Consider the following 55,458-nt stretch of genomic DNA (forward strand, 5'->3'; position numbering starts at 1 on the left):
GCCTACGGGGACGCGGGCGCGGGCGGGGGTCGCATCAAGCCGGGGGAGACGCTGATCTTCGTCTGCGACCTGGTCTCGGTCTGATCCCGATCCTCACAAGCGGTACGGTGGGCCCATCCCTTCGGGGGTGGGCCCACCGCGTTGAGGAGAGAGGGCGACGCGTCGATGGCGATTGCCAAGGCCGAGCGGCTGATGAACCTTGCCCTGTGCCTCCTGGGATCCGGACGCCCGTTGAGCAAGCGGGACCTGCGCACCTCGATCGAGGCGTATCTCGAGGTGACGTCGGAGGACGCGTTCAACCGCATGTTCGAGCGCGACAAGGACGACCTGCGCGAGCTCGGCATGGTCATCGAGACCGTGGAGAGCGTCGAGGGCGACATCGGCTATGTCGCCCGCCGCGACCGGAACCAACTGCCGCCCGTCACCCTGGACGCCGAGGAGGCGGCCGCGCTGGTGCTGGCCGCCAGGGTGTGGCAGCAGGCGCGGCTCGCGGGCGCGGCGAGCGGGGCGTTGCAGAAGCTGCGGGCCGCGGGGATGCCGCTGGCCGAGGAGGAGCCCGAGGGGTACGGCGCGCTCGAGCCGCGCGTGCCCGCGGGGGAGGCCGCGTTCGAGCCGCTGATGATCGCGTGCCGGGACCGCAGGCCCGTGACGTTCGCCTATCGCAAGTCCAACGCCGCCAAGCCGGAGAGCCGGCAGGTCGAGCCATGGGCCCTCGAGTGCTGGCGCGGCCACTGGTACCTGGCCGGATTCGACCGCGACCGGGGCGCGGTGCGCGTCTTCCGGCTCTCCCGGATCGTCGGGCGGGTCAAGTCGCGGCTCGGGACGTTCACCGCCGAGGTGCCAGGACAGGTGGCCGTCAGGGAGAGCGTGGCGCGCTGGGCGGGGGAGCACGCCACGGCGCAGGCGCGGATCCGGCTGCGCGTCGGCGCGGGATATCCGCTGCGCGCCCGGGCCACCGAGGCGACCCCGCTGAACGAGGAGTGGGACGAGCTGGAGATCCCCTACGGGCACGGACTCGGCGCCTGGCTCGCGGAGTTCGGCCCCGATGTGATCGTGCTCGAGCCCGCCGAGCTGCGGGCGGACGTGGTGGACCGGCTGCGGGCCGTGGCGAAGGGCTGAGGAGTGAGTGACTGACATGGCGATGACCGCCATCGACCGGACCCGGCGGATGCTCTCCCTGGTGACGTATCTGCGGGAACGCCCCGGAGCGCGCGTCGACGAGGTGGCGCGGGCGTTCGGCATCTCGTCCGACGAGCTGATCTCCGACCTCAATGTGCTGCCCATGTGCGGCACCAGCTTCAGGGGCGGGGACCTGCTCGACATCGACACCGACGGCGAGCACATCTGGTGGCACAACGCGGACGCCGTCGGCTCGGGCACCGGGCAGCCGCTGCGGCTCGCCGCCGACGAGGCGACCGCGCTGCTGGTCGCCGCGCGGGCCGTGGCCACGCTGCCCGGGCTGCGCGACGGGGACAGGGACGCGCTGCTGCGGGCCACCGCCAAGCTGGAGACGGCCGCGGGCGAGAGCGCGGGGGCCAGCTCGCGCCTCTCGGTGACGTTCGAGGCGGAGGGCGGGGTCTTCGCCGACGTGGACCGGGCCATCACCGAACGCCGCAGGCTGCGGATCCGCTACTACTCGCCGGGGCGCGACGAGCTGACCGACCGGGAGATCGACCCGATCCGGCTCTTCGCGGTCGGCCACACCTATGTCGAGGCGTGGTGTCGGCGGACCGAGGCGCGGCGGACGTTCCGCCTCGACCGGGTGGCCAGGATCGAGCTGCTCGACGTTCCCGCCGATCCGCCGCCCGTGGAGCCGCGGGATCTGAGCGAGGGGCTCGTGCAGCCCGCGCCGAGCGATCCCGAGGTGGTGATCGAGGTCGGCCCCGGAGGGCGCTGGGTCGCGGAGTACTACCCGCACGACGCGGCCGACGAGCTGCCCGACGGTGGCCTGCGCGTGACGCTGCGCACCCCGGACCCGGCCACGCTGCGTCGGCTCGCGCTGCGGCTCGGCGGCGACGGGCGGATCGTGTCGCCGCCCGAGCTCGCGGACAGCGCGCGGGACGCGGCGCGGGCCGCGCTCGAGCTGTACGGGGAGGTGGCGTAGCGGTGTTCTGGCCGATGACGCAGCTGGTGCTGGCGTTCTGCGGGGTGGCCGTGCTCGGGGTGCTCGCGGTGCGGGTGGGGATCGAGGTGCGGCGCTTCGCCCGCGCGGTGGGCGAAGGCGCCGAGCGGATCGGCGCGGCGGCCGACCGCCTGGAGCGCTCGGCGCGGCCGCTGGCGGCGCGCGGGGGGAGCGTACGGCGGACATACGGCGGGAACAGCGCGGAAGAATAGGCGGATGCGCGGGCATTGCTTTGCGTTCACCCTTGCGCGTTAAGATTGCAGCTCGTGTGCCGGCCGATCCGGAATGACCGTGTCCGGGCGGCACGAAGGTCATTCCCCGGATGAGAGAGTAGACGGACGATATGGGCTCGATCTCACCTTGGCACCTGCTGGTCGTCTTCCTCGTCGTCGTGATCGTCTTCGGGTCCAAGCGGCTGCCGGACACGGCGCGTTCGCTCGGCAAGTCGATGCGCATCCTCAAGAGCGAGACGGCCGCCCTGAAGAAGGACGGCAAGGCGGCCGACGCCGGGGAGCCCGCGGACGCCGCTCCGCAGGCGCAGCGGACGATCCAGGCCGCTCCCGGGGACACCGAGAGCGCGCGTCCCGTGGACGAGCCGAAGCGCACCGCCCAGGGCTGACGCCCCACCGGTGGCAGGAGTGAGGTCGGGCGGCCGGACGGGTTCCGGCCGCCCCTCGAGATGAGGACGTGCCGGTGCCCAAGTCCGCGCCGAAGAAGCAGAAGGACCCCGAGGGGCGGATGCCCCTCACCGAGCACCTGCGTGAGCTGCGCAACAGGCTCGCCATCTCGGTGGGCGCGGTGCTGGCGATCACCATCGTGGCGCTCTTCTTCGCCAGGGACATCATGGAGATCCTCACGGATCTGATGCCCGACTGCGAGGAGGTCAACGACACCGCGGACTCGGTGCGGCAGTGCGACACCCAGCTCACCCAGCAGGGCCTCACCTCGCCGTTCGCCACCTACTTCAGGGTCTCGCTGCTCGTCGGCCTCATCGGCGCCGCGCCGGTCTGGCTCTACCAGGCGTGGGCGTTCATCGCCCCCGGCCTGCACCGGACCGAGAAGAAGTACGCGCGCGCGGTCGTCGGCGTCGGCGTGCCGCTCTTCCTGAGCGGCGTCTACTTCGCCTACTGGCTGCTGCCCCGGGCCATCCCCGTGCTGCTCGGCTTCAGCCCCGACGGCGTGCAGAACCTCGTGACCGTCGAGGAGCTGCTCGACATCACGATCCGGATGGCGTTCGCGTTCGGCCTCTCCTTCGAGCTGCCGCTGCTGCTCGTCCTGCTGAACCTCGGCGGCGTCGTCACGGGCAAGCGGATGCTCAGCTGGTGGCGTTGGATGGTGCTCGGCATCGCGATCTTCGCGGCCGCGATCACCCCGACCGACCTGATGTCGATGATCGCCCTCCAGGTCCCGGTCACCGGCCTCTACTTCATCGCCTGCGGCATCGCCCTGCTCAACGACCGGCGGCGCCAGCGGAGCAACCCCGACCGCGAGCTCGACGACGACGAGGCGTCCGACCTGGACCTGACCCCGTCGTCCATCGAGCCGGTGGAGTCGGTGTCGGCGTCGCGTGACGACGGGGGCTCCTCCCGGGTCAACAGGTTCGACGACGCGACCTGACGCGCGTGGGCGATGACATCACGCTGCTGGTGAACCCGGCGGCGGGCCGGGGCGGTGGCTCCCGCGCCGCCCTGCGCGCGGCCCGCGTGCTGCGGGCCGCCGGGTTCTCCGTGCGCGCCGTGACCGGCGTGGACGCGCCCGACGCGGCGCGCCGCGCGCGGGAGGCGGTGGCCGACGGCACGGGGGCGCTCGTCGCGGTCGGCGGGGACGGCGTGGTCTCGCTCGCGCTCGGCGCCGTCGCGGAGACCAGCACGCCGCTCGGCATCGTCGCCGCCGGTACCGGGAACGACACCGCACGCGCCTGTGGGCTGCCCATCCGCGCCCCCGAGGCGGCGGCCACCCTGATGGCCGAAGCCCTCGCGGCGGGCGCGAGCCGCCGCGTCGACCTGGGCCGGGTGGGGGAGAGGTGGTTCGCCGGGGTGCTGGCCGCGGGCTTCGACTCCCGCGTCACCGACCGCGGCAACCGGATGCGCTGGCCGCGCGGCAGGCTGCGGTACGACGCGGCGGTGCTCGCCGAGCTGGCCGCGCTGCACGCCGTGCCCTGCCGGATCCGCCTGGACGGCGGGCCCTGGTCGGAGCGGGACATCACGCTGGTCGCCGTGGGGAACGGGCCGAGCTACGGCGGTGGGCTGCGGATCTGCGCCGGGGCCAGGCCTGACGACGGGCACTTCACGGTGACGGTGGTCGGCCGGGTCAGCAGGACCACGCTGGTGCGCGTCTACCCGCGCGTCTACCGGGGCACCCACCTCGGCCACCCCGCGGTGTCCGCGTTCACCGCCACCCGCGTGGAGCTGGACGCCCCCGGCGTCACCGGGTACGCCGACGGCGAACCGCTCGGCCCGCTGCCGCTCACGGCCACGTGTGTCCCGGGCGCGCTGCGGCTGCTCGCGCCGCCCGCGGGGGCGGGCTCCGGCGGGTGAGAAGTCCCCGGGTCGGCGGGGGGTGGGGCCGGTAGGCTCGTAGGCACAATGACCGACCACATGTCCCCTGCGCAGCGGTACGCCGCCGCCAAGCGGCGCGCGGCCGAGCAGGCCACCGCGCTCGCCCCGTTCCGTGAGCTCTACGACTTCGGTCTTGACGCGTTCCAGATCGAGGCGTGCCAGGCCCTCGAGGCGGGGAAGGGCGTGCTGGTCGCGGCGCCCACCGGCTCGGGCAAGACGATCGTGGGCGAGTTCGCCGTCCACCTCGCGCTCGACCAGGGCCGCAAGTGCTTCTACACCACGCCGATCAAGGCCCTGTCGAACCAGAAGTACGCCGACCTGGTCAAGCGGTACGGCGCCGACCGCGTCGGCCTGCTGACGGGGGACAACAGCGTCAACGCGGACGCCCCCGTGGTCGTGATGACCACCGAGGTCCTGCGGAACATGCTGTACGCGGGCTCGTCCGCGCTGACCGGGCTCGGCTATGTGGTGATGGACGAGGTGCACTACCTGTCCGACCGCTTCAGGGGCGCGGTGTGGGAGGAGGTCATCATCCACCTGCCCGAGTCGGTGACCCTGGTCTCGCTCTCGGCGACCGTCTCCAACGCCGAGGAGTTCGGCGACTGGCTCGACACCGTCCGCGGGGACACCGAGGTGATCGTCTCCGAGCACCGGCCCGTGCCGCTCTGGCAGCATGTGCTGGCCGGGCGGCGGCTGTACGACCTGTTCGAGGAGTCGGGCGAGAAGCGCGAGGTCAACCCCGACCTGCTGCGCATGGCCCGCCTGGAGAACACCAGGACATGGGGCGCGCGCGACCGTTACCGCAACGGCAGGGACCGGCGCAGGGCGGCGGACCGGGAGCGCGAGCGGCGGCAGCGCGCGCGGGTCTACACGCCGAGCCGGGTCGAGGTGATCGACCGCCTCGACGCCGAGGGGCTGCTGCCCGCGATCACGTTCATCTTCAGCCGCGCGGGCTGCGAGGCGGCGGTGCAGCAGTGCCTGCACGCCGGTCTTCGGCTCAACGACGCGGTGGCGCGGGCGCAGGTGCGGGAGATCGTGGAGCGGCGCGCGGCGGCGATCCCGGACGAGGACCTGCACGTCCTGGGGTACTTCGAGTGGCTCGAGGGCCTGGAGCGTGGCATCGCGGCGCACCACGCGGGGATGCTGCCGACGTTCAAGGAGATCGTCGAGGAGCTGTTCGTCAGAGGGCTGGTCAAGGCGGTCTTCGCGACCGAGACGCTGGCGCTGGGCATCAACATGCCGGCGCGTTCGGTCGTGCTGGAGAAGCTGGTCAAGTGGAACGGCGAGCAGCACGCGGACATCACGCCGGGCGAGTACACGCAGCTCACCGGGCGGGCCGGGCGGCGCGGGATCGACGTCGAGGGCCACGCGGTGGTGCTGTGGCAGCGGGGGATGGACCCGGCGGCGCTCGCGGGTCTCGCCGGGGCGCGGACGTATCCGCTGCGGTCGTCGTTCAAGCCGTCGTACAACATGGCGGTCAACCTGGTGGGGCAGTTCGGGCGGCACCGGTCGCGTGAGCTGCTGGAGACGTCGTTCGCGCAGTTCCAGGCGGACCGGTCGGTGGTCGGGATCTCGCGGCAGGTGCGGCGCAACGAGACCGGGCTCGCCGGGTACCGGGAGGCGATGACGTGCCACCTGGGTGACTTCGGGGAGTACTCGCGGCTGCGGCAGGACCTCAAGGACCGGGAGACGGAGCTGGCGCGGCAGGGCGTCGCGCAGCGCAGGGCGGCGGCGCACACGTCGTTGGAGCAGCTCAGGCCGGGGGACATCATCCATGTGCCGACCGGCAAGTTCGCCGGTCTCGCGCTGGTGCTCGACCCCGGCATCCCCGCGGGGCGGAGCGCGGGGCGGCGCGGGATGGAGTTCCACGAGGGGCCGCGCCCCTTGGTGCTGACCGAGCAGCGGCAGGTCAAGCGGCTGGCCTCGATCGACTTCCCCGCGCCCGTCGAGCCGCTGGACCGGATGCGGATCCCGCGCTCGTTCAACGCCCGCAGCCCGCAGTCGCGGCGCGATCTCGCGTCGGCGCTGCGGTCCAAGGCGGGGCACGTGGTGCCGCGGCGGCACCGCAAGCAGCGGGCGGCGGCGGCCGACGACCCGGAGATCACGCGGCTGCGGGCGGCGATCAGGGCGCATCCGTGCCATGGCTGCGCCGAGCGCGAGGACCACGCGCGCTGGGCGGAGCGGTACCACCGCCTCGCGCGGGACACCCGGCAGCTCGAGCGGCGGATCGAGGGCAGGACGAACACCATCGCCCGCACGTTCGACCAGGTGGCGGCGCTGCTGTCCGAGCTGGAGTATCTGCGGGACGACGAGGTGACCGAGGACGGCAGGCGGCTGGCGCGGCTCTACGGCGAGCTCGACCTGCTGGCCTGCGAGTGCCTGCGGGACGGCGTCTGGGAGGGCCTCGGGCCCGCGGAGCTGGCGGCGTGCGCCTCCGCGCTCGTCTACGAGGCGCGGTCGGCCGACGACGCGCCGGCGCCCGAGCTGCCCGGGGGGCGCGCGCGGGAGGCGCTGGCCGACATGGTGCGGATCTGGGGGCGCCTCGACGCCCTGGAGGACCAGCACAGCATCAGCCAGGCCACGGGCGTCGGGCAGCGGGAGCCGGATCTGGGCTTCGCGTGGCCCGCCTACCGCTGGGCGCGCGGGCACGGCCTCGACGAGGTGCTGCGCGACGCGGACATGCCCGCGGGCGACTTCGTGCGCTGGTGCAAGCAGGTCATCGACGTGCTGGGGCAGATCGCCGCCGCGGCGCCCGAGGGCGGCACCGTGCGGGGGAACGCCCGCAAGGCCGTGGACGCGATGCTGCGGGGCGTCGTGGCGTACAGCTCGGTGGGCTGAGTCGCGCGCTCCGGCCGCGTCAGCGGTCCAGGGCCGCGAGCAGCCGGGTCAGGGAGCCGCCCAGGCCCCAGCGGGTGGCCAGCGCGTCCAGGGCCCGCGGGTCGCGCGGCGCCCTGGGCAGCGCGGGGTCGTGGTCGGCGAGCGGGACGTCGTCGGCGACCCTGACGACCCGGGGGGCGACGGCCAGATAGGGCTTCGCCTCGGTGAGCCGCCTGCGCTGGGCCGGGGTGAGCGCCCGGTCCTGGGTGTCGAGCGCGGCCAGGATCCCCGCCAGGTCGCCATAGCGCTGGAGCAGCCTGGCGGCGGTCTTCTCGCCGATGCCCGGCACGCCCGGCAGCCCGTCGCTCGGGTCGCCGCGCAGCAGCGCCAGGTCGGCGTAGCCGGGCCCGTCCACGCCGTACTTCTCCCGCAGCGCCGCCTCGTCGAAGGACGCCAGGGTGCCCATGCCCTTGACGGGGTAGAGCACGCGGACGCCGCGGGCGTCGTCGATCAGCTGGAAGAGGTCGCGGTCGCCCGTGACGATGTCCACGGGGCCACGCGCGCGGTGGCTCAGGGTGCCGATGACGTCGTCCGCCTCGAATCCCGGGGCGCCGAGCCTGGCGATGCCGATCGCGTCGAGCACGTCCTCGATCACCGGCACCTGGGGCGAGAGCGTGTCGGGCACGGTCTCGGTGTCGGGCCCCTCGGGGGCCTCGACGGCGACCCGGTGCGCCTTGTAGGTCGGGATCAGCTCGACGCGCCAGGCCGGGCGCCAGTCGGCGTCCATGCAGGCCACGAGGTCGTCGGGCCGGTGGTCGGTGACGAGCCTTGCGATGAAGTCGAGCAGCCCCCGCACCGCGTTCACCGGCGTGCCGTCGGGGGCGCGCACGGAGTCGGGCACGCCGAAGTACGCCCTGAAGTAGAGCGAGGCGGTGTCGAGGAGCATCAGTCGTCCGGTCACACCCCGGATCATGCCGCACGGCACTGACAGGCGGACGGGCACGACTGTCCCCACATATTTTCGTTTGGTAAGCTAAATATTGACACTTTCTTGACGCTCCCTTGACCGTCATGTCGTGACCGAGCCATCCGACCGCCAAGGAGTGCGCCATTGGGACACGCCGACACGCTGCTCGCCATGGGTGGGGCCTTCGTGGCCGCCGCCTTCCTCGCCCGCCTCGGGGGCCGCATAGGCCTGCCGACGATTCCGCTGTTCATCCTGGCCGGTATCCTGCTCGGCCCCAACACCCCCGGGTATGTGCTGATCGAGGACGCACACGACCTGGAGATGCTCTCCGCCCTCGGCCTGGTGCTGCTGTTGTTCTACCTGGGCCTCGAATTCCACATGGACGACCTGAGGACCGGCGGCCGCAAGATGGCCATCGCTGGCTCCGCCTATCTGCTGCTGAACGTCGGGGCAGGACTCGGCTTCGGCTTCGCGCTGGGCTGGGGCACCTCGGAGGCGCTGGTGCTCGCCGGCGTGCTGGGGATCTCGTCGTCCGCGATCGTGACCAAGATCCTCGTCGACGCGGGCCGCATCGGGAACAAGGAGACCCGGCCCATCCTCGGCATCATCGTGGTCGAGGACATCTTCCTCGCCCTCTACCTGGCCGCGCTCCAGCCGGTCATCTCCGGCGCCGACGGCGTCGCGGGGACCCTGCTCGACATCGGGCAGGCGTTCGGCTTCCTGGTGCTGCTCGCGGTGGCGGCGCGCTGGGGGACCGGGCTGATCGGGCGGCTGTTCGCCACCAAGGACAACGAGCTGCTCGTCATCTCCTTCCTCGGCGCGGCCGTGCTGGTGTCGGGAGTGGCCGAGAAGGTCGGGGTCGCCGACGCGATCGCGGCGTTCATGGTGGGCCTGATCCTGGGCAACACCGACTCCGGTGACCGCATCAGGGACCTGGTGCACCCGCTGAGGGACGCGTTCGCCGCGATCTTCTTCTTCGGCTTCGGCCTGTCCATCGCCCCCGGTGACCTGCCGACCGTCATCTGGCCGGTCCTGATCGCCGTCGCGATCACGGTGACGATGAACCTGCTGGCCGGACTGTTCACCGCGCGGATCTACGGCTTCGGGCCACAGCCCACGGCCAACGTCGCCACCACGCTGCTCGCACGCGGCGAGTTCGCGCTGATCCTCGCCACCATGGCGGCGGCGGCCGGGCTCGACGCCCGTCTCTCGCCGTTCATCGCCGGGTATGTGCTGATCCTGGCGGTGGTCGCGCCGCTGGCCGCCGGGCGCTCGCACTGGCTGGCGCGCTGGCTGCCGGGCGGCAGGGACGCCGCGGCCGATGAGCCCGAGGAGAAACCCGAGGGGGAGCTGGCGGGGGCCGGAAAGGAGAGGTGACCCACCGATGGGGGCGCGGCGCCTGGTCTCGCTCGTGCCGTCGCTGAGCGAGGCGCGGGGCGCCGCGTTTGCCGAGCCGGAACGCGCGCTGGTCGCCGGGTGCGGGCTGCCGCGCCCGGCGTGGCCCGCGGAGGCGGCGGAGGTCTGGCGCGCGGTGCGCCCCGCCGCCCTGGTCGGCGGGCGCCATCCCACGGGAGGCTGACGTGCCCGGGGTGCGGGCACCGGTCCGACGTGTGCGCGGCTGAGGCGCCGCTCGCACGGATTCAGCCCGTGGCCGCTCTGGTCAGGGCGCGGATCACCGAGGTGTCGGTGGCCGCCTCGGGGTGCCACTGGATCGCCAGGACGAAGCCGTCGTCGCCCGGGCGTTCGATCGCCTCGACCGTGCCGTCCTCCGCGAACGCCGAGGGGATCAGCGAATCCCCGAGGTCGTCGACCGTCTGGTGGTGGTAGGCGGGGACCGAGACGGGGGCGGGGTGGACCTGGGCGAGCGCGGTGCCGGGGACCGGGGTCACCTTGTGCTCGGTGAAGACGCCGGGGGCACCCGCGTGGCCGTCGACGTGCTGGCGCAGGGTGCCGCCGAGCGCCACGTTGAGCAGCTGCATCCCGCGGCAGACGCCGAGCAGCGGCAGCCCGCCGGCCAGCGCCGCCTCGATCAGCGCGAGCTCCCACGCGTCGCGCTCCGGCGCGGGCGGGCCCGTGCGCGGGTCGCGTTCGGCGCCGTAGCGCGCCGGGTCCACATCGGGCCCTCCCGCGATGACCAGGCCGTCGAGCCGCGCCACCAGCGACGTGGCCACCGCGGGCGCGTCGTCGGGCGGCAGCAGCGCCGCGACGCCGCCCGCCCGCTGCACCAGCCGGTGGTAGGCGGCGGGCAGCAGGGCCGCGGGCTGGCGCCACACGCCCCAGCGCGCGTCGTCCTCCAGATAGGTGCTGATGCCGATCAACGGGCCGCTCACCTGCGGACTCCCTTCAGTCGCGGGCCAGCTCGGCCTCCGCCGCGGCGAGCGCGGCGAACTCCTCCTCGGGGGCCGCCGCCACCAGCCGGTGCCGACTCCAGAAGGCGAAGTACCCCGCCGCCACCGCGTACACGCCAAGCGCGATGAACGCCGCGTCCCGGTCCACCAGGAACGTCGCCACCAGCGCCGCGAGCGCGAGCACGAACGCGATGCCCGAGGTCACCACGCCGCCCGGCGTGCGGTAGGGGCGCGGCAGCTCGGGCTCACGGCGGCGCAGCACGATGTGCGAGAGGGTCATGAGGGCGTAGGAGATGGTCGCGCCGAACACCGCCACGTTGAGCATCCGCGCGCCGTCACCGGTCGCCGCGGCCAGGCCGAAGCCGAGCGCGCCCGGGATCAGCAGGCCGAGGTAGGGCGACTTGCGGCGGCTGGTGAGCGACAGGAAGCGCGGCAGGTACCCGGCCCTCGAGAGCGCGAACAGCTGGCGCGAGCCCGCGTAGACGAGCGAGAAGAAGGAGGCCACGAGCCCGGCGAGGCCCGCGTAGTTGACGAAGCGGCTCAGCGCCGTCGTCTCCCCGTCCGGCTCGAGCGCGGTCACCAGGGGGTTGCCCGCGTCCTGGACCGCCGCGGAGCCGCCCGCCCCCGCCGCGGCGATGAAGGTCAGCACGGCGAGGACGAGCAGGATGCCGATCGCCCAGGCCATCGCCCTCGGCAGGGTGCGCGCCGGGTCCCTGGTCTCCTCGGCGGCCAGCGGCACGCCCTCGACGCCCAGGAAGAACCACATGCCGAACGGGAACGCCGCCCAGATGCCCATGAGCCCGAACGGCAGCCACGAGCTCGACCCGAACGCGTCCCCGTCCACCGGTATGTCGTCGAGCCCCGACGCGTCGAACTCGGCGAACGCGCCGAACGCGAAGATCAGCAGCGCGGCCACGGCGATCGCGGTCACCACCAGGCTGAAGCGCAGGGCCTCGCCGACGCCCCACAGGTGGATGGCCAGGAAGACGACGAAGCAGCCCAGGTAGACGGGCCAGCTCGAGGTGAGCCCGAAGAGGTCGAGGGACTCGACGTAGTCGCCGATGAAGATGGAGATCGCCGCCGGGGCCAGCACGAACTCGATGAGGATCGCCGTCCCGGTCAGGAAGCCGCCCCAGGGGCCGAGGGCGCGCCGCGCGAAGCCGTAACCCCCGCCCGCCGTCGGCAGGATGGCCGCGAGCTCGGCCAGCGCGAAGACCATGCACGTGTACATCAGGCCCATCAGCACGGCGGCGATGGCCAGGCCGCCGAAGCCGCCCTCGGCCAGGCCGAAGTTCCAGCCGGCGTAGTCGCCCGACACGACATAGGCCACGCCGAGGCCGGTCAGCAGCAGGGGGCCCGCGCTGCCCGCGCGCAGCGCGCGGCGGCGGAGATAGGCGTCCTCCGGGGTGTCGGTCATGACCGCTCCTGCCTCGCTCCGCGATGGGTGTGACCCGGTGGTCCGGGTCAATGGTTTGGGCGCATACCATTGCGGCTCGCCGGACTCGGCGCAAGACCTGGGGCGTTAAGCGGCGGTTACGGCTCGCCGCGGGGCCGCCGAGCCGCTCAGGAGAGAAATCCCCGCAGCAGCGCGGCCGTTCCGGCGCAGTGCTCCCGCATCACCTCGCGCGCCCCGTCCGCGTCGCCCTCGGTGACGGCGTCGACCAGCGCGGCGTGCTGGGCCTGGGAGTGCTCCAGGTTCCGCACCAGCAACGGGATGCGGTCGAGCAGCTCGTTCAACGTCGCGCGCACCGCCGCGTACTGGGCGGCGAGCGACGGTGACCCCGAGAGATCGGCCAGCGTCAGGTGCAGCAGCGTGTCGGCGCGCCGGTAATCGGCCGGGCGCGCCTCGCCCGTCGCCGCGAGCGCGGCCCGCAGCCTGCGCGCCGCCCCCGGGCTCGGCCCGTCCTCCGCGCACAGCCCGGCCGCGCCCACGTCGAGCACCTCGCGCAGCCGCAGCGTGTCCTCCAGGTCCACGCCGACGTCGAGGCCCGCGATCCGCCGCCGCGGGGCCGCCGACCCGCCGTCCGCCGCGCCACGGCCGCGCACAAACGTTCCGCCGTAGCGGCCGCGCCTGCTCTCCACCAGGCCCTCGTCGGCGAGCGCCTTCAGCACCTCGCGCAGCGTCACCCGGCTCACCCCGAGCCGCGCGGCCAGCTCGCGCTCCGCGGGCAGCCTGCCCCCGTCGGGCACGAGTCCGAGCCGCAGGACCTGGAGGATCTGGGCCAGCGCCTCCTCGAAGCCGTTCCCGGCGCGCACGGGGCGCAGCGCCCCGGCCAGCCGGTCGGGCGGCGGCGCGGCCCCGCCCCCGCCCTCGTCCGTTCGACGTCTCCCTGCCATGCGCCCGCGCCCGACCTCCTTCCCAATCAATGGTCCGCATGGATACCTTATGGCCTCAGGCTGAACCGACAGGAGGCCGCCGACGTGGCGAACGACGTGGCGAGGCGCACGCCCCCGCTGTCCACCGACGAGCTGCGGGTCCTCGTCGAACGCGGCGAGATCGACACCGTCGTCCTCGCCTTCACCGACATGCAGGGCCGCCTCCAGGGCAAGCGGTTCGCGGCCCCGTTCTTCCTCGACGAGGTACTCGACCACGGCACCGAGGGCTGCAACTACCTCCTCGCCGTGGACACCGACATGAACACCGTGGACGGCTACGCCATGTCGTCATGGGAGCAGGGCTACGGCGACTTCGCGCTGCACGGCGACCCCGCCACCCTGCGCCGCGTCCCCTGGCACCCCGGCACCGCCATGGTCACCGCCGACCTCGCCTGGCACGACGGGTCGCCCGTCACCGCGTCGCCGCGCCAGATCCTGCGCCGCCAGCTCGAGCGCGTCGCCGAGCGCGGCTGGACCGCGTTCGTCGGCACCGAGCTGGAGTTCATGGTCTTCACGGACACCTACGAGCGCGCCTGGGACACCGGCTACCGAGGGCTCACCCCGGCCAACCGGTACAACGTCGACTACTCGATCCTCGGCACGGGCCGCGTCGAGCCCCTGCTGCGCCGCATCCGCAACGACATGGGCGCCGCGGGCATGACCGTCGAGTCGGCCAAGGGCGAGTGCAACCTCGGCCAGCACGAGATCGCGTTCCGCTACGCCGACGCGCTCACCACGTGCGACCAGCACAGCATCTACAAGACCGGCGCCAAGGAGATCGCCGCCCAGGAGGGCGTCGCGCTCACGTTCATGGCCAAGTACGACGAGCGCGAGGGCAATTCGTGCCATGTGCACCTCTCGCTGCGCGACGCCGAAGGTGCCCCCGTCTTCGCCGACCCCGCCGCGCCCGGCGGGATGTCGGACACCATGCGCCACTTCCTGGCGGGACAGCTCGCCACGCTGCGGGAGTTCAGCCTGCTCCACGCCCCGAACATCAACTCCTACAAGCGCTTCCGCCCCGGCTCGTTCGCCCCCACCGCCGTCGCCTGGGGCCCCGACAACCGCACGTGCGCGCTGCGCGTCGTGGGGCACGGCGCCTCCCTGCGCCTGGAGAACCGGCTGCCGGGCGGCGACGTCAACCCCTACCTCGCCGTCGCCGGGATGATCGCCGCGGGCCTGCACGGCGTCGAGCACGCCATCGAACTCCCCGAGCCCTGCACAGGGAACGCCTACGCGTCCGACGCCGAGCAGGTCCCCGCCACGCTGCGCGACGCCGCCGCGCTGTGGGCCGGGAGCGCGATCGCGCGCGCGGCGTTCGGCGACGACGTCGTCGACCACTACCGCACCATGGCCCGCGTCGAGCAGGACGCGTACGACACCGCCGTCACGGACTGGGAGCGCTACCGCTCCTTCGAGCGCATGTGAGGACGAGCAACGCCGTGCCCGAGAAGACCGCCGCGCCAGGGACGACCGCCGCGCCAGGGACGACCGAGGAGCCGAAGGACCGCGAGGTCGTCAACCCCACCACCGAGCGGGTCATCGCCACCGTCCCCGACACCACGAGGGCCGAGGTGGACGCCGCCGTCCGCCGCGCCGCCGCCGCCCAGCGCCGCTGGGCCGCGCTCGCCCCGGCCGAACGCGCCAGGCAGCTGCGCCGGTTCGCCGTCGCCGTCGACCAGGCGCGCCACGACCTCGCCCGCACCGAGGTCGAGGAGGCGGGGCACCCGGCGGCCGCCGCCCTGTGGGAGGCGGAGAACGTCCGCGACCTGCTCGACTACGCCGCCGGGGGAGTGGAGCGGCTGACGGGCCGCCAGATCCCGGTGGCTGGCGGCGTGGACCTCACGTTCGCCGAACCCCTCGGCGTGGTCGCGGTGATCGCCCCGTGGAACTTCCCGATGCCCGTCGCCGCCTGGGGCACCGCGCCCGCGCTCGCCGCGGGGAACGCCGTCCTCCTCAAGCCCGCGGAGGCCACCCCGCTCACCGCGCTCGCGCTCGAGGTGCTGGCCCAGGCAGCCGGGCTGCCCGACGGGCTCTTCCAGGTCCTGCCGGGCCCCGGGTCCGTCACGGGCGAGGCCCTGGTGGACCACCCGGGCGTCGCCAAGGTCGTCTTCACCGGATCCACGGCCGTGGGCAGGCGGATCATGGCCCGCTGCGCCGCCCAGGTCAAGCCCGTCACCCTCGAACTCGGCGGCAAGAGCCCCAACATCGTCTTCGCCGACGCCGACCTCGAGGCCGCGGCCGCCGCCGCGCCCGCGTCGTTCCTCGACAACGCGGGCCAGGACTGCTGCGCCCGCAGCCGCATCCTGGTGCAGCGCTCGGTCCACGACCGCTTCCTCGCCCTGCTCGAACCGGCCGTGCGCGCCGTCACCGTCGGCGACCCCGCCGACCCGGCCACCGCCATGGGCCCGCTGATCTCCGCCGCGCACCGCGAACGCGTCCGCTCCTACGTCCCCGATGACGCGCCCGCCGCCATCCGCGGCGCCGTCCCCGAAGGCCCCGGCTACTGGTACCCGGCCACCGTGCTCGAGGCCCACGCGGCGGGTGAACGGGCCGCCGCCGAGGAGATCTTCGGCCCGGTCGCCGTCGTCACGCCGTTCGACGACGAGGAGGACGCCGTCCGCCTGGCCAACGCCACCGAGTACGGCCTCGCCGCCTCCCTGTGGACCCGCGACATCGGCCGTGCACTGCGTGTCACCCGCGCTGTCGCGGCCGGGAACCTCTCGGTCAACTCGCACGCCGCCGTCCGTTACGCCACGCCCTTCGGGGGCTTCAAACGGTCAGGGCTCGGGCGGGAGTTGGGCCCGGACGCGCTGACCGCGTTCACCGAGACCAAGAACGTCTTCCTCGCCACCGACGGCTGACCGAAGGCCCCACCGCCCAGCGCAGCAAGGAGAGACCCCCGTGACAGAACCCACCGCCGTCTGCCGCAGGCTGGTCGGCCGCACCGCCGTGGTCACCGGGGCGGGCAGCGGCATCGGCCTCGCCTCGGCCCGCCGCCTGGCCGCCGAGGGCGCCCACGTGGTGTGCGCCGACATCGACGCCGCGCGCGGCGAGGCCGCCGCGGCCGAGGTCGGCGGCCGGTACGCGCACACCGACGTCACCGACGCCGAGCAGGTCGAGGCGCTGTTCCGGGTCGCCCACGAGACCTATGGCTCGGTGGACATCGCGTTCAACAACGCGGGGATCTCGCCACCCGACGACGACTCGATCCTCACCACGGACCTCGACGCCTGGCAGCGGGTCCAGCAGACCAACCTCACGTCGGTCTACCTGTGTTGCAAGGCGGTCATCCCCTACATGCGGCGGCAGGGCAGGGGATCGATCATCAACACCGCGTCGTTCGTCGCGGTCCTGGGCGCGGCCACGTCGCAGATCAGCTACACCGCGTCCAAGGGCGGGGTGCTCGCGATGTCCCGCGAGCTGGGCGTGCAGTTCGCCCGCGAGGGCATCCGCGTCAACGCCCTGTGCCCGGGCCCGGTCAACACCCCCCTGCTGAAGGAGCTGTTCGCCAAGGACCCCGAGCGCGCCGCGCGCCGCCTGGTGCACGTCCCGGGCGGGCGCTTCGCCGAGCCCGAGGAGATCGCCGCGGCCGTCGCGTTCCTCGCGAGCGATGACTCCTCGTTCGTCAACGCCGCCGACTTCCTTGTGGACGGCGGGATTTCGGGCGCATATGTAACGCCGTTGTAGTCCGGGGTGGTGGCCGGAACGGCGGCGGTGTGAGAAGTTCACTGCGTGAGCGCGACGACTCCGCCCGGTTGGTATCCGGACCCAGGTCACACCGGCGACGGGCCCGCACCGGAACGCCGTTGGGACGGCACCGCCTGGACCGGGGAGACCCGGTCGGCCCGCGACATCACCGTCCCCGACGGCGTTCCGACGCCGCCTCCTGAGCCCTCCGCGCCTCCCGGGCCCGGCGGCACGGCCCACATGGCGACCCTGCCGGGCGACCAGCCCCTGGCCCCGCCGCCCGCGGCGCCCCCCTCGCCGTACGCCACCGCGCCCTACACCCCGTACGGGCAGGGCGCGGCGCCCACCCCGTACGGCGCGCCCCTCGGCGGCCACGCCCCCTACCCCCCGCCCGCGCCCTCGGGCGGCGGGCAGCGCACGGCGCTCATCGCCGGCGCGATCGTGGTGGTGGCCGCCCTCGCGGTCGGCCTCGTGGTCCTGCTCGGCAGCGGCGACGACGAGGAGCCCGAGGGCCGGGGCCCCGCGCCGAGCGCCAGCGCCGAGGGGCCCTCGGACGAGCCCGCCCCCGAGGGGGACGACGGCGCGCCGGGCGACGAGGCGCCGCCACGTGGGGAGTCCGACGAGCCCGGCGACCCGGAGGAGGACCCGCGCGGAGACGGGAGCGGCGGCGGTGACGGGGGCCTCACCACGGCCACCGCGGGCGGCCTGGTCCTCCCGCTGCTCGACGGCTGGTCGGAGAGCCAGTACGACACCGGCTTCGGCGTGACCACGGGGGACTACGCCTGCCCGGGCGACTCCGCCATGAACTGCGTGCGCGCCGGCGCGTTCGTCAGCATCGTGCCGGGCGCGGGCGACGTCCCGGCGCAGGACTACGTCAGCGCCGACATAGGCGCCAACGAGAGCGAGTCGTACAACCCCGAGACCTATGGCGCGGTCACCGCGCGCGAGGAGCTGCTGTCCGAGGCCGTCACGATCGCGGGCCAGGAGGGGCACCGCATCCGCAGCCGCATCGAGACGGCGTCGGGCACCGCCGCGTTCGTCGAGTCGGTGGCCTTCCCCGCCCCCGACGGCTCGGGCGATCTGGTCGTGCTGCGCCTCGGGTTCGACATCGGCGAGGAGTCGCCCCCCGAGGACGACATGGACCGCCTCGTGCGGGGTGCGGAGGCGACGTCCGCCGGGGGACCCGGTACCCAGGCCTGAGAACGCGCCCGTAAAGTGACCGGAGTCGAGCTGACCAGCGGGGCGTCAGGTGGCTGGGGAGTGTGCGGATGAACACCGAACAGGGACCGCGGCCTTCGCCGTTGCCGCCCCTGACCCCGCGGAGCGCGGCGGCTCCCCCGAGACCGGGCGCGCCCCCGAGGCCCGCGGCGCCGCCAAGGCCCGCCGTCCCGCCGCGTCCCGCCGCGCCCCCCGACATCCCCGCGCAGCGCGCCACGCCGCCGCCCGAAGGCGCCGCGCCGCGCGGCGTCACCGCCCGCACGTCGCTGCGCCTCGCCACCGCGGTCACCTGCCTGGTGCTCGGCACGGGCCTGCTCGGTGGCGCCGCGGCCGGCGCGTGGCTCGTCGGCGACGGTGACGACGACTCGTCCGCCGCGGCCGCCCTCGACGAACGGCGCGACCTGTGGCGTGAGATACCGGTGGACGAGCTGTTCCCGCCGGAGATCACCGGCGAGGGCGCGGGCCCCGGCGGCTCCGACCGGCGCTGGATACGCGTCGCCGTCGCCCCCGACGCGACGTGCGCCGAGGCGTTCGACCCGCTGCTCGCCGAGGTCCTCGCCCCCGTCGGCTGCCACCGGCTGCTGCGCGCCACCTACGCCGACGAGACCCAGACCACCGTCACCACCGTGGGGCTGATGTTCACCGAGGCGGGGCCCGCCCGGATGGACGCCCTCGCCGCCCGCCTCACCACCGAGGGCCTCGACGCCCGCGCCGACCTCATGCCCCGCCCCCTCGCCGCCCCCGGCACCCCCGCCGAGGACTTCGGCGACCAGCAGCGTGGCGCCTGGACGATCAAGGCGCTGCCCGGACTTCCCGTCGTCGCCTACGCCGTCACCGGCTTCGCCGACGGCCGCCCCCTCGACGACCCGCGGCCCGTCGCCGAGGCCACCGCGGAGGGCCAGGACACCACCGTCGCGCTCGCGGGGCTCGGCCATGACGCGGCGGGCATCGCCGAACGCGTCGAACGCGACCTGCGCGCGACCGCCGACCAGCGAGCCGAGGAGCAGTGACCCCGTGACCGCAGAAGCGAGCGCCGCGGCCACCGCCGCCCGGCGCGCCGTTCCCGCCGTTCCCGCGCTCGCCGCCCTGATCGCCGCGGGGCTGCTGCTGACGCCCTGGCCCGCGCGCGCCGACGCGATACGCGACCAGCAGCAGTGGGCCCTCGACGCCGTCAACGCCCCCGCCGCGTGGGAGACCACCCGCGGCGGGGGGGTCACCGTCGCCGTCCTTGACACCGGCGTCGACCCCACCCACCCCGACCTGGCGGGCGCGATCCGCCAGGGCCGCGACATGGTGGGCATGGGCGCGGGCCCGGGAGACCAGGAGTGGGCCTCGCACGGCACGGCCATGGCGGGCATCATCGCGGGCCGGGGGCACGGCGCCGGGCGCGACTCCGGCGTGATGGGCGTCGCGCCCGAGGCCGAGATCCTGCCGGTGCGCGTGCTGCTCGAGGACGACGACCCGGAGCGTGACACGGCGCGCGAGACGCGTTCGGGTGCCCTCGCCGAGGGCATCCGCTGGGCCACCGACCAGGGCGCCGACGTCATCAACCTCTCGCTCGGCGACGACAGCGAGTCCGCCCACCCTGACCCCGACGAGGACGCCGCCGTGCGCTACGCGCTCTCCCAGGGCGCGGTCGTCGTCGCGTCCGCGGGCAACGGCGGCGAGAACGGCGACCCCGTCTCCTACCCCGCCGGCTACCCCGGCGTGATCGCCGTCGCCGCGGTGGACCGGGGCGGCAGCCCGGCGGAGTTCTCCACCGAGCGCTGGTACGCGACCCTGTGCGCCCCCGGCAAGGACGTCATCGTGGCCGACCCCGACCGCGACTACTACACCGGCTGGGGAACGTCGGCGGCCGCCGCGTTCGTCTCGGGCTCCGCGGCGCTGCTGCTCGCCGCCCACCCCGATCTCACCCCGGCGCAGGTGCGGGACGTGCTCGTGGAGACCGCCGCGCACCCGCCGCCCGGCGGCCGCGACGACGCGCTCGGCGGCGGCATGGTGGACCCGGCGGCGGCCATCGACGCGGCCGTCGGCCTGACCGCCAGGCCCCTGGCGCCCGCAGCGGGGCCCTACGAGGGGGAGTTCTTCGGCCCAGGCCCGAGCGAGGGCGGCGGGGGAGCGGGGCGCTCGGCCTGGCTCGCGCCGCTCTCGGGCGCGGCCGGGGTGGTGCTGCTCGCCGCGGCGGCGGCGCTGATGGGCGGCGGGACCGCCCGGATCAGGGAGCGGGTCAGACGCCTGACCGCGGGGCCTGATCGGTCGTGACGGCGGACAGCGCGGCCTCGGCGGCGGCCTCGACCACGGCGACGCCCGCCTCCCACGAGACATGGCCGTCGGAGACCACGGCCACCAGATAGGGGCGCCCGTCCACCGTGACCCGGCCGATGCTGTTCACGTCCCACAGCCCGGTCCTGGACCGCGGCAGCCAGCCGTTCTTCAGCTCGACGCCCCCGTCGGCCGCGGCCGATATGCCCCAGCGCTGGTCGGGCACCACCGTGGCCATCAGCGCCCTGAGGTACGCCCGGGAGTCGGCGTGCAGCGGCGACCCCGTGCCATGGATCGCGCGCAGCAGGGCCAGCTGGTCGACGGCGGTGGTCTGGGTCAGGCCCCAGTGGCCCTCGGGGCCCGCGACGGTGGTGACGAGGCCGAGCCGCTCGTTGGCCGCGTCGAGCCCTTCGCCCTCGCCGATCGCGAGCCACAGCTCGTCGGCCGCGTCGTTGTCGCTGCGTTGGATCATGACCTCGGCGAGCAGCCGCTCGCGCGCCGTCAGCTCGCGGCCCTCGTCCTGCGCCATGAGCAGCAGGGCGGCCAGGATGTCGACCTTGACGATGCTCGCGGTGTCGAAGTGGTCCGCGCCGTACGCCGCGGCGACCTCCCCGTCGAGCGAGGCCACGGCCACCGAGAGGCGCGGCGGCGGATCGCCCACGAGGCGCGGCAGGGACTGGGCGAGCACCGCGTCCCGCACCGTCGAGCTGGGCACATAGGGAGACGAACGGCCGCTCGTCCCGCCGTCCGGGCTCACCACGCTCCCCTCCACCCCCGCGCCCACGGCCCCCAAGTCGTCCACCGGTCTCTCCACCGCCTGCGGTCCCCCCACGGAGGGAACGGAGTCCCCGGCCGCGGTGACGGCCAGCAGCGAGGTCGCCAGGGCGGCGTTCACCACCAGGGCAGGCCGTATTCGCCGCGACAGTCTCATAACCGCACGGTATCCCGCACATGTGCACGAGTCATCGCCCGTCGCATGAAGAACGCGTAACAGTCGGTGACAGCCATTCCGCAACGGCCGTGCCCCGGGGGCGCGTTGGGCCGTCCACGCGCCCGGCGCACGCCCCTCGCGGCCGCCCGGCTACCCTCGACCCGTGCCGCTGAACATCCCCACGCCCGCCTTCGCCGACGACGACGGCACCGCCGATCCCGCCCTCGCCCGGGCGCTGGCCGACTGGGCGCGCGACCCCGCGGCCGAGCCCGCCGTCCTGACCGCGCTCGGCGGCGCCCGGCTGCTGGTCCCCGTCGTCGCCGTGCTCGGCGAGGCCGAGACGGGCGAGGACGGGCCGCGCCGGGAGAAGAGCAGCGAGATGGCCGTGCTCACCCTCGCGCTGCCCGGCGGCCGCCGCGCGCTCCCGGTCTTCACCGCCACCGAGACCCTGGCCCGCTGGCGCCCCGACGCCCGCCCCGTGCCCGTCACCACGCGCCAGGCCCTCGCCGCCGCGGTGCAGGAGGGCGCGGGGGCGCTCGTCGTGGACATCGCGGGACCCGTCGCGTACGAGCTCGCCGGGGCCGGGCTGCGTGCCGTGGCCGGCGGCGGCTCCCCGGCCTCGGCCCCCGCCGTGGCCGAGGCCGTGCGCGACGTGCTGGCCGCCGAGCCCGCGGTGGCCGCCGCCCACCTGGTGCCGGGCGGCGACGCCGACGCCACGCTGGCGCTGCGCCTCGACGGCGGCGCCGAGGACGCCCCCGCCGTCACCCGCCTCGCGCACGCGCTGGCGGGCGACGAGGTGCTGCGCGCCCATCTGGTGCGCGGCCTCCAGCTGGCCGTGCTGCCCCCGGGCGCGGCGCTCCCGGGGGAGCCCACCTACCGCCGCTGAACGCGCCCCCGCGCGCCACCCGCATGGCCCGGTCGGCGTGCGGCCTTCCCCCGCGCGCCACAGACTGCGACGAAAGCCGTCGTCAGCCACGGGAGGGCGCCATGTCCGCCGAGACCGAACCCCAACCGCTAGCGGCAGAGTGCGTGGGAACGCTGCTGCTCGTCTTCTTCGGAGTCGGCGCCGCGGTGCTGGCAGGCGAGTTCATCGGGTCGATGGGCATCGCCCTCGCGTTCGCCTTCGTACTGCTCGGCCTCGTCTACGCGTTCGGCGCGATCTCGGGCAGCCACCTCAACCCCGCGGTCACGCTGGGCATGCTGCTGGCGGGGCGCATGTCGCTCCAGAGCGCGATCATGTACTGGATCGCCCAGTTCCTCGGCGCCATCGCGGGCGCCGCCCTGCTCTTCCTGGTGGCCAAGCAGGTCCCGGGGCTCGACACGAGCGAGGCGTTCGGCACCAACGGCTTCGACGACAGGTCCGCCGTCGGCCTGTCGCTCGGCGGCGCGTTCATCGTGGAGATCATGCTGACGTTCCTGCTGGTCTTCGTGTGGCTCTCGGTGACCAGCACGTCGCTGCTCAAGGGCTGGGAAGGCGTCCCCGTGGGGCTCACCCTCGGCGCGGTCAGCCTGGTCGGCATCCCGCTGACCGGCACCTCGGTCAACCCCGCGCGCAGCCTGGCGCCCGCCCTCTTCGCCGGGGGCAGCGCGCTCGCCCAGCTGTGGCTCTTCATCATCGCCCCGCTGGTGGGCGCGGCGGTCGCGGTGATCGTGCACCGGATCGTCCACCCCCAGCCCGACGAGTGGCTCACCGACTGGCGCCGCGCGGTGCCGGGGCGGCGACCGGCCCGGTGAACGCCTCCCCCGGGCCCTTGCCGGGGTCGTCCGGCACCGCGGAGGCCTCCCTGAAGGCCAGTTGCAGCGACTTCAGCCCGTCGCGCAGGGGCGCGGCGTGATACGAGCCGACCTCGGGGGCCGCCGCCGTGACCAGCCCGGCGAGCGCGGTGATCAGCTTCCGCGCCTCGTCCAGGTCACGGTGCCGCTCGCCGTCCTCGGCGAGACCCAGGCTGACCGCGGACGCGCTCATCAGGTGCACCGCGACCGTGGTGATCACCTCCACCGCGGGCACGTCCGCGATGTCCCTGGTCATGCCGCCGATGTCGGACCCTGCCTCGCTCATGCGGACCACCCTATGCGCCCGCCGGGGGGTGTCTTCCGGCGGGTCGGGAGCACACCGCGCGGGGGTTCCGCAAGGGTGCTGTATCATGGAGGGTGACCGGCCGGACACCCGTGTGCCCGGCCCGCAAGTGGAGGCTCCGCTCTCCCACCTGATCGACCCCCGGGTCGGCAGGTCACCGGTCCTTTCGCGCCCCGCGATCTGCCGCGGTGGTGCTCCAGGTCTGTGTGGAGCCCCGCCTGTGCGTCGCCCGGGGCGTTTTTTGACGCCGCCGTACGGCGGTCCACCAGACCTATCCAGCACGGCTGCCCGCCAGGCATCCGTGCGGCGCAAACCGAGGAGGCCCCATCAGCGCCGAGCCCCGCATCAACGACCGGATTCGCGTCCCCGAGGTGCGACTCGTCGGTCCCAGTGGCGAGCAGGTCGGCATCGTGCCGCTTGCCAAAGCCCTGGAGCTTGCACAGGAGTACGACCTGGACCTGGTCGAGGTCGCGGCCAACGCCCGCCCGCCGGTCTGCAAGCTCATGGACTACGGAAAGTTCAAGTACGAGTCGGCCATGAAGGCCCGTGAGGCGCGCAAGAACCAGGCGCACACGGTGATCAAGGAGATGAAGCTCCGGCCGAAGATCGATCCGCACGACTACGACACCAAGAAGGGTCACGTCGTCCGGTTCCTCAAGCAGGGGGACAAGGTCAAGATCACGATCATGTTCCGCGGTCGTGAGCAGTCCCGCCCCGAGCTGGGCTACAGGCTGCTGCAACGACTTGCCGAGGACGTCCAGGATCTGGGCTTCGTGGAGTCCAATCCCAAGCAGGACGGGCGGAACATGATCATGGTTCTCGGCCCGCACAAGAAGAAGACCGAGGCCATGGCGGAGGCCAGGGAGGCCCAGGCCGCCCGCAAGGCCGAACGCCAGCAGGGGAAGGCGTCCGCCTGAGGCAGGGCGCCGCCCCGGCGGCACGTGACAGTACGAAGGACGAGGAGAGAACGGCGACATGCCGAAGAACAAGACGCACACCGGCGCCAGCAAGCGTTTCAAGATCACTGGTTCCGGCAAGGTGATGCGCCAGCGCGCCGGTCGCCGTCACTACCTGGAGCACAAGCCGTCGACGCTGACCCGTCGCCTCGCCGGCACGACGGAGACGGCTCCGGCCGACGCCAAGAGGATCAAGAAGCTTCTCGGCAAGTGACCCGGGCGCGGTCCGCACGCCATGACGGCGGCGGAGCGCCCGAGAGCCGACCGGACCCCATCCGTTCCGGGTCGCGTGACCATCCCGCGGCCCCCCTGCAAGGAGTACACACGTGGCACGCGTCAAGCGGGCAGTCAACGCCCACAAGAAGCGCCGGGCGATCCTCGAGCAGGCCAGCGGCTACCGCGGCCAGCGCTCCCGCCTGTACCGCAAGGCGAAGGAGCAGGTCACCCACTCCCTCGTCTACAACTACAACGACCGCAAGAAGCGCAAGGGCGACTTCAGGCAGCTGTGGATCCAGCGGATCAACGCCGCGGCCCGCGCCAACGGCATCACCTACAACCGGTTCATCCAGGGCCTGAAGGCCGCGGAGATCGAGGTGGACCGCAAGATGCTGGCCGAGCTCGCGGTCAACGACCCGGGCGCGTTCGCCGTGCTGGTCGAGACGGCGCAGAAGGCGCTGCCGAGCGACGTCAACGCCCCGAAGGCCGCCTGAGCGCGCCCCTTCCGCTCCGTGTGACCGGACCCGCAGGCCGTGTGCCCTGCGGGTCCGGCGGCGTTGTCACCCCTTTCCTTTCCAGCCCACACTTCCGAAGTGAGCCGCCTCCCATGGGCCCTGCCGCCGAGCTGATCTCCCCCCGCGCGTCCCGGGTCGCCGCCGCCAAGCGGCTGCTCCGGCGCGCCGCCCGCGGCAGGGAGCGGCGTTTTCTGGCCGAAGGTCCCCAGGCCGTGCGGGAGGCCGTGGCCCACGGGGACGGGGGCGTGAGCACGCTGGTCGAGCTGTTCGCCACGCCCGAGGCGGCCGAGCGGCACCCCGGCATCGTCGCGGCGGCGCGTTCCGCCGGGGCCAGGGTCCACCTCGCCGCGCCCGCCGTCATCGCCGACCTCTCGGGCACGGTCACCCCGCAGGGCCTCGTCGGCGTCTGCCGTTTCGTCGACCGGCCGCTGGCCGAGATCACCGCCGCCGCGCCCCGGCTGGTCGCCGTGCTCGCGCACGTCCGCGACCCCGGCAACGCGGGCACGGTGCTGCGCTGCGCCGACGCCGCGGGCGCCGACGCCGTCGTCCTCACCGACGCCTCGGTCGACCTCTACAACCCCAAGGCGGTGCGCGCCTCGGCGGGCAGCGTCTTCCACCTCCCGGTGGCCGTCGGCGTGCCCGTGGACGAGGCGGTCGCCGCGCTGTCCGGCGCCGGGGCGCGGGTGGTCGCGGCCGACGGGGGAGGGGAGCGCGACCTCGACGCCGAGCTTGACGCCGGGGCGATGGGGCGACCCACCGCATGGATCTTCGGAAACGAGGCGTGGGGGCTCCCCGTCGAGACCCGCGCGCTGGCCGACGCCGTGGTCAGGGTGCCGCTGCACGGCCGCGCCGAGAGCCTCAACCTGGCCACCGCCGCCGCCGTGTGCCTCTACGCGTCGGCCCGCGCCCAGCGCGCCCCCGGTGGCTGCCGCTCCGCGGCCCCCTCCTGAACGGCCGGAAGGCGACCGCCCCTTCGAGGACGGGCCCCCTGGCCCTAGTAGGGTGACCCGCACGGGAGAGGGGCGAACGGGGATGGACACCGCGCACGGTGCCGGGGAGCTCGATCTGGGGCCCGACGACCTTCCCGATGGTCTGGTGGTCGCCGACCGGCTCGGCCTGGTCAGCTGTTTCAACGCCGAGGCCGCGCGGCTCACCGGGCGCGGCGCCGAGGAGTCGCTCGGCCGGCCGATCGAGTCCGTTCTGCCCCTCGAGGATCCCGAAGGCCGCCCGTGGTGGCGGCTGACGGACCCCTACCACGGCCTGGCCACCCGTTCGGGACAGCCCGAGCGGAACCTCCTGCTGCCCGGCGGGCGCGAGGTGCTGGTCGCCGCGCGCTATGTGCGCGGCGCCGCAGGGGGCGCGGTGCGGCGCCTGGTGGTGACCCTGCGCGGCACCGACGCGCGGCGGCGCACCGAGCGCAGCAACGCCGAGCTGATCGCCACCGTCGCGCACGAGCTGCGCTCGCCGCTGACCTCGGTCAAGGGGTTCACGGCGACCATGCTGGACAAGTGGGACCGCTTCACCGACGAGCAGAAGCGGCTCATGCTCCAGACCGTCGACTCCGACGCCGACCGCGTCACACGGCTGATCACCGAGCTGCTCGACGTCTCCAGGATCGACTCGGGTCGCCTGGAGATCCGCCGCCAGCCGGTCAGGCTCGACGAGGCGGTCCGCCGCCATGTGAAGACCCTGATCAACGGGGGCTGCCCGGCCGACCGCTTCGAGCTGCGGCTGAGCGAGCAGGTCGCCGGGCTCTGGGCGGATCCCGACAAGGTCGACCAGGTGCTCGGCAACCTCCTGGAGAACGCCGTGCGCCACGGCGGCGGGACCGTCACCATCGAGATGCACCACGTCCCGCCCACCCGTACGCGTCAGGAAGGCATGGCCGTGACGGTCAGCGACGAAGGCCCCGGCATCCCCGAGGAGGCGATGCACCGGGTCTTCACGCGCTTCTGGCGCGGCAGCGAGCGCGGCGGCACCGGGCTCGGCCTCTACATCGTCAAGGGCATCGTGGAGGCACACGGCGGCACCGTGACCGTCGGCAGGTCCGACGGCGGTGGCGCCCGCTTCCGATTCATCCTGCCCGCGGGCACACCGGCGTTCCTCTCCTGAGCCTCCGAGCTCCCCGAGAGGCTCCCCGAGAGGGCCGGGCCCGCGGGCGTCCACCGCGTACACGCAGCCGCGCGCGCCCCCTTAGACTCGGTCCCTGACCCCGGGAGCGCGGCGGGTCACGCCAATCGGAAGCACGGGAAGAGATGTCGGCACCCAACAAGTCGTACGACCCTGTCGAGGTCGAGGCACTGAAACCGGAAGAGATCGACCGCGTGAGGGACGAGGCCCTCGCGGCGTTCGCCGCCGCGGCCAGCCTCGACGCGCTGCGGGAGGCCAAGGTCGCCCACGTCGGCGACCGCTCGCCGCTGGCCCTGGCCAACCGGGAGATCGGCGCCCTGCCGCCGCAGGCCCGCGCGGACGCGGGCAAGCGCGTCGGGCAGGCCAGGGGCGCGGTGAACAAGGCGCTCGCCGCCCGCCAGGCCGAGCTCGAGGCCGAGCGCGACGAGCGCGTCCTGGTCGAGGAGGCGGTGGACGTCACGCTGCCGTACGACCGGGTACCGCCAGGCGCGCGGCACCCGTTGACCACGCTCTCCGAGCGCATCGAGGACATCTTCGTGGCCATGGGCTACGAGGTCGCCGAGGGGCCCGAGGTCGAGACCGAGTGGTTCAACTTCGACGCCCTCAACATCGGCCCCGACCACCCCGCCAGGTCCACCCGGGACACGTTCTTCGTCGAGGGCGCCGCGGGCGGCCCCGACCTGGTGCTGCGCACCGAGACGTCATCGGTGCAGATCCGCTCGATGCTGGAGCGCACGCCGCCCATCTATGTGATCTGCCCGGGCCGCGTCTACCGCAGCGACGAGCTCGACGCCACGCACAGCCCCGTCTTCCACCAGGTGGAGCTGCTCGCGATCGACGAGGGCCTGACCATGGCGGACCTCAAGGGCACGCTCGACCACATGGTGCGCTCGCTCTTCGGCGAGGGCGTGCACACGCGGCTGCGCCCGCACTACTTCCCCTTCACCGAGCCGTCCGCCGAGATGGACATGCTCTGCTTCCGCTGCCGCGGCGAGTCCGCCGGGAACCCCGACCGGCCCTGCCGCACGTGTTCGAGCGAGGGCTGGGTGGAGCTCGGCGGCTGCGGCGTGGTCAACCCCAAGGTGCTGACCGCGTGCGGCGTGGACCCGGAGAAGTACAGCGGCTTCGCGTTCGGCTTCGGCATCGAGCGGCTGCTGATGTTCCGCCACAACGTCGAGGACATCCGAGACATGATCGAGGGTGACGTGCGGTTCACCCGGCCGTTCGGGATGGAGATCTGATGCGCGCCCCGCTTTCCTGGCTGCGGGAGTACGTCGACCTGCCGGCCGGGGTGACCGGCCGCGAGGTGGCCGAGCGGCTCATCGCCGCGGGCTTCGAGGTCGAGGCCGTCGACCGGCTCGGCGCCGACCTGTCAGGGCCGCTCGTGGTCGGCCGGGTGCTGGCCATCGAGGAGCTGACCGAGTTCAAGAAGCCCATCCGCCACTGCCAGGTGGACGTGGGCGCCGCCAACGGCACCGGCGAGCCGCAGAGCATCATCTGCGGCGCCCGCAACTTCGCGGTGGGGGACAAGGTCGTGGTCGTCCTTCCCGGCGGCGTGCTGCCCGGCGGGTTCGAGATCACCGCCCGCAAGACCTACGGCAGGCTCTCCGAGGGCATGATCTGCTCGGCGCGCGAGCTCGGCATGGGCGACGACCACGGCGGGATCGTCGTGCTGCCGCCCGAGCACGAGGTGGGCACCGACGCCATCGAGCTGCTCGAGCTGGTCGACGAGGTCCTCGACATCGCCGTCACATCCGACCGCGGCTACGCCCTGTCGATGCGCGGCCTGGCCCGCGAGACGGCCACCGCGTTCGGGCTGTCGTTGCGCGACCCCGCGCTGCTCGACGTCCCCGCGGGCAACGGCTCGGGCTACCCCGCCGCCGTCGGCGACACCGTCGCGTGCGACCGGATCGTGCTGCGCGCCGTCACCGGGGTGCGGCCCGAGGCGCACTCGCCGCTGTGGCTCCAGCGCCGTCTCCAGAAGGCGGGCATGCGGCCGATCTCGCTCCCCGTGGACATCACCAACTACGTGATGCTGGAGATCGGCCAGCCGCTGCACGCCTACGACCGCGCCCGGCTGTCGGGGCCCATCGCGGTCCGCAGGGCGAGGGCGGGCGAGAAGCTGACCACCCTGGACGGCACCGCGCGCACCCTCGACCCCGAGGACCTGGTGATCGCCGACGACAGCGGCCCCATCGGCCTCGCGGGCGTGATGGGCGGCGCCGACACCGAGATCGCCGAGGTGGCCCAGGAACCCCAGGCCCTGACGGCTGGGGGCGGCCCCGGGGCCGAGTGGCCCGTGGGGACGACCGACATCGTCCTGGAGATGGCGCACTTCGACCAGGTCACCGTGGCCCGCACCGCGCGCCGCCACAAGCTGGGCAGCGAGGCCGCCCGCCGTTTCGAGCGTGGTGTGGACCCCGCTGCCGCGGCCGCCGCGGGGCAGCGGGCCGTCGACCTGCTCGTCCTGCTCGCGGGCGGCACGGCCGACGCGGGCGTCACCGTGGTCGCCGAGCCGCGTGAGCCGCGCACCATCACCGTCGCCGCCGACCACCCCGACCGGGTGGCGGGCATGGCGTACGGCCGGGAGACGGTGGTGCGCCACCTCCAGGAGATCGGCTGCGAGGTGGCGGGCTCCGACGAGCTGACCGTCACCGTTCCGACGTGGCGCCCCGACCTGGCCGAGCCCAACGACCTGGCCGAGGAGGTCATCCGCCTCGCCGGGTACGCCGCGCTGCCCGCGACGCTGCCGCGCCCCCCGGCCGGGCGTGGGCTGACCGCGAGGCAGCGGCTGCACCGCAGGGTCGGCCGGGCGCTGGCGGGGACGGGCCATGTCGAGGTGCTGAGCGCGCCGTTCGTCGGGCCCGCGCAGCTCGACGGGCTCGGGCTTCCCGACGACGACGCCCGCCGCCGCGCCGCGCGCCTGGTCAACCCCATCTCCGACGAGACGCCCTGGCTGCGCACCACGCTGCTGCCCGGGCTGCTCGACGCCCTGCGCCGCAACGTCGGCCGGGGCAGCGGCGACCTGGCGCTGTTCGAGACGGGCCTGGTGTTCCGGCCGACCGGAGCCGAGGCCCCCGCGGCCCGCCTCCCGGTCGACGCGCGGCCGACCGACGAGCAGGTCGCCGAGCTCGAGGCGGCCCTGCCCGCCCAGCCGCGGCGGGTCGCCGTCGCGCTGGCCGGGGCCCGCGAGCAGACCGGCTGGTGGGGCGGTGGCCGCCCCGCCGACTGGGCCGACGCGGTCGAGGCCGCCCGCACGGTCGCCCGCGAGGCGGGCGTCGAGCTGACCGTGGAGAACGACCGGCACGCGCCCTGGCACCCGGGCCGGTGCGCCGCGCTGTACGCCTCGGTCGACGGGGCCAGGACCCTGGTCGGGCACGCGGGCGAGCTCCACCCCAGGGTGGTCAAGGCGCTCGGCCTGCCGGAGCGCACGTGCGCGATGGAGGCCGACCTCGACCTGCTGGAACGCGCGACGCCCGGCCTGGTGTCGGGGCCGCGCGTCTCCTCGTTCCCCGTGGCCACGCAGGATGTGGCGCTGGTCGTGGACGCGCCGGTGCCCGCCGCGGACGTCGAGGCGGCGCTGCGGGCGGGGGCGGGGGGGCTGCTCGAGTCCCTGCGGCTCTTCGACGTGTTCACCGGCGAGCAGGTCGGGGAGGGCCGCAAGTCGCTTGCCTACGCCCTGCGGTTCCGCGCGCCCGACCGGACGCTGACCGCGGATGAGCTGACCGAGGCGCGCGAGGCGGCGGTGGCCGCCGCGGTGGAGCGGACCGGGGCGACGCTGCGCGGCGGCTCGTGACCCGCGTCCCGCGCTGACCCGCGTCCCGCGCTGATCCGAGGGCCGTCTCACCGTCAGGTGGGGCGGCCCTCGCCGGGTTCGGGCAGCGGGCGGGCCGCCGACGCGCGGGTCAGGTCGCGCATCAGCTCGCCGCGTTCCGCCAGGCGGCCCGCGATGTCGGCCATGCGGATGTCGAGCGACGCCGGGTCGCCCCCTTCGGCCACCTCGTCGAGCTCGTCCCAGCCCACGGGCGCGGAGACCGTGGGCGCCCGGCGGGCGCGCAGGGTGTAGGGGGCGGCGGTGGTCTTGCGGGCGGCGTTCTGGCTGTGGTCGATGAACACCTTGCCAGGGCGCAGCCGCCTGGCCATCTCGCCGATCGCGAGCCCCGGCAGGGCGCGCGCCGCCTCGCGCGCCAGCGCCTTGGCGTACTCGGACGCGCGCGCCGATGGCGTGGGGCGCAGCGGGCACAGCACGTGCAGGCCCTTGGACCCTGAGGTCTTGGCGTAGGCCGCCAGGCCGTCGTCGGCCAGCCGCTCGCGCAGCCACAGCGCGACCCGGCAGCAGTCGGCGATCGTCGCGGGCGCCCCGGGGTCGAGGTCGAGGACCAGCCGGTCGGCCACCCCCGGCGCCTGGGCCCGCCACTGGTGGGTGTGCAGCTCGGTGACCAGGTTGGCCGCCCACATCAGCCCCGGCAGGTCGTCCACCACCACCTGCCGCAGCGGCTCGCCGCCGCCGGAGCGCGGCACATCGGCGACGTTCACCCAGTCGGGGGTGCCGGGCGGGACGTTCTTGGTGAAGAAACGCTGCCCCTCGGGCCCGTCGGGGTAGCGCAGCAGGCTCAGCGGCCGGTCGGCGAGGTGGGGGATGAGCGCGTCGCCGTGGCTGGCGTAGTAGTGCAGCAGCTCGCCCTTGGTCGTCCCGTCCGGGTAGATGACCTTGTCCAGACGGGTCAGCGTCAGACGCCGCCCCTCGACGGTCACGACCGGCATACCCTGAGAGTGGCACGAAAGGGGCAGATGATGCGAACGATATGGAAGGGATCGATCTCCTTCGGTCTTGTCACCATCCCCATCAAGGTCGTCAGCGCCACGGAGAACCACTCGGTGTCCTTCCGCCAGGTCCACACGTCGGACGAGGGCAGGATCCGCTACCGGAAGGTGTGCGAGATCGACGGCGAGGAGGTGTCGGGCGAGCAGATCGGCAAGGCGTACGAGACGGCCGACGGCTCCCTCGTCCAGCTGACCGACGCCGACCTCAACGCCCTGCCGCTGCCCACCGCGAGGACCGTCGAGATCCTGGGCTTCGTGCCCGTGAGCAGCATCGACCCCTATCAGCTCGACCGCTCGTACTACCTGACCGCCGACGCGGGCGCGGCCAAGCCCTATGTGCTGCTGCGCGAGGCGCTGCGCCGCGCCGACAAGGGCGCGATCGCCAAGCTCGCGATGCGCGGGCGGGAGACCCTCGCGCTGGTGCGCGCGCTCGAGGACGATGTGCTGGGCATGCACACGCTGCTGTGGCCCGACGAGATCCGCTCGGCCGGAGGGCTGGCCCCCGGCGAGCAGGTCACCGTCAGGGACGCCGAGATCGACCTCGCCTACACGCTGATGGACACCCTCGGCGAGGTGGACATGGCCGAGCTGCACGACGAGTACCGCGAGGCGGTGGAGGCGCTGGTCGACGCGAAGCTCACGGGCCGGGCGCCCGAGCTGGCCGAGGAGGGCGCGCCGGGCGGCGCCAAGGTGGTCGACCTGATGGCCGCGCTCGAGGACAGCGTGCGCAACGCCCGCCAGGGCAGGGGCGAGGGCGAGGAGGCGGCCGAGGGCGGCGAGGAGGCGACCGTCACGCCGATCAAGAAGACCGGCCGGAAGAAGGCCGCCCCGCGCAAGGCCCCGGAGAAGAAGGCGGCGGCGCGGAAGACCGCGGCGAAGAAGACCGCGTCCCGCGAGGAGGCGGAGGGCGGACAGGGCGCCGCCAAGAAGGCCCCCGCCAAGAAGACGCAGGCCAAGAAGACGCAGGCGAAGAAGGCGGGCGGGCGCAAACGCGCCTCCTGACGGCCTTCGGCGCGGGCACGGCGTTCAGCGCTGGGCCTCGTACGCGTAGAAGCCCGCGCCCGACTTCCGCCCGAGGTGCCCCGCCGCGACCATGCGCAGCAGCAGCGGGGGCGGCGCGTAGAGCGGCTCCTTGTGCTCGGCGTACATCGAATCGGCGATCGAGGCGATGGTGTCGAGCCCGATCAGGTCGGCCGTGCGCAGCGGCCCCAACGGGTGGGCGCAGCCGAGCTCCATCCCCTTGTCGATGTCGTCCCTGCTGGCCGCGCCCGTCTCCAGCATCCGGATCGCGGCGAGGAGATACGGCACGAGCAGCGCGTTCACCACGAAGCCCGAACGGTCCTGGGCGCGGATCGCGTGCTTGCCGAGCACCCCGGAGACCAGCGCCTCGGCGCGGCGCACCGTCTCCTCCTCGGTGGTGAGCGCGGGGATCAGCTCCACCAGGCGCTGCACCTGCGCGGGGTTGAAGAAGTGGATGCCGAGCACCTGCCCGGGGCGTGCGGTGGCCATGGCCAGGTTGACCAGGGGGATGGCCGAGGTGTTGGACGCCAGGATGGCGTCGGGGCGGGCCACCACATGGTCGAGGACCTGGAAGATCTCGGCCTTGACCTGCTCCTGCTCCACCACCGCCTCGATCACCAGGTCCCGGTCGGCGAACGCGCCCAGGTCGGTGGTGAACGTGATGCGGTCGAGCGCCGCGTCCCGCTCGTCCTCGCCGATCTTCCCGCGCTCGGCCGCCCTGGCCAGCGAGGCCGCGAGCCGCGTGCGGCCGATCTCCAGCGCCTCGCCCGTGGTCTCCGCGACCCGGACGTCGAGCCCGGCCCGCGCGCAGACCTCCGCGATGCCCGCGCCCATCTGCCCGCAGCCCACCACGCCGACGCGCTCGATGTCGGTCACGTTGTGCCCCTTCGCCGATCGTTCACTCACCCGGACTCGCCGGACGCATCGGACTCGCCCGGACTCACCCGACGGTACCGCCCGGTAGCGAGCGGGGGAGGACCGGCCGGTCGACCGGTCCTCCCCGGGGGCGTGCGGGCGGTCACACGCGCCTGACGTGCGCCGTTCAGCCCGCGCCGCCGTCCCAGTGGGTCAGCTCGTCGGTGCAGCCGGTCGGGGTCGAACGGGTCGGGCCACCACGAGCTGTACCCGGTGACCATGACGGTGCCGGGGTTCTGCCGGTCCACCGTCGACCCGCTGAAGCCGAACCACCGGTCGCCGCCCGCAGGCACCGGCGACACGTCGGTCCATGTGCCCGTCGCGGTGTCCAGGCGCCGCACCTCGCCGTCGGCGCCCGTGCGTGGGCCCGATGGCAGTTGTCGAATGTTGTTCGCACAAGGGTGTGTCGCGCGGACGTCGGGCGGGGACTTGGTCACTCTGTGCGGGGTATGCGTGACATGGAGAGATGACTGGGGGCACACGATGGGACGAATCACCCGCAGGGGTCTGGCGACGGCCGCGGTCGGCACGTTGGCCGGGGCCCTGACACTCACTCAGGCGTCCGCCTCGGCGCGGTGGACGGAGCGTGCGTCGGCGCGGTCGGGCGCGGACGGGGCGGCCGCGGCGCCGACCGGGACGCGCGGCATGTGGATCGCCACGGTGGCGAACATCGACTGGCCGAGCGCCACCGGGCTGTCGCCCGACGCGGCGCGGGCCGAACTGGTCGCGCTGTTCGACGTGGCCGTGGAACGGCGGTTGACGACCGTGTTCCTCCAGGTGAGGCCGACGGCGGACGCGTTCTGGCCGTCGCCGCACGAGCCGTGGTCGGCGCTGCTCACGGGCACCCAGGGGCGTGATCCCGGGTGGGATCCGCTGGACTTCGCGGTGCGGGAGGCGCACGCGCGTGACCTGGAGCTGCACGCGTGGTTCAACCCGTACCGGATCGCGCAGCACGGCGACCCCGGGCGGCTGGCCGAGGGGCACCCGGCCCGGGTCCACCCGGAGTGGGTGGTGCCGTACGGCGGGCAGCTGTTCTACAACCCGGGCCTGCCCGAGGTGCGGGCGTTCGTGCAGGACGCGATGGTCCACGCGGTCGAGTCGTACGCGATCGACGGGGTGCACTGGGACGACTACTTCTACCCGTATCCGGTGGCGGGCGAGGCGTTCGACGACGCGGCGGCGTTCGACGCGCACGGCGGCGACTTCGGCGACCTGGGCGACTGGCGGCGGCACAACATCGACCTGCTGGTGCGGGAGATGCGCGAGCGGGTGGCCGAGGCGCGGCCCGGAATCCCGTTCGGGGTCAGCCCGTTCGCGGTGTGGCGGAACAAGAGCACCGACCCGCTCGGCTCCGACACCCGCGGCGGGGTGCAGACGTATGACGACCTGTACGCGGATGTGCGCACCTGGGTCAGGGAAGCGTGGATCGATTATGTGATCCCCCAGGTGTACTGGCACATCGGCTACGCGGCGGCGGACTACGCGACGCTCGTGGAGTGGTGGGCCGACGTCGCGGAGGGCACGGATGTGGCGCTGTACATCGGCGAGGCGGTCTACAAGGTCGGCGACCCGGCCCAGCCCGAGGCGTGGCAGGACGCGGGGGAGCTGTCGCGGCACCTGACGCTGTGCGCCGAGCACCCGCGGGTGGGCGGGAACGTCTTCTACTCGGCGTCCCAGGTGGCCTCCGACCCGCTGGGCGCGATGAGCCGGGTCGTCGAGGACCACTACCGGGATTGAGCGTGGCGCCGGGCGGAGCGCCGTGGCGGGTCCGGCGTTGTATACGAAACGGCCGGGCGGCGGGGGGCGCGCTCCTCGGCCTCCCCGTGGGCGATCCCAGCTGGCAGGAGATCACCCTGAGCGCCGGGCCCGAGAGGGTGCCGCGCACCGTGGACGCCGGGGGCGTGGGACCGGCCGCCGGTGTGGCGGAGATCGCGGAGGGCGTGCGCCGCCTGGCACGCGCCTGGCGCGAGACCCCGGGGCAACGCGCCCGACGCGCTGCCGTGATCCCCGGTGACCCCTGGTGATCGCGGGGTCTCGCGCCGGGTGAACGGGCGGGTGCCATACCGCCGTCATATTTACCCCGTGGTAGTGGTGCGGTAATTCGCCTGCTCGTACGATCGCGCCATGCTGCTCACGCTGATAGCGGCTGCCCGCAGCTCAGCCGTCCTCGACACGCGTTTCGGCGACGACCGTCCGCTCGACGCCGCAGGCTGGCACGCGCTCGAACGGGCCATCCCGGTCCTGCTGCCGCTGGCCGCGGCGGAGCTGCGCTACTGTTCGCCGACCCCGAGCAGCAGGCAGACGGGCGACGCCCTCGGCCTCGCCCCCCTCGCCCAACCCGCCCTGCGCGACTGCGACATGGGCCGCTGGTACGGCATGACCCTCCAGGAGGTCGCCGCCCGCGAGCCCGCCGCCGTCGAGGCTTGGCTCGCCGACCCCAGGTCCGCGCCGCACGGCGGCGAGCCGCTGCTGGCGTTCGTCTCCCGGGTGGGCGGCTGGCTCGACACCCGGCCGCTCGAGGGCGAAGGGCGGATCGTCGCCGTCACCGAGTCCTCCGTGATCAGGGCCGCCATGCTCTACGCGCTCAAGGCCCCGCCCCAGTCGTACTGGCGCACCGAGGTGCACCCCCTGTCGGTCGTCAGCCTCAGCGGCCGTCCGGGCCGTTGGAGCCTGCGCCTCGGCTGACCCGTTCGACGCCGCCGTGCGGCACCATGGAGGCATGCGAACGCTTCCTGTGCTGGTGTACGACGGCGACTGCGCGTTCTGCACCAGCTGTGTGCGGTTCGCCGAGCGGCGGATAGGGCCGCGCTGCGAGGCGACGCCCTGGCAGTTCGCCGACCTGGCCGCCCTCGGCACCGACGAACGGCGGGCCTCGCACGAGGTCCTGTGGATCACACCGCCGGGGCGCGTCCACGGGGGCGCGCGCGCCGTCGCGAAGCTGCTGCTGAGCGCCGGGGGCGGGTGGGCGGTGCTGGGCGCGGCGCTCACCCTGCCGCCGGTCAGCTGGGCGGCGCGCGGCGTCTACCGCCTGGTCGCGGACAACCGGCAGCGCATGCCCGGCGGCACCCCCGCCTGCGCCGTCCCCCCGGCACGCAGGCCGCCCGCCGCCTGAACGGCCCGTGGCGCGGGGCGCGTTCAGCCGGTCGGCCCGTCGGTCAGCTTGCTCCGTCGGTCAGCTCGTCGGCCAGCAGGTCCATCAGCAGCCCGTCGTGCCACGTGCCGTCGGCGCCCCGCTCGTACCGGCGCATGACGCCGACGCCGCGGAAGCCCACCTTGCGGTAGCACGCGATCGCCGCGGCGTTGTCCGCGGCCGGGTCGATCGAAAGCCGGTGGTGGCCATGGGCGTCGATCAGGTGCCTGGCGAGCGTTCTGAGGGCGTCGGTGCCGAGGCCCCGGCCGTGCACGGCCGGGTCGAGATAGATGTCGGCGCTCGCGTGCCGGTAGTCCGGGTCCTCCTCGGCGCTCCACTGGATCAACCCGACCGTGGCCCCCGCCCGTTGGATCACCAGCCGCTCCACGTCCGGGTCGGCGAGCTCGTCCGCCACCTCGGCCGCCAGGTCGTCGCCGCCCCGCCACCACCGTCTGACCTCGGGCGTCGCCCGGATCCTGGCCAGCTCGGGCACGTCGTCCGCGGTGGCGGGGCGCAGCGTCACCAGGGCCCCGCGCAGTGGGGTCGCCATGGCGTCCACGTCACTCGCCGCCCGCGGTGGCCCGACTCCCGTGTCGGTCATGGCGGTTGGCCCGTTCTCCGGTCCTCGCGCCCGCGCGGCCTCAGGCATGGCGGCGGGCCACCCAGATCTCCTCGCTCGGCCACCGTTGCGCCCAGTCCGCCGTCACCTCGCCGTAGTCGCGGTGCGCGGGCCTGGGCGCCCGGATCTCGATCAGGTCGAGCACCTCGAAGCCGCTCGAGCGCAGCAGGCGCAGCATGTCGCCGTGCGGCAGCACGAACTCCACCCGGTCGCCCCGGTCGAGGCGGCGCATCCCGAACAGGTCGCGCCGCAGCTCGGTGGCCGCGGGCCCCGCCGGGCGCGCGCACAGCGCGAACAGCGGGGAGTAGCGCCCGAACACCAGCCGCCCGCCCGGCACGAGCAGCCGCGCGGCCTCCGGGATCCAGCGGTACGGGTCGCACCACAGGGACGCCCCGAACTCGCTGATCGCCAGGTCGAACGCGCCGTCCTCGTACGGCACTTCCTCCGCCGAGGCCCGCACCAGCGGAAACTCCTGGCCGAACTCCTCCTGCATCGCCCGCGCCGTGGCCAGCTGCTCGGCCGAGATGTCGACGCCCACCGGGCGCGCCCCGCGCCGCGCGAGCCACGCCGACACATACGCCGTGCCGCAGCCCAGCTCGACCACCCGCGTCCCCTCCAGGTCATCGGGCAGCAGCCGCAGCTCCGACTCGGGGGTGGCCCACAGGCCCCAGCGCGGCTCGGTCGCGGCCCACTGGTCGCGGGCGAGCGGCCCATGGGCGGCGGCCCCCGCCCCGTCCCAGTAACGACGGTTGCGCTCGGTGGGGTCGAGGCGATCTTCGGTGGCGGTCATGGGGGCATTGCACCGGCTCGACGGCCCACGGGGCAACGCGTTTATCCGGGCCGACGCCCCACCGCCGGACTCCACGGCCCGACCCCACGCCCGCCCCTACGGCCCGCCGACCCGCCCCGGGGAGAACCGCGCGGCCGCGCGCTCGTAGCACCGCACGAACAGCGGGTCGGCGACCCCGCCCCTGGCGAAGCGGTCGCCGAACCGCTCGTCGTACGCGCGGAAGCACGTGGCGTCCTGGTGCAGGAAGAGGATGTCGTGGAGCGCCATGTTCCTGATCACGATCAGCGGCACCGGCGAACGGGACACGGGGAACACGGGGTTGCGCGCCGCGGGCTCCGCGCAGTGCTCGTGGAACTGCCCCACCATCACGCCGCGCGCCGCGAGTTCGGGCTTCAGCTCCGCCTGCACGCGATCGAGCCGGTGGCAGCCGGCGCGGCTCAGCCGCGGGAGCGCCACGACCAGCGACCGCAGCGACGCGTTCCTGTGGTCCCACGCCCTGCCGCGGAACCGCGCGACGGCGTTCAGGACAAGACCGCGCAGCGCGGCCGGGTCGTCGCCCTCGACGGCGTCGTCGCGCTCGACGGCGATCGCGCCCGCCCGCCGCGCTGACTCGACGAACGGGCAGACGGGCCCGGTGCGCCCCAACTCGGGGTGGTCACGCATCAGATAGGACCGGAACCACGCGTCGACCAGCTCCTCGACCGCGCCGGGCGGGTCGGCCCCGCGCGGTCGGCCCAGGGTCAGCACCGCGCCGCCCGGCAGCGGCAGGCTGTCCGCCACGTCGAAGCCGCACGCGTCGAGCAGGGCCGCCAACTCGCGGGTGCCGCGCTCACGCCCCCCGGCGAACAGGCACATCATGTAGAGGTCCATCACGGCCGCGTCCCACGACTGCTCGCCCTGGTGCTCCGCGCCCGTCTCGGGCGTGGCCATCTCGATGACGGCCAGCCTGCCGCCCGCCCCCAGGGCGCGCCCGCACGCGCGCAGGATCGTGGCCGCGTCGGCGTCGCCGTGGTCGTGCACGATGTGGCGGAGCAGCACCAGGTCGCCCGCGGGCAGGTCGTCGGTGAGGAAGTCCCCGGCGTGGAAGGCGAACCGGTCCGCGAGACCCGCGCGCGCCATCCGCGCCATGGCGGGCCCGCGGGACTCGGGGCGCTCGACGAGCACCCCGCGCGCGCCGGGGTGGTGGCTCAGCACGTGTGCGAGCAGCGCGCCGTCCCCGCCGCCGACGTCCACGACGACCTCGGGCCGCTCGGGGCCGAGGGCCGCCAGGATCCCCGGCAGCTCGGCGTGCAGCCCGGCGGCCTGCGAGGCGTCGAACACCGACCTGAGGTGCTGGTCCCCGCCCAGATAGGGGAAGAACGCGGCGCCCGCGACCTCGTCGAACGCGGGCCCGCCGGACCGGACGGCGCGCACCATCCCGTCCCACGCCAGGCCCACGACGTTCGCGGCCAGCAGCGCGGTCGGCCGTGCCGTGCCCGGGGTGTCCGAACGCAGCTGGTGGCCGAGCGGCCCCAGGGCGAACGTGTCGTGAGCGGTCTCCCTGACGACCCGGAAGGCGACCAGCGCGCGCAGCAGGCGGCGCAGCGAGTCGGCGTCCGCGTCCGCCGACCGGGCCAGCCGGTCGAGGGGGTGCTCGGCGTCCCGCATCGCGTCGGGCAGCCCGAGGAGGACGAACGCCTGCACCGCCCTCGACACGATCTGCCCGTAGATCAGGCGGCGGACGTCGTGCGTCGTCATCGGTCGTCCGCCTGCTCGGCGAGCATGCGCTGGAGCTCCTCGATCCGCTCGGCGAGCTCGTCGTTGCGGCCCGTGACCATCATCCAGATCATGCGGAGGTCGCCCGCGAACGCCGCCTTCGAGTCGGTGAAGCCGACCGGCATGTTGCGCTCGAAGACGAAGTGGCTCGGCCAGGCGATGGAGAAGAACACCGGCACGCCGAGCAGCGTGCGGCGCAGCCGCTTGCCCTTGGGGGCCGTCGCGCTGGTCGCGAGGGCCGCGCCCATCGCGACGACGTGGCCCCACCGTGTGCTGGCCTTGGTGTGGGCCAGGAGGTAGCGGTCCCAGCTCGACAGCTCCACCGGGGCCGAGGCGGGAGCGTCGGGGGTGGTGGAGGCGGTGGAGCCGTTCACGGACGGTTCCGGGCGGTCGATCGTGGTCATCGTCAAGTCCCTTCTGATCGTGGGGCGTTGCGTCAGGTGTTCTCGGTGTGCGCGGACGTGTCGCGTCCCGCCCCGCGCCGCCGGGGGACGCGCACGGGGATCCCGGCCTTGGGCCGCAGCGCCGCGAACCCGTCGAGCCGGGGCGGGCGGTCGTCGGCCAGCGCGACATCCCCGGCCTGGAGCACCGCGGCGAGCACTGCGGGCACGATGACCGCGGCCATCCCGCTGCCCGGGCACCGGCGGCGCGGGGAGCCGTAGGGGAAGTAGGCGGAGGGCGGCACGGCGGTCGCCGCCGCGCCGGTCCTGTCCCACCGCTCCGGGTCGAACCGCTCGGGGTCGGCCCAGGACTCGGGCGAGCGGTGGGACGTGAACTGGCTGAGCATGATCCGGCTGCCCGCCGGGATGCGGTGGCCGTGCAGGTCGAACGCCCTGACGCAGCGGCGGGCGCTCGCCACCACCGGCGGGTGGACGCGCAGGGCCTCGGCGACCACATGGCCCAGATACTTGAGCCGACGCGCGGTCGAGGCCCGCACCGGCTCGTCGCCCAGCTCGCGCGCGACCTCGCGCCGCGCCTTTGCCAGCACCTCGGGGTGGGCGAGCAGCCCGTGGAGCGACCAGCCGAGCGCGGAGCTGGTCGGGTCGTAGCTGGCGATGAGGAGGCTGACCACGGTGTCGCGGACCGTGTCGTCACCGGCGGGCAGCGCGGAGTGGACCTCGGGCCGCAGCAGGAACCCGATGGGGTCGGCCGGTTCAGGCGTGGTCGTCCGCCCGGCGCGTCGGCGCGCGATCTCGGCGCGCACGACCCGGTCGACGCGGCCGAGCGGCCCGCGCAGCCGCAACCGGCCCAGGCGGGGCGCGTTCCACAGCAGCAGCGTCAGCACGGACGAGCGGTTCAGCACGGTGTGCAGCTGCTCGAGGGTGGCGTCGAGCGCGTCGCCCTCGCGCGCGATGACGCCGGGGCCGATGAACGAGTCGACCGACGCCAGCCGCACCGCGTGCCGCAGCTCGGCGTACGCGTCCACCGTCCCGCCCCGCGGCCAGGCCGCGAGGCGGTCGCGCACCCGGTCGAGCACGCGGTCCGCGTAGGTGTCCACGTGCTCGCGGTCGAACAGCGGGCGCAGCACCTGCCGCATGGCCCGGTTCTCGGCGTTCGGCAGGGCCACGAGGGCGGTGTCGCCCGCGATGGCCTGGAGCCCGCCGTAGGAGAACTCGAAGTTCTCCGTGCTGCCGAGCACCAGCTCGTTCGCCTCGGCGCCGAACAGGAACGTCCAGCGCAGCGGTCCGGCGCCGACGGCCGCGACGGGCCCGTAGGTCCGGTGCAGATGGCTCATCCCGGCCGCCACCGAGTCCCTGAAGCCGTCCAACGCCGCCGACATCTCCCGCGGCGTCCGCGGACCCGGCACGCGCGGGCGTCGGCCGCCCGGCGCGGTCACGGGCCCGAGCAGGGGTGAAGACACGCCAATCTCCCATCCGTTGGGGGGTGGGGCGATCCGCCCCTGGGTCAGCCCGCGGTCGGGCGGGCGAGGCTGTTCTCGCGGGAGTCGATCCGCAGCGCGTCGACGGCGACCATCAGCAGCACCGTGGCGGCGAGCGCGGGCACGGTGACCGCGGCCGGTACGGACAGGGCCAGGACCAGGGCGATGAACACGAAGGAGAACCACATGTCCTGCTTGAGGACGCTGTTGGCCCGCGTGCCGACGGCCCTGGCCATCCGCACGGCCTGGACCGCGGCGAACAGCACGGCGGGCACGAGCAGCAGCCATCTCAGGCTGCGCGCGCCCTCGTTCCCATGCGCGAGGAAGACGAACAGCGGGGCGACCAGGTGCACGCCGACGGTCGTGGCACCGGCCGCGACGGCGGCGGCCCGCCGGGTCGCGAACACGGTGGCCGAGGTGCGCAGCCCGGTCCGCTTGTCGCCGTCGTAGTCGGGGACGTTCTTCACCAGGCCCTTGGCCACGAACCACAGCGTGATCAGGGCGAGCAGCCACCAGAACGCGGCCGGGTCGGGGCGCGGGTCGACCCGGCCCGTGGCGAAGCGGGCCACCCCATACCCGAAGACGAAGGGCCCGTAGCCGGCGAGGGCGAAGCCGAACAGTCCCGCGACGGGCCTGGCCTTGAGCCGCAGCGGCCGGTAGGAGTACTGGTGCGAGCCGGCGAGCACCACGAGGAAGACGGCCGCGGGCCCGGGCCCGAGCGGCAGCGACGCCAGCGCCACCACCGCGCTCCAGACCACCAGGGCGGTCCTGTACCGGTGCCAGCCGATCTCGCCGACCAGGCCGAGCCGCCCCGGCATGTTGACGCTGTCCTCGTCGACGTCGGTGTGGACGTTGTAGAGGTTGGCCAGCATCCCGGTCGTCAGCATGAGGAACGCGCCGAGCCAGAACTGCCAGCGCACGTCGCCCGCGACGATGCCGTAGCCGAGCGCGAAGACGGTCAGGCTGGGCGTGCAGGTCCGCGGCCTGCTCAGCGCCACCAGCACGCGCGCCACGCGCGCGGCGCCCACGGTCCCCTGGCTGCGGCGGACCAGGCGCACCAGCTCGTGCGGGGGTAACGCCGCCCACTCCCGGGTCGGCCGCGAGGGCGCGGGCTCCGCCTCCGGCAGGGTCTCGCCCTCACTCCGCGCCACGGTCGTTCCCCCGTTCCGCGGCGACCCGCGTCTCCGGTCGGCCCGTCGGCTCGGCGGGCTCGGCGGGCTCGCGGGGCGCGAGGTATCTGCCGAGCGCGATGACGGGCATCGCCTGGACGATCGCCGGATACGAGAAGTAGATCTCGCCCGGCTGGCCGGTCGCGGTGAAGACCTCCTCGTGCCACGAGCCGTCGGGCCGCTGGCTCTCCCCGAGCCAGGCGAACGCCGCGCGCACCCGCTCGTCGTCCGCGCCCACCCCGGCGGCGTGCAGGGCGAGCAGCGCCCAGGCGGTCTGCGACGGGGTGCTCGGGCCGCGGCCTCGGTGCGCCCTGTCCTCGTAGGACCGGCAGTCCTCGCCCCAGCCGCCGTCCGCGTTCTGGTGCTCGAGCAGCCAGTCGACCGCCCGGCGGACGCGCGGGTCGCCGGGGTCGACGCCCGCGGCGACGAGCCCGGGCACCGCGCTGCCGGTCCCGTAGACGTGGTTGACGCCCCACCGGCCGAACCACGAGCCGTCGGGCTCCTGCTGGGCCAGCAGCCACCTGGCTCCTGCCGCGGCCGACGCCCCAGGGCCCAGGGCTTCCAGGACATGGCCCGTGACATCGGCGACGGGCACGTCGAGCATCGGGCCGTGGTCGTTGTAGGGCAGGCGCTGCGAGAGCTCGGTGAGCCGCGACAGGTCGCCGGACTCGTAGGCGGCCCACCCGCCCCCGCGGGACTGGAGCCCGACGAGCCAGCCCCTGCCCCGCTCGACCGCCTCGGCCTCGACCGCCTCGGCCTCGGCGGGGGGCGGCTCCTCGTGCGCGGCGCGGAGGCGGGTGAGCGCGGTGACGGCGACCGCGGTGTCGTCCACGTCGGGGAAGGCGTTCAGGCCCGGGGAGAACGGCCAGCCGCCGGGCGGCACTTCGGGCCGGTCGCGCTGCCAGTCGCCGCCGCTCGCGGACTGCGTGGCCACCAGCCAGGCGCGGGCCCGCCCGACCGCGGGGTGCGTGGGCTCCACCCCCGCGTCGGCCAGGGCGAGCAGCGAGTAGGCCGTGTCCCACACGGCCCCTGGGCACGGGACGATCCGGCGCTCGACCCCGTCGGGCGTCTCGACCGTCTCGCCGAAGCCGTCGAGCGCGGTGAGCGCCGCGCGGTAGGCGTTGCTCTCGGCGGTGTGGCCGAGCGCCTTGAGGGCCAGCGTGCCGAGCGCCGAGAACAGGAACACGTGGAACCACGACCCGTTCGCCTGCTGATGGCGCAGCAGCCACAGCTCCGCGCGCGCCAGCGCCCGGTTCCGCAGGGGGCGCAGCGGGTGCCGGTGGTAGGCGCCCATGACCCGCTCCGCCGCGCCGGGCCGCGCGGCCTCGGCGGGTGACGCGGGATCGCGCAGCTCGGGCAGGTCGAACCCGGCGGGCCTGACGGGCCGCCGGGCCGCGATGACCGAGAGCGGCGTGAGCAGGTGCCGCGACCACACGCCGAGCGAGCGCACCGCGACCGGGACACCCGCGGGGAGCAGGATCTGCTCGGGCAGGACGGGCGGAACGCGGTCCCACCCGCGGATGCCGAGCAGGGCGAGCCAGAAGTGGGTCTCGGTGCGCGCCGCGTCGAGCCCGCCGTGGCGTCGGCAGAACTCCGCGGCCGCCCGCAGGTGCGGCTCGTCGGTCCTGTCACCGGACAACCGCAGCGCGACATACGCCTCGGCGGTCACGGACAGGTGCCCAGGGCCCCCGGGGAACATCGGCCACGACCCGTCGTCGCGCTGTCCCCGGCGCACGCGCCTGGCGGTGCGTTCGAGCACGGTCGTGTCGGCGACGCCCAGGCAGTGCCGGGTGATGATGTCGGCCGACTCGGCGCTGACGTTGGTGTGCGGTCCCTCGTACCAGTGCCCGTCGTCGTGCTGGCGCGCGAGCAGGTTGTCGATTCCGCGGGCGAGGACCTTGTGGGTGTGGATGTCGGTGGCGCGGAGTTCGGTGGCGTGGATGTCGTTCATGGGGCGACCGGCTCCCCAGGCCCGCGGGCCGATCGGAGGACACACCGGAGCGGTACGAGCGGTGCGGGGAGCCTGTGCGGAACGGGTGCCACGAGCACTTCCTTCCGGGAGGACGGACGTCGGGCGACGATCCCCAGTTGTAGCCCGACCCCACCGGGACGGGTCCCGCCTCCCGTGTGGTACGCGGCGCGGGGGAGTGCGGCGGGCCCCTCGGTGGCCCATTGCATAAAACTGTGGTGCTACGTATAGTTATCCTGTCACTCAGGAGGAGGCGATGGCCGTGCGCGCTGCGGTGGCGGGTGCCAGTGGGTACGCGGGGGGCGAGGTCCTGCGGCTGCTGCTGGGGCACCCCTCGATGGAGATCGGGGCCCTGACGGGCAACGCGAACGCCGGGCAGCCGCTGGGGGCGTTGCAGCCGCAGCTGCTCCCGCTGGCCGACCGGGTGCTCGAGCCGACCTCGGCCGGGGTGCTCGCCGGGCACGACGTCGTCTTCCTCGCCCTGCCGCACGGGCAGTCGGCCGCCGTCGCCGAGCAGTTGGGCGACGGGGTGCTCATCGTGGACTGCGGCGCCGACTTCCGCCTCGGGAGCGCGGCGGAGTGGGAGCGCTACTACGGCTCCCCGCACGCCGGGACCTGGCCCTACGGCCTGCCCGAGCTGCCGGGCGCGCGCGAGGCGCTGGCCGGGACGCGGCGCGTCGCGGTACCCGGCTGCTACCCCACGGCGGTCACCCTGGCCCTCTTCCCCGCGTATGCCGCGGGCCTGGTCGAGCCCGAGGCCGTGATCGTCGCCGCGTCCGGCACCTCGGGCGCGGGGCGTTCGCTCAAGCCGCACCTGCTGGGCAGCGAGGTCATGGGCTCGCTCAGCCCCTACGGCGTCGGCGGCGTCCACCGGCACACCCCCGAGATGGCGCAGAACCTCTCGGCGGTCGCCGGGGAGCGCGTGACGATCTCGTTCACGCCCACCCTCGCGCCCATGCCCCGGGGCATCCTCGCCACGTGCTCGGCCAGGGCCAGGCCCGGCGTCACCGCGGCCACCGTGCGCGAGACCTATGCCAAGGCCCTGGCGGGCGAGCCGTTCGTCCGCCTGCTCCCCGAGGGCCGGTGGCCCACCACCGCGGCCGTCGTGGGGTCCAACGCCGCGCTCGTGCAGGTCGCCCTCGACGAGGCGGCGGGCCGGGTCATCGCCATCAGCGCCATCGACAACCTCACCAAGGGCACCGCGGGCGGCGCGGTGCAGAGCATGAACATCGCCCTCGGCCTCGCCGAGGACCTGGGACTTTCCACGATCGGAGTCGCACCGTGAGCGTTACGGCAGCACAGGGGTTCACCGCGGCGGGGGTCGCCGCGGGGATCAAGGCACCGGGGGATGGCGGCGCCCGCCGCGACTTGGCGCTCGTGGTCAACCAGGGCCCCAGCACCGCCGCCGCGGGCGTCTTCACGGCCAACCGCGTCAAGGCCGCGCCCGTCGTCTGGTCCGAGCAGGTGCTCAAGGGCGGCCAGGTCTCCGCCGTCGTGCTCAACTCCGGTGGCGCCAACGCCTGCACGGGCCCCCTCGGCTTCCAGGACACCCACGCCACCGCCGAGCGCGCCGCCGAGGTGCTCGGGCTGAACGCCGCCGAGATCGCCGTCGCCTCCACCGGCCTGATCGGCCTGCGGCTGCCGATGGACAAGCTGCTGCCCGGCATCGGGACGGCCGCGGCCGAGCTGTCCCCGCACGGCGGCGAGAAGGCCGCCCTCGCCATCATGACCACCGACACCGTGCACAAGACCGCCGTCGCGCGCGGCGACGGCTGGACCGTGGGCGGCATGGCCAAGGGCGCGGGCATGCTCGCCCCGGGGCTCGCCACCATGCTGGTCGTCCTCACCACCGACGCCGACGTGGCCGCCCCTGAGCTCGACGCCGCGCTGCGCGCCGCCACCAGGACGACGTTCGACCGTGTGGACTCCGACGGCTGTATGTCCACCAACGACACCGTGCTGCTGCTCGCCTCCGGCGCCTCGGGGACCGCGCCCGAGGCGGCCGCGTTCGCCGGGGCCGTCCACGCGGTGTGCGCCGACCTCGCCACCCAGCTGGTCAAGGACGCCGAGGGCGCGTCCAAGGACATCCGCGTCGAGGTCACGGGCGCCGCGAGCGAGGAAGAGGCCGTCGAGGTGGGCCGCTCCATCGCGAGGAACAACCTTCTCAAGTGCGCCATCCACGGCGAGGACCCCAACTGGGGCCGCGTCCTGGCCGCCATCGGCACCACGTCGGCCACGTTCGAGCCGGACCAGCTCAGCGTCGCCATCAACGGCGTGTGGGTCTGCAAGAACGGCTCCTACGGCGAGGACCGCGGCCAGGTCGACATGCGCTTCCGCGAGGTCACCATCACCGCCGACCTCGCCGCGGGCACCGGGTCCGCCGTCATCTGGACGAACGACCTCACCGCGGACTACGTCCACGAGAACAGCGCGTACTCCTCATGAGCGCCCCCCACACCCCCCGCCCGCCCCGCAAGCACACCGCGCTCCCCAAGGCCCGCATCCTGATCGAGGCCCTGCCCTGGCTGACGCGGCACCACGGCAGGACCGTCGTCATCAAGTTCGGCGGCAACGCCATGGTGGACGACGCGCTCAAGGCCGCGTTCGCCCAGGACGTGGTGTTCCTGCGGCACGCCGGGCTGCACCCGGTCGTCGTGCACGGCGGCGGCCCCCAGATCAGCGCCCAGCTCGACCGGCTCGGCCTGGACTCCGAGTTCCGCGCGGGGCTGCGCGTGACCACCCCCGAGGCCATGGACGTGGTCAGGATGGTGCTGGCGGGCCAGGTCCAGCGCGAGCTGGTCGGCCTGCTCAACCGGCACGGCCCGCTCGCCGTCGGCATGACCGGCGAGGACGCCCACCTGATGTCCGCCGTCAAGCGCTACGCCGACGTCGATGGGGAGCGCGTCGACCTCGGCCGGGTCGGCGAGGTCACCGCCACCGACACCGGCGCGATCGAGGCCCTGCTGCGCGACGGCCGCATCCCGGTCGTCTCGTCCGTCGCCCGCGGCGCCGACGACGACCACGTCTACAACGTCAACGCCGACACCGCCGCCGCCGCGCTTGCCGCCGCGCTGCGCGCCGAGACGCTGATGGTGCTCACCGATGTCGAGGGCCTCTACGCCGACTGGCCCGCGAGCGACGAGGTCATCAGCAGGCTCACCGAGAGCGAGTTGGAGAAGCTGCTGCCCGACCTGGCCAGCGGCATGGTGCCCAAGATGGAGGGCTGCCTGCACGCCGTGCGGAACGGCGTGCGCACCGCGCGGGTCATAGACGGACGCGTCCCGCACGCCATCCTGCTGGAGATCTTCACGGACGAGGGGATCGGGACGATGGTCGTGCCCGACGGGGCAGGCGAGGGAGAGCCGACATGAACGCCACAGCCCAGAACGCCACCGCCCCCACCGACACCGCCCCCACCGACGCCGCTTCGGGCAACGCCGCGCTCACCGCCCGCTGGCAGGGCGCCCTGATGGACAACTACGGCACCCCGAGGCTGCCCCTCACCCATGGCGAGGGCGCCCGCCTGTGGGACGCCGAGGGGCGCGCGTACCTCGACTTCGTCGGGGGCATCGCCGTCAACTCCCTCGGCACGGGGCACCCCGCCGTGGTCCGCGCCGTCAGCGAGCAGGTCGCGCGCCTCGGCCATGTCTCCAACCTGTTCGTGGCCGAGCCCCCGGTCGCCCTGGCCGAGCGGCTGCTTGCGCTCGCGGGCCGCCCAGGGCGTGTCTTCTTCTGCAACTCGGGCGCCGAGTCCGTCGAGGCGGCGTTCAAGATCGGCCGCCTCACCGGGCGTTCGCACATGGTCGCCGCCGAGGGAGGGTTCCACGGCCGCACCATGGGCGCCCTGGCCCTCACCGGGCAGCCCGCCAAGCAGGACCCGTTCCGGCCGCTGCCCGGCGATGTCACCCATGTCCCCTACGGCGACGCCGACGCGCTGCGGGCCGCGGTCACGACCGACACCGCCCTGGTGATCCTCGAGCCCATCCAGGGCGAGAACGGCGTGGTCGTGCCCCCCGGCGGCTATCTCGCCGAGGCCCGCGCGATCACGCGCGCCACCGGGACGCTGCTGGTCCTCGACGAGGTGCAGACGGGCATCGGGCGCACCGGGCACTGGCTCGCCGGGCAGGCCGAGGGCGTCGACGCCGATGTGATCACGCTCGCCAAGGGGCTTGCCGGTGGCCTGCCGATCGGCGCGACCCTGGCGTTCGGCGAGGCGGCCGAGCTGCTCACGGCGGGGACGCACGGCTCGACGTTCGGCGGGAACCCCGTCTCGTGCGCCGCCGCCCTCGCCGTCCTCGACACCATCGCCTCCGACGACCTGCTGCGACGCGTCAAGGCCGCGGGGGAGCGGCTGCGTGAAGGCGTCTGGGGCCTGGGGCACCCCTTGGTCGACCGCGTCAGGGGCGCCGGGCTGCTGCTGGGTATCGTGCTCACCGAGCCCCTGGCACCCCAGGTGCAACGTGCGGCTCAGGACGCCGGGTTCCTGGTGAACGCGGTCGCGCCCGACGTGGTGCGGCTCGCCCCGCCCCTCGTCGTGGGGGACGCGGAGGTGGACGCGTTGCTCGGGGCCCTGCCCGGCATCCTGGACGCCGCCGACACGTCGGCCGCGGCGCGATGAGCGGCGCAACGCGATGAGCTGTGCAACGCGATGACCAACGATGAGGGAGCATGACCGAGGAGCGGCAGCCCGCCGGGAGCGCAGTACCGCAGACCCGGACCGCCCGCCACCGGCGGATCGTCGACATCCTGGGCCGGCAGCCGGTGCGCTCGCAGAGCCAGCTGGCCAAGCTGCTGGCCGACGACGGACTGAGCGTCACCCAGGCGACGCTCAGCCGCGACCTCGACGAGCTGGGCGCGGTGAAGATCCGCAACACCGGGGGGGAGCTGATCTACGCGGTGCCGAGCGAGGGGGGCTTCCGCACCCCTCAGGCGCCGCTCGGCGAGTCGGCCAAGGAGGTGCGGATGGCGCGCCTCGCGGAGGAGCTGCTGATCTCCGCCGAGGCGTCGGCCAACCTGGTGGTGCTGCGCACGCCCCCGGGCGCCGCGCAGTTCCTGTCCTCGGTGATCGACCAGGCGCAGCTCCACGACATCCTCGGCACCGTCGCGGGTGACGACACGGTGCTGCTGATCACCCGTCACCCGACGGGCGGCCAGCGGCTGGCGGACCATCTGCTGCGGCTGGTGCAGCGGCAGCAGGACTCCTCGGGGGAGGGCTGACCGCGGCCAGCCGCCTCGGCAGCGCGAACCGCAGCGTCTCATCGGCCACCTGCACCTCCTCCACCTCCGCGAACCCCCGCTCGGCCAGCGCGGCGACGAGCCCGGACACCGGCACCTCGGGGACGGAGGCGCCGGAGCTGACGCCCACGGTGGTCACGCCGTCGAACCACTCGTCCCTGACCTGCCCCGCGTCGTCGATCAGCCGCGCGTCGCCCGCGCCCGCGCGCAGCGCCACCTCGACGAGGCGCGCGGAGTTCGACGAGTTGGCCGAGCCGACGACCAGCAGCAGGTCGCAGCGGGGAGCGATGGCGCGGACCGCGTCCTGTCGGTTCTGGCTGGCGTAGCAGATGTCGTCGCCCGGCGGGTCGGTCAGCAGCGGCAGCCGCTCGCGCAGCGCGCCGACCGTCTCGGCGACCTCGTCGACGGCGAGCGTCGTCTGGGACAGCCACACGACGCGCTCGGGGTCGGCCACCGGGAGCGCCCTCGCCTGCTCGGGCGACTCCACCACCGTGATCCGCCCCGGGGCGTGGCCCACCGTGCCGGTCACCTCCTCGTGCCCGGCGTGGCCGACGAGCGCGATCTGGTACCCCTCGGCGGCGAACCGTTCCGCCTCGCGGTGGACCTTGGTGACCAGGGGGCAGACCGCGTCCACCACGGACAGCTCGCGCTCGGCCGCCTGGGCGTGCACCTCGGGGGCCACCCCGTGCGCCGAGAGCACCACGACGGAGCCGACCGGCACCTCGTCGAGCTCGTCGACGAAGACGGCGCCCCGGTCGGCCAGGTCCCTGACCACGTGCGTGTTGTGCACGATCTGCCGCCGGACGTAGACCGGGGGGCCATGGCGCTCGAGCACCCGTTCCACGGTCTCGATCGCCCGCTCCACGCCCGCGCAGAACCCGCGCGGGGCGGCCAGCAGTACCTTCCCCATCGAAAGCCTTCTCCCTCGGCGCCCTTCGGCGTCCGTCAGCGGTCTCGGTGCCCGGCGAGCCGGGCCAGCGCGGCCAGGTGCGCCCCGGCCGGGTCGGCGGGCTCGGCGGCGTCGAGGCAGGCGAGCGCCAGGCGCAGCTCCTCCTCGGCCGCCTCCTCCGCCCACGCCCGGCCGCCCGCCTCCTCCACCAGGGACGCGAGCAGCGCCGTCTCCTCCGGCTCGGGCGGCGGGGCCTGGCCCGGGTCCCTGCGCTGCTCGCGGGTGTACTGCTCGGACAGGCGGCGCGCGGCAGGGGTGCCCGAGTCGAGCGCGGCGACGACCGGCAGGGACTTCTTCCGGTTGGCCAGGTCCGCCCCCGCGGGCTTGCCGGTGACGGCCGGGTCGCCCCAGATGCCGAGCAGGTCGTCGGTGAGCTGGAACGCCATGCCCAGGTGGGTGCCGAACCGCCGCAGCGACTCGACGCGTTCGGGCGAGGCGCCGCCCCACAGCGCGCCGAGGGCGCACGAACAGGCGAGCAGCGCCGCCGTCTTGCGCTCGGTCATGGCCAGGCACTCGGGGAGCGACACATGGAAGCGGTCCTCGAAGCTGATGTCCGTGTGCTCGCCCTCGATCAGCTGGGTGGTGGCCTCGCTGAGCCAGCGGATGCCGGTGACGGCGGCGAGCGGGGCGGGCTGCTCGGTCAGCACCCTGCTGGCGTGCATCAGCAGCGCGTCCCCGGCGAGCAGCGCGGCGGACGAGCCGAACACCGTCCAGGCGGTGGCCCGGTGGCGGCGCGTGGTGTCGCCGTCGAGGATGTCGTCGTGCAGCAGCGAGAAGTTGTGCACCAGCTCGACGGCCACGGCGGGGGCCACCGCCTCCTCGGCGCTGCCGCCCACGGCCTCGGCGCAGCCGAAGACCAGCGCGGGGCGCAGGGCCTTGCCCGCGGGGGCGTCGTCGGGGCGGCCCGAGGCGTCGGTCCAGCCGAAGTGGTACGAAGCCACGCGGGCCACCGGCGTGGGCAGCCGGTGGATCCACTGGCGCAGGGCGGGGTCGAGCAGCGCGCGGGCGTCGCGCAGGGTGTCGCGGGCGGTGTGCGCTCCGCCCGCCGTGTCAGGGACGGTGGTCATGACGGGGCCTCGGCTTCCTGGCGGTGCTCGGTGGGGGCGGGTGGCTCGGTGGGGGCGACGGGCTCGGTGGCGGCGGCCGTCCCGGTGAGGGCGAGCGCCTCCTCGACGAGCGCCTCGACGACGCGGGACTCAGGGACGGTGCGCATCATGTCGCCCTTGACGAAGATGTGACCCTGGCCGTCGCCCGATGAAACACCCGGATGCGTCTCCCTCGCCTCGCCCGGGCCGTTGACGACGCAGCCCACTGCCGCGGCGGGCCGCCGCGGGGGGTCCCGGCATGCAGAGATCGACGGGCATCACGCCACTCCCTCATCCGGATCGCTGATCACATCGCTGATCACCTTGCTGATCACGATGTTCAGCTTGACCGTTCGGAGTAGCGGCTGGAACAGCGCGTTGCGCATTGTCCGCGCGCCCCCTCGCGCGCCCGCGCGCTCCGGGCGGGTGTCTCAGGCGTGCTGACCAGGAGTTCTGTTCAGGCCAAAGGAAGGGGGTGGTGTGGCCGCCCGGCGCGTAATCACCCGTGTGGGTGAGGCGCGTTCTCCTTGTGCCACTCGTCGGCCAGCAGGGCCCACACCTGGAGGTCGTGCCGCGTGCCGCCCATGGCGAACACGCTGCGCATCGTGCCCTCGCACGTCATGCCGAGGCGCCTTGCGACGGCGATGCTCGGCGCGTTGAGCGGGCTGACCAGCCACTCGACCCGCGCGAGGCCGCGCGCCCCGATCGCCCAGTCGATCATCGCGCCCGCGGCCCGCGTGACCAGGCCGCGGCCCTGGGCGCCGGGGGCCAGCCAGGCGCCCAGCTCGCAGCTGCCCTGCGGCACGCTGAAGATCCGGTAGATCATGCCCCCGACCAGCTCGCCGTCCAGCCGGATGCCGTAGATCCGCCCGGTGTCGGCCGCCTGCCGGTCGGCGTACCGCTGGAGGAACGCGCGTGCCGACGCCGTGTCCTTCACGTCGTGCGCCCAGGGCAGCCAGGGCGTCAGGTGCTCCCGCGCCCGGTCGGTGAAGGCGGCCAGCTCGTCCGCCTGCCAGGGCTCGAGGGGACAGAGCTCGGCGCCGGGGCCGAGGGGGGCACTGAGCACGTCAAACCTCCGGGTGCGACCGCCCGTTCGGGCCGGAACGATCACCCTAGCCAGCGGCGAACGCGTCGGCGAAGGCTTTTCGGGTCGGCGAGGGCTCCCGCCGGTCGAGCACCGCGAAGACCACATGGTCGAACCGCCGGGCGAACGCCCCGCCCGCGCCGAGCGGTCCGCGGAACGCCTCGGCCACGTGCGCCGGGTCGTTGCGGAACACCCCGCAGCCCCACGCCCCGAGCACCAGCCGCCGGTACCCCGCCGCCGCGGCCACCTCGAGCACGCGCGTCGCCCGCGACCGCAGCGCGCCTGGCACCTCGCCCGCCCGCTCGGGGGCGAGCCGCGCAATCACCCCCGCGTTGGGCGCCGCCGAGGTCAGGAACCCGGCCGCGAACGGCTCGGGCAGCAGCGCCCCCTTGTCGTCCCTGAAGACCGGCACGCCGGGGGAGTGGATGACGCGGTCGCTGTAGAAGGGGTCGGGGTCGGCCCGGTGCGCCGCGTAGAACTCCGGGACCCGCAGCAGGCACGTGTGGAGCGCGGAGGCCCGGCACAGCGCCTCCTCCTGCGCCTGCGCCCCGTTGAGGAAGCCGCCGCCCGGGTTGCGCGCCGAGGCGAAGTTGAGCACGGCCACGGCGCCGCCGCCCCCGGTGACCAGGCGTCGCGCGGCGACGGTGCTGCTCTCCCCCGTGACCTCGAACGCGGCGACCTCGCGCGCGTCCGGCGCCCCGGGGTCCACCGGCGGGAGGGGCACGGGATCGGGCCCGAACAGCGCGGTGCCCTCGCGCGCCGCGGCCGTCGCCCCGCCGATGTCCACCCGCCGCCCGCCGGGGCCCGGGTACCAGCCGGCGGTCACGAACTCCTCGGTCTCCCTGGCGATCCCCCGCAGCCGCGCGCTCACGCCCGCTCCCCGTCGGCCGCCGGAGGCGTGGTCGCCCGAGGCGTGGTCGCCCGGGGCGTGGGTGGCAGGGGCAGCGGCAGCCCCGGCAGGCCGTCGATGCTGGTCGCGATGTGGTCCTTCGTGTGGAAGTACGCGTCAAGCGACGCGTCCGTCTCCCGCGCGAAGCGCGAGCCGTGCAGCGGGCGGTCGCCCTCGTAGCCCATGAACGGGACCGCGTAGCCGCAGCTGTCCCTGATCAGCTCGGCGGTCACCACGATGATCGCCCGCAGCCCGTGGTCGGCCGCGTCGATGGCGGGGAAGCGCGCGAGGAGGGCGGGGAAGCGCGGGTCGTCGCGGAAGACCGGCTCGCCCCGCCCGTGCACCCTGACGATGTTCGGCGGGCCCTGGAACGCGCACCACATCAGGGTGATGCGGCCGTTCTCCCTGAGGTGGGCGATGGTCTCCGCGTTGCTCCCGGCGAAGTCGAGATAGGCGAGGGTCAGCTCGTCGAGCACCGCGAACGAGCCGGTGAGGCCCTTGGGCGAGAGGTTCACCGTGCCGTCGGCCGCGAGCGGGGCGGTGGCGGTGAAGAAGAGGGGCTGCTCCTCGATGAACGTCCTCAGCCTGCCGTCGATGCGTTCGTATGACTTGCCCATGTCCCGCAGTATGCCCAGGCCTTGGGCGCCCCTGGCGAGCGGATTGACGAACCATGCGGATGTCTGCATACTTATTCCAGACCGTGCATGCTTCATAAGGAGACACCGTGACCCAGCGCGTCGTACTCGCCTACTCCGGCGGTCTTGACACCTCCGTCTGCATCGGCTGGATCGCCGAGGCGACCGGTGCCGAGGTCGTCGCCGTCGCCGTCGACGTCGGCCAGGGCGGCGAGAGCCTGGATGTCATCCGCAAGCGCGCGCTCGCGTGCGGCGCGGTCGAGGCCGAGGTCGTGGACGCCAAGGACGAGTTCGCCGACGAGTACTGTCTCCCCGCGATCAAGGCCAACGG

57 protein-coding genes and 2 pseudogenes (2 of these 59 cut by a window edge) are annotated in these 55,458 nt (G+C 74.3%); 36 read left to right on the forward strand and 23 right to left on the reverse strand.

The features are described 5' to 3' along the window. The 8 genes from D7318_RS00755 to D7318_RS00790 form a co-directional block, all read left to right on the forward strand. Nucleotides 1-84 carry the final stretch of an FKBP-type peptidyl-prolyl cis-trans isomerase gene (locus D7318_RS00755; protein ID WP_120695201.1) on the forward strand. Its footprint begins 291 nt before the window's first position, so only the last 84 of its 375 coding nucleotides appear in the window; the start codon falls outside the window, past its left edge; its stop codon occupies nt 82-84. A gap of 81 nt (nt 85-165) precedes the next feature. Beyond that, nucleotides 166-1,119: a helix-turn-helix transcriptional regulator gene (locus tag D7318_RS00760; protein ID WP_120694845.1), complete on the forward strand. Its 954-nt coding sequence runs from the start codon at nt 166-168 to the stop codon at nt 1,117-1,119. Between the two features lie 16 nt (nt 1,120-1,135). After that, nucleotides 1,136-2,104, forward strand: coding sequence for a helix-turn-helix transcriptional regulator (locus D7318_RS00765; protein WP_120694846.1), 969 nt, complete (start codon nt 1,136-1,138; stop codon nt 2,102-2,104). A gap of 2 nt (nt 2,105-2,106) precedes the next feature. Then, nucleotides 2,107-2,334, forward strand: a complete 228-nt coding sequence (locus D7318_RS00770; RefSeq protein WP_120694847.1) for a hypothetical protein — start codon at nt 2,107-2,109, stop codon at nt 2,332-2,334. 131 nt (nt 2,335-2,465) lie between these two features. Then, the gene (gene tatA, locus D7318_RS00775; protein WP_120694848.1) at nt 2,466-2,741 is read left to right on the forward strand and encodes a Sec-independent protein translocase subunit TatA; all 276 of its coding nucleotides are present in this window, start codon (nt 2,466-2,468) and stop codon (nt 2,739-2,741) included. Nucleotides 2,742-2,815: 74 nt separating this feature from the next. Next, entirely contained in the window at nt 2,816-3,739 is a 924-nt protein-coding gene (tatC, locus tag D7318_RS00780) for a twin-arginine translocase subunit TatC (protein WP_120695202.1), read from the forward strand. 5 nt (nt 3,740-3,744) lie between these two features. Continuing rightward, nucleotides 3,745-4,659: a diacylglycerol kinase gene (locus tag D7318_RS00785; protein ID WP_120694849.1), complete on the forward strand. Its 915-nt coding sequence runs from the start codon at nt 3,745-3,747 to the stop codon at nt 4,657-4,659. A 48-nt stretch (nt 4,660-4,707) separates the two neighbouring features. Beyond that, nucleotides 4,708-7,518 carry a DEAD/DEAH box helicase gene (locus D7318_RS00790; RefSeq protein WP_120694850.1) on the forward strand — a complete coding sequence of 937 codons (2,811 nt, stop codon included), beginning with the start codon at nt 4,708-4,710 and terminating at the stop codon, nt 7,516-7,518. A 19-nt stretch (nt 7,519-7,537) separates the two neighbouring features. Here D7318_RS00790 and D7318_RS00795 read toward each other — a convergent pair whose 3' ends face one another. Continuing rightward, entirely contained in the window at nt 7,538-8,470 is a 933-nt protein-coding gene (locus D7318_RS00795) for a 5'-3' exonuclease (protein WP_120694851.1), read from the reverse strand. Nucleotides 8,471-8,635: 165 nt separating this feature from the next. Here D7318_RS00795 and D7318_RS00800 point away from each other — a divergent pair, with 165 nt between their 5' ends. Continuing rightward, on the forward strand, nt 8,636-9,841 hold the full coding sequence (locus D7318_RS00800; protein WP_120695203.1) for a cation:proton antiporter: 1,206 nt from the start codon (nt 8,636-8,638) through the stop codon (nt 9,839-9,841). Nucleotides 9,842-9,848: 7 nt separating this feature from the next. Next, nucleotides 9,849-10,043, forward strand: a complete 195-nt coding sequence (locus D7318_RS00805) for a hypothetical protein (RefSeq protein ID WP_120694852.1) — start codon at nt 9,849-9,851, stop codon at nt 10,041-10,043. Between the two features lie 61 nt (nt 10,044-10,104). Here the strand turns inward: D7318_RS00805 and D7318_RS00810 are convergent, their stop codons facing one another. The 3 genes from D7318_RS00810 to D7318_RS00820 all read right to left on the reverse strand — a co-directional run bounded on the left by D7318_RS00810 (nt 10,105) and on the right by D7318_RS00820 (nt 13,149). After that, nucleotides 10,105-10,794: a gamma-glutamyl-gamma-aminobutyrate hydrolase family protein gene (locus tag D7318_RS00810; protein ID WP_120694853.1), complete on the reverse strand. Its 690-nt coding sequence runs from the start codon at nt 10,792-10,794 to the stop codon at nt 10,105-10,107. Nucleotides 10,795-10,807: 13 nt separating this feature from the next. Continuing rightward, entirely contained in the window at nt 10,808-12,229 is a 1,422-nt protein-coding gene (gene eat / locus D7318_RS00815) for an ethanolamine permease (protein WP_120694854.1), read from the reverse strand. A gap of 146 nt (nt 12,230-12,375) precedes the next feature. Next, nucleotides 12,376-13,149, reverse strand: a complete 774-nt coding sequence (locus D7318_RS00820) for a FadR/GntR family transcriptional regulator (RefSeq protein WP_120694855.1) — start codon at nt 13,147-13,149, stop codon at nt 12,376-12,378. A gap of 96 nt (nt 13,150-13,245) precedes the next feature. Between D7318_RS00820 and D7318_RS00825 the strand changes: the two genes are divergently transcribed. From D7318_RS00825 to mycP, 6 genes are all read left to right on the forward strand, one after another. Beyond that, nucleotides 13,246-14,613, forward strand: a complete 1,368-nt coding sequence (locus D7318_RS00825; protein ID WP_120695204.1) for a glutamine synthetase family protein — start codon at nt 13,246-13,248, stop codon at nt 14,611-14,613. Nucleotides 14,614-14,627: 14 nt separating this feature from the next. Next, entirely contained in the window at nt 14,628-16,049 is a 1,422-nt protein-coding gene (locus D7318_RS00830) for an aldehyde dehydrogenase family protein (RefSeq protein ID WP_120694856.1), read from the forward strand. 40 nt (nt 16,050-16,089) lie between these two features. Then, a complete protein-coding gene (locus D7318_RS00835; RefSeq protein ID WP_120694857.1) occupies nt 16,090-16,875 on the forward strand; it encodes a 3-oxoacyl-ACP reductase in 786 nt (261 codons plus the stop codon). A 45-nt stretch (nt 16,876-16,920) separates the two neighbouring features. Next, nucleotides 16,921-18,075 carry a DUF2510 domain-containing protein gene (locus D7318_RS33600; RefSeq protein ID WP_183091242.1) on the forward strand — a complete coding sequence of 385 codons (1,155 nt, stop codon included), beginning with the start codon at nt 16,921-16,923 and terminating at the stop codon, nt 18,073-18,075. Between the two features lie 68 nt (nt 18,076-18,143). Further along, the gene (locus D7318_RS32570; RefSeq protein WP_183091241.1) at nt 18,144-19,103 is read left to right on the forward strand and encodes a hypothetical protein; all 960 of its coding nucleotides are present in this window, start codon (nt 18,144-18,146) and stop codon (nt 19,101-19,103) included. 4 nt (nt 19,104-19,107) lie between these two features. Further along, nucleotides 19,108-20,355, forward strand: a complete 1,248-nt coding sequence (gene mycP, locus D7318_RS00850) for a type VII secretion-associated serine protease mycosin (protein WP_230423227.1) — start codon at nt 19,108-19,110, stop codon at nt 20,353-20,355. Here the strand turns inward: mycP and D7318_RS00855 are convergent. Continuing rightward, nucleotides 20,321-21,286 carry a serine hydrolase gene (locus D7318_RS00855; protein WP_120694859.1) on the reverse strand — a complete coding sequence of 322 codons (966 nt, stop codon included), beginning with the start codon at nt 21,284-21,286 and terminating at the stop codon, nt 20,321-20,323. The genes mycP and D7318_RS00855 overlap by 35 nt on opposite strands. A 163-nt stretch (nt 21,287-21,449) precedes the next feature. On the opposite strand from D7318_RS00855, the gene D7318_RS00860 reads away from it, so the two are divergent. Further along, nucleotides 21,450-22,172 (forward strand): SseB family protein, encoded by a 723-nt coding sequence (locus tag D7318_RS00860; RefSeq protein ID WP_120694860.1) that lies wholly within the window; start codon nt 21,450-21,452, stop codon nt 22,170-22,172. Nucleotides 22,173-22,273: 101 nt separating this feature from the next. Beyond that, on the forward strand, nt 22,274-23,020 hold the full coding sequence (locus D7318_RS00865; protein ID WP_120694861.1) for an MIP/aquaporin family protein: 747 nt from the start codon (nt 22,274-22,276) through the stop codon (nt 23,018-23,020). Here the strand turns inward: D7318_RS00865 and D7318_RS00870 are convergent. Then, on the reverse strand, nt 22,974-23,345 hold the full coding sequence (locus D7318_RS00870; RefSeq protein ID WP_120694862.1) for a DUF1844 domain-containing protein: 372 nt from the start codon (nt 23,343-23,345) through the stop codon (nt 22,974-22,976). The genes D7318_RS00865 and D7318_RS00870 overlap by 47 nt on opposite strands. Nucleotides 23,346-23,647: 302 nt before the next feature. On the opposite strand from D7318_RS00870, the gene infC reads away from it, so the two are divergent. The 7 genes from infC to pheT all read left to right on the forward strand — a co-directional run bounded on the left by infC (nt 23,648) and on the right by pheT (nt 30,976). Further along, nucleotides 23,648-24,280: a translation initiation factor IF-3 gene (gene infC / locus D7318_RS00875; protein WP_113685121.1), complete on the forward strand. Its 633-nt coding sequence runs from the start codon at nt 23,648-23,650 to the stop codon at nt 24,278-24,280. Between the two features lie 58 nt (nt 24,281-24,338). Further along, a complete protein-coding gene (rpmI, locus tag D7318_RS00880; protein WP_113684959.1) occupies nt 24,339-24,533 on the forward strand; it encodes a 50S ribosomal protein L35 in 195 nt (64 codons plus the stop codon). 112 nt (nt 24,534-24,645) lie between these two features. Beyond that, a complete protein-coding gene (rplT, locus tag D7318_RS00885; RefSeq protein ID WP_113684960.1) occupies nt 24,646-25,029 on the forward strand; it encodes a 50S ribosomal protein L20 in 384 nt (127 codons plus the stop codon). 113 nt (nt 25,030-25,142) lie between these two features. After that, complete coding sequence (locus D7318_RS00890; protein WP_120694863.1) at nt 25,143-26,000, forward strand: TrmH family RNA methyltransferase; 858 nt, start codon at nt 25,143-25,145, stop codon at nt 25,998-26,000. Between the two features lie 82 nt (nt 26,001-26,082). Then, on the forward strand, nt 26,083-27,162 hold the full coding sequence (locus tag D7318_RS00895; protein WP_120694864.1) for a sensor histidine kinase: 1,080 nt from the start codon (nt 26,083-26,085) through the stop codon (nt 27,160-27,162). A gap of 143 nt (nt 27,163-27,305) precedes the next feature. Then, on the forward strand, nt 27,306-28,421 hold the full coding sequence (gene pheS / locus D7318_RS00900) for a phenylalanine--tRNA ligase subunit alpha (protein WP_120694865.1): 1,116 nt from the start codon (nt 27,306-27,308) through the stop codon (nt 28,419-28,421). Further along, nucleotides 28,421-30,976 carry a phenylalanine--tRNA ligase subunit beta gene (pheT, locus tag D7318_RS00905; RefSeq protein WP_120694866.1) on the forward strand — a complete coding sequence of 852 codons (2,556 nt, stop codon included), beginning with the start codon at nt 28,421-28,423 and terminating at the stop codon, nt 30,974-30,976. The genes pheS and pheT overlap by 1 nt, the downstream gene beginning before the upstream one ends. 53 nt (nt 30,977-31,029) lie before the next feature. On the opposite strand, the gene ligD is transcribed toward pheT, so the two are convergent. Beyond that, entirely contained in the window at nt 31,030-31,944 is a 915-nt protein-coding gene (gene ligD / locus D7318_RS00910; protein WP_120694867.1) for a non-homologous end-joining DNA ligase, read from the reverse strand. A 30-nt stretch (nt 31,945-31,974) separates the two neighbouring features. Between ligD and ku the strand changes: the two genes are divergently transcribed. Next, the gene (gene ku / locus D7318_RS00915; protein ID WP_120695205.1) at nt 31,975-33,006 is read left to right on the forward strand and encodes a non-homologous end joining protein Ku; all 1,032 of its coding nucleotides are present in this window, start codon (nt 31,975-31,977) and stop codon (nt 33,004-33,006) included. Between the two features lie 24 nt (nt 33,007-33,030). On the opposite strand, the gene D7318_RS00920 is transcribed toward ku, so the two are convergent. Together D7318_RS00920 and D7318_RS34860 are read right to left on the reverse strand one after the other, a co-directional pair. Beyond that, nucleotides 33,031-33,900 (reverse strand): 3-hydroxybutyryl-CoA dehydrogenase, encoded by an 870-nt coding sequence (locus D7318_RS00920; RefSeq protein WP_120694868.1) that lies wholly within the window; start codon nt 33,898-33,900, stop codon nt 33,031-33,033. 227 nt (nt 33,901-34,127) lie between these two features. Next, a pseudogene (locus tag D7318_RS34860) lies at nt 34,128-34,307 on the reverse strand (hypothetical protein); the annotation flags it as partial. A gap of 115 nt (nt 34,308-34,422) precedes the next feature. Here D7318_RS34860 and D7318_RS00930 point away from each other — a divergent pair. The 4 genes from D7318_RS00930 to D7318_RS00945 all read left to right on the forward strand — a co-directional run bounded on the left by D7318_RS00930 (nt 34,423) and on the right by D7318_RS00945 (nt 37,051). Continuing rightward, the gene (locus tag D7318_RS00930; protein WP_120694870.1) at nt 34,423-35,676 is read left to right on the forward strand and encodes a glycoside hydrolase family 10 protein; all 1,254 of its coding nucleotides are present in this window, start codon (nt 34,423-34,425) and stop codon (nt 35,674-35,676) included. A gap of 86 nt (nt 35,677-35,762) precedes the next feature. After that, nucleotides 35,763-35,963: a hypothetical protein gene (locus D7318_RS00935; protein WP_183091263.1), complete on the forward strand. Its 201-nt coding sequence runs from the start codon at nt 35,763-35,765 to the stop codon at nt 35,961-35,963. A 100-nt stretch (nt 35,964-36,063) separates the two neighbouring features. After that, a complete protein-coding gene (locus D7318_RS00940) occupies nt 36,064-36,624 on the forward strand; it encodes a histidine phosphatase family protein (protein ID WP_120694872.1) in 561 nt (186 codons plus the stop codon). Between the two features lie 34 nt (nt 36,625-36,658). After that, the gene (locus D7318_RS00945; RefSeq protein ID WP_120694873.1) at nt 36,659-37,051 is read left to right on the forward strand and encodes a thiol-disulfide oxidoreductase DCC family protein; all 393 of its coding nucleotides are present in this window, start codon (nt 36,659-36,661) and stop codon (nt 37,049-37,051) included. Nucleotides 37,052-37,094: 43 nt separating this feature from the next. Here the strand turns inward: D7318_RS00945 and D7318_RS00950 are convergent, their stop codons facing one another. The 7 genes from D7318_RS00950 to shc form a co-directional block, all read right to left on the reverse strand. Further along, the gene (locus tag D7318_RS00950; protein WP_120695206.1) at nt 37,095-37,619 is read right to left on the reverse strand and encodes a GNAT family N-acetyltransferase; all 525 of its coding nucleotides are present in this window, start codon (nt 37,617-37,619) and stop codon (nt 37,095-37,097) included. A gap of 91 nt (nt 37,620-37,710) precedes the next feature. Then, nucleotides 37,711-38,478, reverse strand: a complete 768-nt coding sequence (locus tag D7318_RS00955; protein WP_120694874.1) for a methyltransferase domain-containing protein — start codon at nt 38,476-38,478, stop codon at nt 37,711-37,713. Nucleotides 38,479-38,574: 96 nt separating this feature from the next. Continuing rightward, nucleotides 38,575-40,215 carry a DUF6875 domain-containing protein gene (locus D7318_RS00960; RefSeq protein ID WP_120694875.1) on the reverse strand — a complete coding sequence of 547 codons (1,641 nt, stop codon included), beginning with the start codon at nt 40,213-40,215 and terminating at the stop codon, nt 38,575-38,577. Further along, complete coding sequence (locus tag D7318_RS00965) at nt 40,212-40,637, reverse strand: DUF962 domain-containing protein (protein ID WP_120694876.1); 426 nt, start codon at nt 40,635-40,637, stop codon at nt 40,212-40,214. Before D7318_RS00965 ends, D7318_RS00960 begins: the two co-directional genes overlap by 4 nt. Nucleotides 40,638-40,669: 32 nt before the next feature. Continuing rightward, the gene (locus D7318_RS00970; protein WP_183091240.1) at nt 40,670-42,094 is read right to left on the reverse strand and encodes a cytochrome P450; all 1,425 of its coding nucleotides are present in this window, start codon (nt 42,092-42,094) and stop codon (nt 40,670-40,672) included. Between the two features lie 44 nt (nt 42,095-42,138). Further along, a complete protein-coding gene (locus D7318_RS00975) occupies nt 42,139-43,263 on the reverse strand; it encodes a UbiA family prenyltransferase (RefSeq protein ID WP_183091239.1) in 1,125 nt (374 codons plus the stop codon). Continuing rightward, the gene (gene shc, locus D7318_RS00980) at nt 43,250-45,232 is read right to left on the reverse strand and encodes a squalene--hopene cyclase (RefSeq protein WP_183091238.1); all 1,983 of its coding nucleotides are present in this window, start codon (nt 45,230-45,232) and stop codon (nt 43,250-43,252) included. Before shc ends, D7318_RS00975 begins: the two co-directional genes overlap by 14 nt. A gap of 274 nt (nt 45,233-45,506) precedes the next feature. Between shc and argC the strand changes: the two genes are divergently transcribed. Genes argC through D7318_RS01005 form a run of 5 tightly spaced genes read left to right on the forward strand, consistent with a single transcriptional unit; the run spans nt 45,507 to nt 50,467 of the window. After that, nucleotides 45,507-46,535 carry an N-acetyl-gamma-glutamyl-phosphate reductase gene (gene argC, locus D7318_RS00985; RefSeq protein ID WP_120694879.1) on the forward strand — a complete coding sequence of 343 codons (1,029 nt, stop codon included), beginning with the start codon at nt 45,507-45,509 and terminating at the stop codon, nt 46,533-46,535. Then, the gene (gene argJ / locus D7318_RS00990) at nt 46,532-47,695 is read left to right on the forward strand and encodes a bifunctional glutamate N-acetyltransferase/amino-acid acetyltransferase ArgJ (RefSeq protein WP_120694880.1); all 1,164 of its coding nucleotides are present in this window, start codon (nt 46,532-46,534) and stop codon (nt 47,693-47,695) included. Before argC ends, argJ begins: the two co-directional genes overlap by 4 nt. After that, nucleotides 47,692-48,621: an acetylglutamate kinase gene (gene argB / locus D7318_RS00995; RefSeq protein WP_120694881.1), complete on the forward strand. Its 930-nt coding sequence runs from the start codon at nt 47,692-47,694 to the stop codon at nt 48,619-48,621. Before argJ ends, argB begins: the two co-directional genes overlap by 4 nt. Then, nucleotides 48,618-49,868 carry an acetylornithine transaminase gene (locus tag D7318_RS01000; protein WP_120694882.1) on the forward strand — a complete coding sequence of 417 codons (1,251 nt, stop codon included), beginning with the start codon at nt 48,618-48,620 and terminating at the stop codon, nt 49,866-49,868. The genes argB and D7318_RS01000 overlap by 4 nt, the downstream gene beginning before the upstream one ends. A 50-nt stretch (nt 49,869-49,918) precedes the next feature. Continuing rightward, complete coding sequence (locus D7318_RS01005; protein WP_120694883.1) at nt 49,919-50,467, forward strand: arginine repressor; 549 nt, start codon at nt 49,919-49,921, stop codon at nt 50,465-50,467. Here the strand turns inward: D7318_RS01005 and D7318_RS01010 are convergent. The 7 genes and pseudogenes from D7318_RS01010 to D7318_RS01035 form a co-directional block, all read right to left on the reverse strand. Continuing rightward, nucleotides 50,379-51,395, reverse strand: coding sequence for a 4-hydroxy-3-methylbut-2-enyl diphosphate reductase (locus tag D7318_RS01010; RefSeq protein ID WP_120694884.1), 1,017 nt, complete (start codon nt 51,393-51,395; stop codon nt 50,379-50,381). The genes D7318_RS01005 and D7318_RS01010 overlap by 89 nt on opposite strands. 35 nt (nt 51,396-51,430) lie before the next feature. Continuing rightward, nucleotides 51,431-52,501 (reverse strand): polyprenyl synthetase family protein, encoded by a 1,071-nt coding sequence (locus D7318_RS01015; protein ID WP_120694885.1) that lies wholly within the window; start codon nt 52,499-52,501, stop codon nt 51,431-51,433. Next, nucleotides 52,498-52,647, reverse strand: coding sequence for a hypothetical protein (locus D7318_RS34865; protein WP_408055438.1), 150 nt, complete (start codon nt 52,645-52,647; stop codon nt 52,498-52,500). The genes D7318_RS01015 and D7318_RS34865 overlap by 4 nt, the downstream gene beginning before the upstream one ends. 12 nt (nt 52,648-52,659) lie before the next feature. After that, nucleotides 52,660-52,746: pseudogene (locus tag D7318_RS34870) on the reverse strand (hypothetical protein); the annotation flags it as partial. Between the two features lie 272 nt (nt 52,747-53,018). Further along, a complete protein-coding gene (locus D7318_RS01025) occupies nt 53,019-53,585 on the reverse strand; it encodes a GNAT family N-acetyltransferase (protein ID WP_120694887.1) in 567 nt (188 codons plus the stop codon). Between the two features lie 46 nt (nt 53,586-53,631). Further along, nucleotides 53,632-54,474: a TIGR02452 family protein gene (locus D7318_RS01030; RefSeq protein ID WP_120694888.1), complete on the reverse strand. Its 843-nt coding sequence runs from the start codon at nt 54,472-54,474 to the stop codon at nt 53,632-53,634. Beyond that, nucleotides 54,471-55,109 (reverse strand): pyridoxamine 5'-phosphate oxidase family protein, encoded by a 639-nt coding sequence (locus tag D7318_RS01035; protein WP_120695208.1) that lies wholly within the window; start codon nt 55,107-55,109, stop codon nt 54,471-54,473. The genes D7318_RS01030 and D7318_RS01035 overlap by 4 nt, the downstream gene beginning before the upstream one ends. A 107-nt stretch (nt 55,110-55,216) precedes the next feature. On the opposite strand from D7318_RS01035, the gene D7318_RS01040 reads away from it, so the two are divergent. Next, nucleotides 55,217-55,458, forward strand: the start of a protein-coding gene (locus D7318_RS01040; protein ID WP_120694889.1) for an argininosuccinate synthase. 955 nt of this gene lie beyond the right edge of the window; 242 of the gene's 1,197 nt are visible here — the first part of the coding sequence; it begins with the start codon at nt 55,217-55,219; its stop codon lies off the right edge, out of view.

This window comes from Streptomyces radicis (assembly GCF_003626575.1).
Taxonomy (GTDB): domain Bacteria; phylum Actinomycetota; class Actinomycetes; order Streptomycetales; family Streptomycetaceae; genus Streptomyces; species Streptomyces radicis.

What these genes read in the sequence shown, in the direction of transcription:
- D7318_RS00760 (WP_120694845.1), top strand. Translation starts at nt 166, where the DNA reads ATGGCGATTGCCAAGGCCGAGCGGCTGATGAACCTTGCCCTGTGCCTC.
- D7318_RS00765 (WP_120694846.1), top strand. Translation starts at nt 1,136, where the DNA reads ATGGCGATGACCGCCATCGACCGGACCCGGCGGATGCTCTCCCTGGTG.
- tatA (WP_120694848.1), top strand. Translation starts at nt 2,466, where the DNA reads ATGGGCTCGATCTCACCTTGGCACCTGCTGGTCGTCTTCCTCGTCGTC.
- D7318_RS00790 (WP_120694850.1), top strand. Translation starts at nt 4,708, where the DNA reads ATGACCGACCACATGTCCCCTGCGCAGCGGTACGCCGCCGCCAAGCGG.
- D7318_RS00795 (WP_120694851.1), bottom strand. Translation starts at nt 8,470, where the DNA reads ATGATCCGGGGTGTGACCGGACGACTGATGCTCCTCGACACCGCCTCG.
- D7318_RS00800 (WP_120695203.1), top strand. Translation starts at nt 8,636, where the DNA reads ATGGGTGGGGCCTTCGTGGCCGCCGCCTTCCTCGCCCGCCTCGGGGGC.
- D7318_RS00805 (WP_120694852.1), top strand. Translation starts at nt 9,849, where the DNA reads ATGGGGGCGCGGCGCCTGGTCTCGCTCGTGCCGTCGCTGAGCGAGGCG.
- eat (WP_120694854.1), bottom strand. Translation starts at nt 12,229, where the DNA reads ATGACCGACACCCCGGAGGACGCCTATCTCCGCCGCCGCGCGCTGCGC.
- D7318_RS00820 (WP_120694855.1), bottom strand. Translation starts at nt 13,149, where the DNA reads ATGGCAGGGAGACGTCGAACGGACGAGGGCGGGGGCGGGGCCGCGCCG.
- D7318_RS32570 (WP_183091241.1), top strand. Translation starts at nt 18,144, where the DNA reads ATGAACACCGAACAGGGACCGCGGCCTTCGCCGTTGCCGCCCCTGACC.
- D7318_RS00855 (WP_120694859.1), bottom strand. Translation starts at nt 21,286, where the DNA reads ATGAGACTGTCGCGGCGAATACGGCCTGCCCTGGTGGTGAACGCCGCC.
- D7318_RS00865 (WP_120694861.1), top strand. Translation starts at nt 22,274, where the DNA reads ATGTCCGCCGAGACCGAACCCCAACCGCTAGCGGCAGAGTGCGTGGGA.
- D7318_RS00870 (WP_120694862.1), bottom strand. Translation starts at nt 23,345, where the DNA reads ATGAGCGAGGCAGGGTCCGACATCGGCGGCATGACCAGGGACATCGCG.
- rpmI (WP_113684959.1), top strand. Translation starts at nt 24,339, where the DNA reads ATGCCGAAGAACAAGACGCACACCGGCGCCAGCAAGCGTTTCAAGATC.
- D7318_RS00890 (WP_120694863.1), top strand. Translation starts at nt 25,143, where the DNA reads ATGGGCCCTGCCGCCGAGCTGATCTCCCCCCGCGCGTCCCGGGTCGCC.
- D7318_RS00895 (WP_120694864.1), top strand. Translation starts at nt 26,083, where the DNA reads ATGGACACCGCGCACGGTGCCGGGGAGCTCGATCTGGGGCCCGACGAC.
- pheS (WP_120694865.1), top strand. Translation starts at nt 27,306, where the DNA reads ATGTCGGCACCCAACAAGTCGTACGACCCTGTCGAGGTCGAGGCACTG.
- pheT (WP_120694866.1), top strand. Translation starts at nt 28,421, where the DNA reads ATGCGCGCCCCGCTTTCCTGGCTGCGGGAGTACGTCGACCTGCCGGCC.
- ligD (WP_120694867.1), bottom strand. Translation starts at nt 31,944, where the DNA reads ATGCCGGTCGTGACCGTCGAGGGGCGGCGTCTGACGCTGACCCGTCTG.
- ku (WP_120695205.1), top strand. Translation starts at nt 31,975, where the DNA reads ATGCGAACGATATGGAAGGGATCGATCTCCTTCGGTCTTGTCACCATC.
- D7318_RS00930 (WP_120694870.1), top strand. Translation starts at nt 34,423, where the DNA reads ATGGGACGAATCACCCGCAGGGGTCTGGCGACGGCCGCGGTCGGCACG.
- D7318_RS00940 (WP_120694872.1), top strand. Translation starts at nt 36,064, where the DNA reads ATGCTGCTCACGCTGATAGCGGCTGCCCGCAGCTCAGCCGTCCTCGAC.
- D7318_RS00945 (WP_120694873.1), top strand. Translation starts at nt 36,659, where the DNA reads ATGCGAACGCTTCCTGTGCTGGTGTACGACGGCGACTGCGCGTTCTGC.
- D7318_RS00950 (WP_120695206.1), bottom strand. Translation starts at nt 37,619, where the DNA reads ATGGCGACCCCACTGCGCGGGGCCCTGGTGACGCTGCGCCCCGCCACC.
- D7318_RS00955 (WP_120694874.1), bottom strand. Translation starts at nt 38,478, where the DNA reads ATGACCGCCACCGAAGATCGCCTCGACCCCACCGAGCGCAACCGTCGT.
- D7318_RS00960 (WP_120694875.1), bottom strand. Translation starts at nt 40,215, where the DNA reads ATGACGACGCACGACGTCCGCCGCCTGATCTACGGGCAGATCGTGTCG.
- D7318_RS00965 (WP_120694876.1), bottom strand. Translation starts at nt 40,637, where the DNA reads ATGACCACGATCGACCGCCCGGAACCGTCCGTGAACGGCTCCACCGCC.
- shc (WP_183091238.1), bottom strand. Translation starts at nt 45,232, where the DNA reads ATGAACGACATCCACGCCACCGAACTCCGCGCCACCGACATCCACACC.
- argC (WP_120694879.1), top strand. Translation starts at nt 45,507, where the DNA reads ATGGCCGTGCGCGCTGCGGTGGCGGGTGCCAGTGGGTACGCGGGGGGC.
- argB (WP_120694881.1), top strand. Translation starts at nt 47,692, where the DNA reads ATGAGCGCCCCCCACACCCCCCGCCCGCCCCGCAAGCACACCGCGCTC.
- D7318_RS01000 (WP_120694882.1), top strand. Translation starts at nt 48,618, where the DNA reads ATGAACGCCACAGCCCAGAACGCCACCGCCCCCACCGACACCGCCCCC.
- D7318_RS01005 (WP_120694883.1), top strand. Translation starts at nt 49,919, where the DNA reads ATGACCGAGGAGCGGCAGCCCGCCGGGAGCGCAGTACCGCAGACCCGG.
- D7318_RS01010 (WP_120694884.1), bottom strand. Translation starts at nt 51,395, where the DNA reads ATGGGGAAGGTACTGCTGGCCGCCCCGCGCGGGTTCTGCGCGGGCGTG.
- D7318_RS01015 (WP_120694885.1), bottom strand. Translation starts at nt 52,501, where the DNA reads ATGACCACCGTCCCTGACACGGCGGGCGGAGCGCACACCGCCCGCGAC.
- D7318_RS34865 (WP_408055438.1), bottom strand. Translation starts at nt 52,647, where the DNA reads ATGCGCACCGTCCCTGAGTCCCGCGTCGTCGAGGCGCTCGTCGAGGAG.
- D7318_RS01035 (WP_120695208.1), bottom strand. Translation starts at nt 55,109, where the DNA reads ATGGGCAAGTCATACGAACGCATCGACGGCAGGCTGAGGACGTTCATC.